Raw genomic sequence first — 56,078 nt, 5'->3', positions numbered from 1 at the left:
GAGTTCGCGAACCTCGAAGAGGCCGCCGACCTGTTCGCGCTGCGCCGCACGGGCATCATCTACAGTCGCAACGCCAACCCCACTCAGCAGGTTCTCGAAGAACGCGTGGCCGCACTCGAGGGTGGGCTGAGCGCGGTGGCCGTGGCATCCGGACAGGCAGCAGTCGCCGTCACCCTGCTGGCCCTGGCCGGGCGAGGGGGGCACATCGTCGCGGCGGATCAGCTCTACGGCGGCACCGTCGATCTTCTGCAGGAGACATTCGCCGACTTCGGCATCGGCGTGACCTTCGTCGATCAGGATGACGCCGACGCGTGGCGCGCCGCGATCACACCGCAGACGCGGGTGCTGTTCGCCGAGACCGTCGCAAACCCCATCGCCCAGGTGCTCGACATCCGCCTGGTCGCCGACATCGCCCATGAGGCCGGAGTGCCTCTCGTCGTCGACAGCACGGTCGGCACGCCCGCCCTGATCCGCCCGGGCGAGCACGGCGCCGACTTCGTGGTGCATTCGGCGACGAAGTTCCTCTCCGGTCATGGAACCTCGCTCGGCGGAGTGGTCGTCGACATGGGCAGCTTCGACTTCGGTGCCGAGCCCGAGAAGTGGCCGCAGTTCACCGCCCCGTACACGCGGTTCGGCGACCTCGTGCTGTGGGAGCGCTTCGGGGCCGGCGGCGCATTCGCAGCGCTGGTCAAGTCGAAGTACGTGCATGACCTCGGCCCCTCGCTGTCGCCGTTCAACGCCTGGCAGATCCTCGTCGGCATCGAGACGCTCGACCTGCGCGTGAGCCGCCAGAGCGCCACCGCGCTCGCCGTCGCGGAGTTCCTGGCCGAGCACCCGGCGGTCGCCCGCGTGCACCACCCGGGCCTGCCGGGGAATCCCTGGCACGAGCGGGCCCTGCACTACCTGCCGCAGGGTGTGCCGTCGGTGTTCTCCTTCGACCTCGCCGGCCCCGAAGACGGTGCCCCCGAGCGCATCGCCCGCCTCATCGACCGCCTGCAGACCTTCCGCCTCGTCGCGAACATCGGTGACGCCCGCAGCCTGGTTGCCCACCCGGCATCCATGACGCACTCGCACCTGAGCCCCGCCCAGCGCGAAGCAGCGGGAATCTCGCTGAACACCGTGCGCCTGTCGGCGGGTCTGGAGGATCCCACAGACCTCATCGCCGACCTGCGCGACGCTCTCGTGGAGCTCTGACACACGCCCGACGCCGGCCTGGTCTACGCCGGTAAAGTTGTGCGCATGACCGGTCTTCGTTGGGGAATTCTCGCGACCGGCGGTATCGCTTCCGCCTTCGCCTCCGATCTTCGTACTGCAGGGCTCGACCTCGTCGCCGTCGGCTCGCGATCGCAGGAGTCAGCCGACGCGTTCGCGGCGCGCTTCGACATCCCGCACGCGCACGCGAGCTACGAAGCCCTCGCCACCGACCCTGACGTCGACATCATCTATGTCTCGACCCCGCACCCGATGCACCTGGAGGGTGCCCGCCTGGCGCTCGAGAACGGCACGCACGCCCTCGTCGAGAAGGCGTTCACGCTCACCGAGGCCGAGGCCGCCGAGCTGCGCGACCTCGCCGCCGAGAAGGGTCTGCTGGTCATGGAGGCCATGTGGACGCGCTACCTGCCCCACATGGTGCGCCTGCGCGAGATCATCGCGGAAGGCACGCTGGGTGAGGTCCGAGCCGTGACGGCCGACCACACCCAGTCGCTGCCGGTCGACCCGGCCCACCGTCTGAACGCCCTCGAGCTCGGCGGCGGGGCGCTGCTCGACCTCGGCATCTATCCGATCTCTTTCGTCTGGGACATCCTCGGAGCACCGCAGACCATCCAGGCTGCGGGCCGCCTGGTTGAGACCGGCGCCGACAGCGAGGTGGCCACGGTGATGACGCATGCGGGCGGAGCCGTGTCGACGACACTGTCTTCCTCACGCGCGGCGGGCCCCAATACCGCGGCGGTCATCGGCACGAAGGCGCGTGCTGTGCTCGATCGGGTCTGGTACACCCCCACCTCGTTCCAGGTGATCGCGACCGACGGCACGGTGCTCGAAGAGTACGTCTCTCAGGTCGAGGGACGCGGCATGCAGTTCCAGGCATATGCCGCCGAACGGTTCGTGGCCGAGCAACGACTCACAGGCGATGTGCTGCCGATCGACGAGACCGTCGCGATCATGGGTACGCTCGATGAAATCCGTCGTCAGATCGGCGTCCGCTACCCGAGCGAGGCATGAGCATGGCTGAGAACACCGATACCCGCGTCGCGGTCTATCTCGACTTCGACAACATCGTCATCTCCTGGTACGACCGCGTGCACGGGCGCAATGCGTACGGCAAAGACCGTCAGCGCATTGCCGAGAATCCGCACGACCCCGAGGTCCTCGAGCGCCTGCGCAACGCCATGATCGAGGTCGGCGCGATCATCGACTACGCGTCGTCATTCGGCACGCTGGTGCTCACACGCGCGTACGCGGACTGGTCATCGGTCGTCAACGCCGAGTACCGCTCGCAGCTCGTCGCGCGCGCCGTCGATCTCGTGCAGCTGTTCCCCGCTGCGGCGTATGCCAAGAACGGTGCCGACATCCGCCTCGCCGTGGATGCCGTCGAAGACATGTTCCGCCTGCCCGACCTCACGCACGTCGTGATCGTCGCCGGCGACAGCGACTATGTGCCTCTCGCGCAGCGATGCAAGCGCCTGGGCCGCTATGTCATCGGTGTGGGGGTGTCAGGTTCAACGGCAAAGTCGCTTGCCGCCGCCTGCGACGAGTTCGAGTCGTATGACTCGCTGCCCGGCGTGAAGCGCGCCGTCCGCCAAGAGGACGAGTCGGGGTCACGGCGCAGCACGCGCGCGGCCGCACGGTCGGCCAAGGCGAAGACCTCGCCCGCCGATGGCACCGGTGAGACGGCGACCGTGACGGAATCTTCGGATGCTCCGGACCTGCCGGCAGACCCGCAGACCGAGGCGACGCTGTTGCTCGATCGGGCGCTGCGCCTGGGTCGCGACCGAGCCGGTGGCGACGAGTGGCTGCACAGTTCTGCGGTCAAGACACAGATCCGCCGGATGGATCCGTCGTTCAGCGAGAAGGCGCTCGGATACCGCTCGTTCTCTGATTTCCTCAAGTCTCGAGACGCCATCGCAGAGCTGGAGGAGACCGGTCACGAGCGCCTCGTGCGCCTACGGGAGCGCTGACGGACCGCTGATATACCACCGCATCCGACGATAGTTAACCCCCCTTTCAAATCGCTTGACCCGTTGTTAGGCTCGGCCACGTTGCCCGAAAAGGGGCGACGTTCGGACGAATCTCGATGAGGCGGTACGTCATGCGTAAATCATCCTTCCGACGGCAGACGGCGGTCGCGACCGCGGTCGCCCTGACCCTGGGCGCAGCCCCCGCAATGGCCTCGGCGGCCACCCCGCAGCCATCGCCGGCATCGGCACAGACCGGCCAGAGCAGCAAAGCTGAACAGTACGCCGACGCGACTCTGCAGGCCATGACCCTCGAAGAGAAGATCGGTCAGCTGTTCATTCTCTTCGCCTACGGTCCCACCGCCGAGGGCGAAGATCCCCGCAACACCGCGCTGTACGGCGAGGCCAGTGCGGCCGACATCATCGACGAGTTCGAACCGGGCGGATTCATCCTCTTCTCCGCCCGCGGAAACGTCACCGACCCCGTGCAGGTCGCCACGCTGTCCAACGGTTTGCAGGATGCGGCAGAGGACGCCGGGGCGGGAATCCCGCTGTTGGTCAGCACCGATCAGGAGCAAGGCATCGTGACCCGCATCGGTTCACCGGCCACACTCTTCCCCGGCAACATGGCCCTCGGCGCGGGTGGCAGCGAGAAGGACGCTCGCAAGGCCGCGGCGATCACCGGCAGCGAGCTGCTGGCGATGGGCATCCAGCAGAACAACGCCCCCGATGCCGACGTGAACATCAACCCGGCAAACCCCGTGATCGGTGTGCGCAGCTTCTCGTCTGACACCGATCTCGTATCGCGTCTGACCGCGGCCAGCGTCAAGGGCTACCAGGACGACGCGGGCATCATCGCGACCGCCAAGCACTTCCCCGGCCACGGCGACACGGCCACCGACTCGCACACAGGCCTGCCGGTGATCACCCACACGCTCGAGGAATGGAAACAGATCGATCTGCCGCCGTTCCAAGCGGCGATCGACGCGGGCGTGGATTCGATCATGACCGCACACATCGTGGTGCCGGCGCTGGACGACAGCGGTGACCCGGCCACCCTCTCGCGCGAGATCATCACCGGCCAGCTGCGCGATGCGCTCGGCTTCGACGGGGTGATCGTGACCGACGGCCTCGAGATGGCAGGTGTACGTCAGCAGTACGGCGATGCCGAGGTCGCGGTGCGCGCGCTGGAGGCTGGTGTTGACCAGCTGCTGCTGCCGGCCGACCCCCGAGTCGCGTACACCGCGGTGGAGGATGCTGTCGCCTCAGGACGGCTCAGTGAAGAGCGCATCGACGAGTCGGTGCACCGCATCCTGTTGATGAAATACGACCAGGGTGTCACCGCCGATGCGCACGTCGATGTCGACAAGGTGCTGCAGACCGTCGGCAAGCGGGCGCACCTGCGCGCGGCCGAGAAGATCACGGATGCGACCACCACTCTCGTGCGCAATGACGCCGAGTCGCTGCCGGTGTCCGTCGAGGGCAAGAGCGTGCTCGTGACGGGCTACGGCGAGACCACGGGCCGAACGCTGGCCGCTGAGCTCACCGAGCGGGGCGCCGACGCGACTGCTCTGGCGACGGGAACGGCGCCCACGCAGGCCCAGATCGAGCAGGCCGTCACCGCCGCCCAGGCCAACGACGTGACCGTGGTGCTCACCAACAACGTCTCGGCAACCAGCAGGCAGAAGCAGTTGGTGGCGGCGTTGGATGCCACCGACACGCACCTGATCGTGGCGGGCGTGCGCAATCCCTATGACGTGAACCAGCTCGGCGATATCGAGAACTTCATCGCGACGTACTCGTACTCGGCGCCCGCACTGGTGTCGCTCGCGAAGGTGATCACCGGCGAGATCAGCCCGCAGGGCACCCTGCCGGTCGACATCCGTTCCGCGGCCGATCCCAGCGTCATCCTCTACCCATTCGGCCACGGGCTGACCTGGTGACCGGGGCACGAGAGCAGAGGAGAACGAGATGACTCTCAGTAGACGCAATGTGTTCCAGGCGGCCGGCGTGGCCGCTGCCACCGCGGCCGGTCTGGCCGCCGCCACCCCCGCGATGGCAGCGCACGGCTCCGTCTTGCCCTCGACGCCCGGCGGGCGTCGCATCCGCACCGGCGCGGACGTCGCCGCGGCCGGCAAATGGCGCGTGTTCTCGGGCAGGAAGGTCGGGATCATCACCAACCCGACGGGCGTGCTCGAAGACTTCACGAGCATCGTCGATGCGATGGTCGCCGCCGATGTCGACGTGCGTGCGGTGTTCGGCCCCGAGCATGGGTTCCGTGGCACGGCCCAGGCCGGGGAAGCCGAGGACACCTTCACCGACCCCCGAACCGGGGTGACGGTCTACGACGCGTACGGAGCGACAGTGGCCAAGCTCACCGGCTTCTACGCCGAGTCGGGCGTAGACACGGTCGTCTTCGACATCCGCGATGTCGGTGTGCGGTTCTACACCTACATCTGGACCATGTGGACGGCGATGCAGGCGGCAGCTCAGGCCGGCGACCTCCGGTTCGTGGTGCTCGACCGCCCGAACCCGCTCGGCGGGCGCGCGCGAGGGCCGGTGTTGCAGCCGGGGTTCACCTCGGGTGTGGGTCTGCTCGAGATCGCGCAGCAGCACGGCATGACCGTCGGCGAGTTGGCACTGTTCTTCAACGCCACCTTCATGGAGCGCGCGGGGCAGCAGCGGCTCAGCGATCTGCACGTTGTCAAGGCCGAAGGCTGGAGTCGCGAGATGGTCGGGCCGCAGCAGGCCGACCGGTGGATTCCGCCGTCGCCGAACATGCCCACCCCGCAGACGGCGACGCTGTACCCCGGCACGGGCATGGTCGAGGCGACCGACTGGTCGGAGGGACGAGGGACGACACGGCCCTTCGAACTCGTCGGCGCTCCGTACATGGATCACCGACTTGCCGCGGCGCTCAATGCCAAGGGCCTGCCCGGGGTGGAGTTCCGTGAGGCGTACTTCACGCCGACGTTCTCGAAGAACGCCGGCACGGTGTGCGCGGGCGTGCAGATTCACATCCTGGACGCGGAGAAGGTCGACGCCCTGCAGGTGGGAACGCATCTGCTCGTCGAGGCACGTCGCATCTATCCGGAGTTCGCCTGGCGCGGCGATGGCGGCAGGTGGATCGGACTGCTCACCGGTTCGGGGCGCTTCCAGGAGCAGCTCGAAGCGGGCGCCTCCGCCGAGGACATCATCGCCGCCTGGCAGCCGGAACTGAAGAAGTTCGTCTCAGACACCCGGCCGTATCTGCTGTACGGCGGACCTCGCCGTTAGGCGAGCTGACGCCGCTCAGGCCTCCTCGCCGCTCGCCTTCTTGCGCTTGGCGATCTCTTCCTTCAGTCGCCACTCCTCGATCTCCCGGTCGAGGTCGGCCAGCTGCTCCTCCGTGGTGCGGCGATCCTGCGGGGGCGCGGGTGGGGCCGGCGGTGCCTGCGTCGCCGGTGTCGTCTCGCGTCGGCCGGGCCGGCCGAGGCGGATGCCCTGCTGCGGGTACTCCCGGCCGATCGCGAACCAGAGGATGCTGCCGATGAGGGGCAGCAAGATCACCAGGATCAGCCACACGAACTTCGGCAGGTAGCGCACCTGGGCGTCGTCGCGCCGGATGATGTCGACCAGCGCGAACACCATCAACGCGATGGTGAGCAGCGTGAACAGGAACGGCATGTCTTCAGGGTAGACGACCCCGCCCGAGCGCGGGGCGGAGCCTCCGCGCTCAGTCCGCGCCGGTCGCGACGGGACGATCCGGGGTGTTCGACCAGGTGCTCCAGGAGCCCGGATACACGGTCACCTCGCGCCCGACGAGGGCTCCGGCGAGCGCGAACTGCGCCGCGGTGATCCCCGAACCGCAGTATGCGGCCACGGGGGCATCGCCATCAGCACCGACCTGCGCGAAGGCGTCGAGGATCTCGGATGCCGACCGGAAACGCCCATCAGGGGTCAACAGGTCGCCGATGGGCAGATTGCGGGCCCCGGGCACGTGCCCGGCGACCGGGTCGATCAGTTCGGTCTCGCCGCGGTAACGCTCGGCGGCCCGCACGTCGACGAGCACGCCATGGTCGGGCCAGGTGGCGGCGCCGGATGTGTCGATGATCCCCTCGTCCCCGGGAGCGCCGAGCACGATGTCACCGGTCACCGGTTCGACATCGCCCGCCTGCACTTCACCACCGGCAGCGAGCCAGGCCTGCCAGCCGCCGTCGAGCACCCGCACATCGGTCACCCCGGCGCGCCGAAGCGCCCACCAGAGGCGCGAAGCGGCCAGCATCCGGTGATCGTCGTAGACGACAACGGGCAGGCCCTGCCGCATCCCCCAGCGCCGCGCGGCCTCTGCGAGCGTGGCATCGGATGGGAGCGGGTGCCGGCCCTCGTGCGGCTCGCCGTGGCGCGAAAGCTCGGCCTCGACATCGACGAACACAGCTCCAGGAATGTGCCCTGCCAGGTACTGTTCCCGGCCGTCGTCGCGTCCGAGCTGCCAACGGGCATCGAGCACGAGCACTTCGCCGAGGCGCTCCTGCAATTCGTCGGCGTCGATGAGCGGATGCACGATGGTCATGGCAGCAGGTGTCCTGCCGCGCGGAACAGCTCGTACCACTCGGCACGGCTCAGGGTGATGTCGGCCCCGGCTGCTGCCTGAGCGACCCGCTGGGGGCTGGTGGTGCCGAGCACGACCTGCATCTCGGCGGGGTGCCGGGTGATCCAGGCGGTGGCGATGCCGAGCGGCGTCACCCCGTGAGTTTCGGCCATCCGGTCAAGGGCGGCGTTGAGTTCCGGGTACGCGGGGTTGTCGAGGAAGACGCCCGTGAAGAAGCCGGCCTGGAACGGCGACCACGCCTGGATGGTGATGCCGTTCAGGCGGCAGTACTCGACGATGCCACCGCCGTCGATCACCGTGGACTGTTCGACACCGGCCATGTTCGCCGCGATCGGCTGCGCGATGATCGGCGCGTGCGTGATCGACAGCTGCAGCTGATTGGCGATCAGCGGTTGCGTGACGGCCGTGCGCAGCAGGTCGATCTGGCGCGGCGTGTGATTCGAGACGCCGAAGGCGCGCACCTTGCCCGACCTCTCGAGTTCATCGAAGGCGCGGGCGACCTCTTCGGGCTCGACGAGGGCGTCGGGGCGGTGCAGCAGCAGCACGTCGATGCGGTCGGTGTCGAGGGCCCGCAGCGAGCCCTCCACCTGCGTGATGATGTGCTCGTACGAGAAGTCGAACATGCCCTCGGCAGGCACGATGCCGCACTTCGTCTGCAGCACGATCTCGTCACGTTGGGCGGGGGTGAGCGCGAGGGCCTCGGCGAAACGCCGTTCACACACGTGCATGGCGCCGCCGTAGATGTCGGCGTGATCGAAGAAGTCGATACCCGCCGCACGGGCGGTGTCGTAGAGCGAGCGGATCTCGGCATCCGTCTTGCCGTCGATTCGCATCATGCCGGCGATCACGGCCGGCGCCGTTCCCGCACCGAACGGAACAGTCTTCATGGGTGTCCTCCCGGGTCGGTCTCCACGCTATCGCGCTGGTTGAATGGCGGCATGGCCTTCTCGTTCACCCCTGCACCCGTCACGCTATCCGGGCGGCTCGTGTCGCTGCATCCGCTCTCACACGACCACCACGACGGTCTGCTCGAGGCGCTCACAGAGGACGACATCTACGAGCGCGCCTGGTACACGTCGATCCCCTCCCCCGACGGGCTGTCTGCCGAGATCGATCGGCGCCTGGCGCTGTCTGAGAAGGGTGAGATGGTGCCGTTCACCGCTGTGGATGCCACCGGGCGGGTGATCGGGATGACGACGTACTACGACATGGATGCCGACGTGCCCCGGCTGCACATCGGGTACACGTGGAACCGCCCGTCGGCGCACGGCACCGGCACGAATGCCGAGTCGAAACTGCTGTTGTTGCAGCACGCGTTCGACACGCTCGGCGTGTTCCGTGTCGGGTTCACGACGCAGTGGGTGAACTTCCAGTCGCGCGCGGCGATCGAGCGCCTCGGCGCCAAGCAGGACGGCGTCATGCGGGCGATGAGCCGCTATCGCAACGGCGCGCTGCGTGACGCGGTCGAGTACTCGATCATCGAGCCGGAGTGGCCGGCCGTGCGCGCGAACCTCGAGGCGCGACTTCTTCGACGCGGGTGACCGCGGCGGCGCTAACGTGGACGCATGACCGCTCCGATCGATCCCACCAGCACCGCCGCCTGGGCCGAGCTCACCGCGCTCAGCGACCCGTTCACCCCTGATCTGCGCGGCTGGTTCGCCGCGGATCCCGAGCGCGCGGAGCGCATGAGTCTGCCGTTGGCCGACCTGCACGTCGATCTGTCGAAGAACCTCGTCACCGACGAGATCCTTGCCGCTCTCGTGCGACTGGCCGAGCAGACGGGCGTCGCCGACCGGTACGCCGCGATGCTCGCCGGCGAGCACATCAACACCACCGAAGACCGCGCGGTGCTGCACACGGCGCTGCGTCGCCCCGCCGGTACCACGCCCGCCCTCGTCGTGGACGGGCAGGAAGTGGATGCGGATGTGCAGTCAGTGCTCGACGCGCTGTCCGCGTTCGCCGACCGTGTGCGCTCGGGCGAATGGCGCGGCGTGACCGGCAAGAAGGTCACGCATGTGGTGAACATCGGCATCGGTGGCTCCGACCTCGGCCCGGTGATGGTCTACGAGGCGCTCAAGCCGTATGCGGATGCGGGTATCGAGGCGCGTTTCGTGTCGAACATCGATCCCACCGACATCGCCCAGAAGACCGCAGATCTCGACCCCGAGACGACGCTGTTCATCGTGGCATCCAAGACCTTCACGACGCTGGAGACCCTGACCAACGCGCGGCTCGCGCGTGACTGGCTGTGGCAGCGGCTGGCCGAAGCGGGTGTCGACACGTCGACCGATGAGGCGCGCAACGATGCCGTGGCGCACCACTTCGTCGCGGTGTCGACCGCACTCGACCGGGTCGCGGAGTTCGGCATCGACCCGGCCAACGCCTTCGGCTTCTGGGACTGGGTGGGCGGCCGGTACTCGGTCGACTCGGCGATCGGGCTGTCGTTGGCGATCGCGCTGGGCCCGGAGGTGTTCCGCCGCCTGCTCGCCGGGTTCCACGCTGTCGATGAGCACGTGCGCACCACCCCGCTGGCGCAGAACGTGCCGGTACTGATGGGGCTGCTCAACGTCTGGTACGTGAACTTCCTCGGGGCGCAGTCGCACGCGGTGCTCCCCTACGCGCAGCAGCTCAGCCGCTTCGCCGCATACCTGCAGCAGCTGACGATGGAGTCCAACGGCAAGTCGGTGCGCTGGGACGGCACCCCGGTGACCACCGACACCGGCGAGGTGTTCTGGGGCGAGCCAGGCACGAACGGCCAGCACGCGTTCTATCAGCTCATCCACCAGGGCACGCGGCTCATCCCCGCCGACTTCATCGCGTTCGTGAACCCCGCGTACCCGCTCGCCGACGACGGCCGCGACGTGCACGGGCTGTTCCTGGCGAACTTCCTCGCGCAGACCAAGGCACTGGCGTTCGGCAAGACCGCTGCCGAGGTCGAGGCCGAGGGCACGACCGGGGCGCTGGTCGCCGCGCGTACGTTCCCGGGCAACCGTCCGACGACGTCGATCTTCGCCGAGGCGCTCACCCCCGAGGTGCTGGGGCAGCTGATCGCGCTGTACGAGCACATCACGTTCACGCAGGGCACGATTTGGGGCATCAACTCGTTCGACCAGTGGGGCGTTGAGCTGGGCAAGCAGCTCGCGCTGCAGATCGCTCCGGCGATCGAGGGTGATGAGGCGGCGATCGAGGCGCAGGATGCCTCGACGCAGGCGCTGCTGCGCTATTACCTGGCCCGTCGCACGTGAGCGTCATCAAGACTTACCGCCGAGACGACGAAGGGGCGCTCCACTATCTGGAGGCGTGGCGTGACGGCGGCGTCTTCACGATTCACGAGGGCAAGGTGGGTACGAAGGGCTCGACCGTGCGGAAGGTGATCCGTAATCGCACCTCGCACTACAAGCCCACGTACACCGAGTATGTCGCCACCTTTCGGGAACGCGCAGCTGCAGAGGGCTATCGCGAGATTCCCGAGGATGAGCAGAGCTGGGTCGTGCTGCAGATCTGGACCCACTCGGACGATCTGTCGCATCCCGACGATGCGAGCGCGTTCGCCGATGCGGCGGGGCTGCTCGACGAGCAGCTGGGCTGGTGGGGTGTCGGCCATTGCGATGGCAGCGACGTGGGCGGCGAGCCGCCTGCCGGCTCGGGCAGCGACGGCACGGTGCTGAACTTCTTCTGTCCGGTGGTCGACGTGCCGATCGGTGTCGCCGCGCTGCGTCGCGTGGCGCGGCAGCTCAAGCTCTCCCAACGCTGGGTGATCGGCGCACGTGACCCCGGCGACGAGTCCGAGTACTACCTCGCTTACTCCTCGCGTAAACGTGACCGGGAGTTCGCTCTGTAGTCACGGCCGAGCGCGCGGGGCGGTTCGCGGGCTACGCCCGGCGCAGTTCGGATGCCGCCGGGCAGTCGAACGGGTCGCGGGCGGCGAGGCCGACGCGGTTGAGGTATCCGATGACGATCGCGTAGGAGCGCCCGAGGGTGGTCTCGGTGTAGGGCACGGCGTTGTTGGCGCAGTACTCGCGGACGACCTCGCGCGCCCTGGCGAGGTGCAGGCGCGGCATGTTCGGGAAGAGGTGGTGCTCGATCTGGTAGTTCAGGCCGCCCATCAGCCAGGTGGCCCACCAGCCTCCGGAGATGTTGCGCGAGGTGCGCACCTGCTTGGAGAAGAAGTCGAGCTTCGCGTCGCGGGCGATGATCGGCATCCCCTTGTGGTTGGGGGCGAACGATGCGCCCATGTACACACCGAAGACGGCCAGCTGCACGCCCAGGAATGCGAAGGCCATGCCGAGCGGCAGGAGGAGGAAGATCGGCGTGAGCAGCAGGGCGAACCGCAGGGCGATGAGGCCGAGTTCGAGCCAGCGCTGCTTGACCGGGCCGCGCGAGAGCAGATGCTCGAGACCGAGGTAGTGCAAGTTCAAGCCCTCAAGGGTGAGCAGCGGGAAGAACAGCCAGCCCTGCTTGCGGGTGATCAGGCGGATCAGGCCGCGCGACTGCGCGGCATCCTCTTCGAGAAACGAGATGGTGTCGACGGCGATGTCGGGATCTTTGTCGACGCGGTTGGGGTTGCCGTGATGGCGGGTGTGCTTGGAATCCCACCAGTCGTAGCTCATGCCGACGATCGCGGCGAGAATGCGGGCGAGGCGGAAGTTCGCGGGGCCCGAGGCCAGGATCTGCCGGTGGGCGGCTTCGTGGGCGAGGAAGGCGACCTGCGTGAAGAGGATGCCGAGGGCGCCGGCCATGAGCAGCTGGAACCAGCTGTCGCCGAGCAGGATGAAGCCGGTGATCACGCCGCCAAAGCCGAGCAGAATGCCTGTCGCCACGAGCGCATAGAAGATCGGCGCCCGCTGCAGCAGACCCATCTCGCGCACCACGCGCGACACGTCGCTGTAGGCCTTGGCCATGGGCGGGAACTGATCGGTGCCGGCGTAGGTCTGGCGCACGGCGCCGAGTCGGGATGCGGATACGGCGGATGCTGAGGACACGTGCGCGCCTGTCGATCGGGAGCCCGGAAGCCCTAGGAGCCAAGGGCGGGTGCCGATCGCTGGTCTCAGGCTACGCGCCCCCATATACTGCGGCGCGTATACGTCGGCGGGCTGGCTTCGGGCGCACGCGCAGAGGCCCGGACCTGCAGGATTCTGCCGGTCCGGGCCTCTCGCGGTTCAGCGACTCAGAAGTCCCAGTTCTCGTCGGGAAGCACGTGATCTCGCGGTCTCTGCGTCTCCGCAGACCGGCCGTGCCACCTGCGTGCCACTCGTACCAAAAGGCTTGTTGCACTCGCCGAAACGGGTCGTGACACAGTACAAATTGTACTCGTCCCAGCTGGCGTCTGCACGTGCCCGTCGCGGATCTATCGCCGTTTCGGGAGGAAGGGCAGGTGCTGCACGTCGGGATCACCGGCGGCGAGGCCATCGACGGTGACCTCGTATCCGACGAGGTCCTGACTCGGCCACGATTCCCCGCTGAACAGCGAACGCACGGCGGCCAGGCGCTGCTCGAACTCGGCTCGGTTGTCGGCGCGGATCTCGAGCGAGTCGGTCTCGTCGGTGGCGCCGATGGGCCTGATCGTGAAGAGCGACTTCGTAATGCTCGATGCGTCCGTCCCGCTACCGATCAGGTCGTATTGGAGGCCGTGTTCTGTCAACGCCGTAGCGACACGGTGACGCACCCGCTGTTCGGCGGCGCCTTCGTCCGTTGCGTCGTCGATGGTCATCGTCTCGACCAGCACGAGAGTGCTGCGGCGCCTGCCGCCGATCGGACGCGCCTCGTATCCGAGGCCGCTCGCAACGCGGAGCGCCTCATCCACGTCATCGAGCGCGACCCGCACGGTGAGGAAGATCGTCGCCATGCTTTCAGGGTAGTTGCGGTCGCCGTCGGCGTGTCAGTCTCTTCCGCTCCAGTACAGCGGCATGCGCCGTTCGTGGGCAATGGCGACGATCTTCAGGGCCTCGTCGGTGAGGTAGTAGACGAGGCGGTAGTGCGAGTGAGGAACCTTGGCATGGCGAAAGACACGGCCAGCCGGCGTGTCGAGGATGGTCTCGGCTGACTCCGGCCATTCGAGGAGACGATCGATGACCCGGTCGACGTCGGTGCGGAACCTCGCGCCGCGGTGCTGTCCACCCTGGTCGTACCACTGGATCGCGTCGTCCAGCTCACGCACGGCATCGGGGTGAAACCCGACGCGGAGCGTCAAACGCTTCTCTCGGCAGCGCGGGCGTCGAGGTAGGCGTTCGCTTCCTCGCGAGAGAGCATCGTGACCGTGCCGTTCTCGAGTTCGTCAGCCCTGCGTGAAGCGACGGATGCCCAGGCTGCGTCGATGACCGCCTGGTCGGGGGCGTCGGCGTCGTAGAGGACGTCGGCGACCCGCGATCGCTCCTCGGGCGTGAGCGCCATCGCGGCTTGGATCACCTCAGCCACCGTCATGCCCCAATTCTACCGTGGCACCGTCCGGTTCAGCGAGGTTGACCCGGCCACGAGCGTGAGAGGAGTCGTCAGCCCTGCGTGGGGTGGTCGTCTCGTACCTCTTTACGCAAGTGAGCGGATAGATAGATGCGAGGACTGGTCATGGCTTCGGAGTTGGATCGTAAGGCATCGACGGTGGTCGGCGGCATGTCGCTGCGGGTCGAGAAGACAGGCCGCGCGCCCGAGGAGGCCGGCGGGAGTCGGATGCAGTTCTTGTACGAGGTGCGTGCCGGCGAGCATGTCTATCGAGGTACGGATCTGTATGCGGGTGTCGGGATGGATGTGTCGGCGTCGCGAATGGTCGGGGTGCTGGCGGGGTTCCTCTCTAAGGCAGGCGAGAGATACCGCTCGGGCATGTGCCCGCCGGATGACGCCTACCCGGAGTGGGTCTATGAGCAGGCGTATCTGAATGAGGACGAGCTGGCGATGGCGTCGTTCGAGCTCGAAGAGCCGGAGGTGTTCACCGGGCGGTTCGGTGAGCAGGAAGGGCCGTGGGCGTCGGTGGTGTTTTTGCAGGGCGAGGACGCGGACGCCGCGCTCTCGGTTCTTGAAGAGCGCGGTCCGGAGGCAGCGATCGCGCATTTGGCGCAGTGGGACTTTGGAGATGAGACGGAGCAGGCTGCAGCCGCGAACGGTCACGTCTACAAGGCGCCACCGGTCGGGACGTGGGATAGGGAGTTCCGCAGCGGCGCATATCACCTGTCGTGGAATCACTCGCTGGGACACGTGGGCTTGACCCGCAGTATCGCTGGCGCGGCCGAGGCGGCGACACCATCGGAGCGTGCCCGGCAGCTGGGCCCAGCGTCGCCGACGGTCACCGCCGGGGTGACTGGTCACAGCATCGACGCCCGCCCGGAGCCACTGGGCAGATGACCGCATATGGATAGGAACCCACTGGGGTGAGGTGCCGGGGCGTCGCAGAGATGCGACGCCCTTGTGGTGTGTCACGATCAACGCATGGCACGCAAAATGGTGTTCAGCTCGTTGATGACCTTGATGGCGCCGAGCTCGACGGGACCGGTGAGAGCATCACCTTCGGGCTGGATGGCCGCACGTATGAGATCGACCTGTCGACGGCACACGCGGATGAACTTCGGCAGGTGCTCACCCCGTACCTGACGGCCGCACGCCTGACGGGGCGTCGCCCAGCCGGGCGCCCGGCATCTTCTGTCGCGCAGGCTCGGAACTTGGGGGCGATCCGGGAATGGGCACGGGATCACGGATACACGGTGAGCGATCGGGGACGTGTCTCGGCGGCCATCGTCGCCGCCTACGACGCCACGTCCTGACGGAACGCTCACCGTCCGATTCCCTCTCGCGTGACCTCGGGCGTGGCCGGAGGCGTGCCACGGCGGCGGAGGCTGGTAAGGAAGCCGTCGATGCGTTCGTGATCGAGGCGCTGCTGCGTGGCATCCGGTTTCGCCCCGAGCGGGGTGTGGTCGGTGATCCCGTAGCGTTCCCGATAGGCGACGACCATGCGCAATACCGTCCCCCACGGCTCTCTCGCAGCTGAATCGGGACGAGGTTCGGGGCCGAGCGCCTTCAGCCAGGGAGGCTTCTCCGTGAGGGCGTCGTCCGCGAGGGCTTGGGCGCGCTGTTCGATGAGCGATCGTAGTTCGGTCAGCGCGCGGGTCATGTCCTCGGGCATGCTGCCGGATGCTTCGGGGATGAACCCGGCGATGAACCGTCGCCGGGTGCCGCGCCCGCGTCCGGGGCTGGTGCGCGTGGCGAGTTGCTGCACGCGGTGGCGCAGCAGGCTCGCCGGGTCATCGGCGTCAGTGAGCGGCCCGGCCTTCAGTGCGCGGTCGATCAGCCGTTCCGGTCGGTGCCCGGCGGCCTCTGCCCGGCGCAGCGTGGCGACGATGGACCCGAACGTTTCCGACTCTGTCAGCTCGTCGACGAGGCCGTGGTCAAGGCCCGCTCGCGCAAACAGTTCCGTGATGTGCTCCGCCTGGGCTTCCTGCGCGACGGTCTCGTACTGATCGGCGAGGTGCGCGATCGAGGACCAGGCTTGCTGCTCGGCCTCGATCGTCTCGTGCGCGGACCTCTCCGCCCCTTCATGCTGCAAGACCCCGTAGAGGATCGAGTGGGCGGTGGGCTCGGTGTCGGGGAGCTGGTGTTCTTCAAGGTGGGCCTGGTCGATGGCGACGTAGGCGGTGTTGGACGCCCGGCCGCGGGTCATCGCGACGTAGAAGTTCTCCCGCGTCATTGAAGACGAGTGCACGATCGCGTGCGCAGTGTCCACGGTTGCGCCCTGTGCGCGGTGGGCAGTGACCGCATATCCGAGGTCGACGTTGTCTGCCACGTAGCCAGCGGGGAGCACGACGGTGGTGGCGTGGCGGGCGTCGGCACGTGCGATGGTGAGGGAACCGTCGTCGTGGTGTTCGGCGACGCGCCACCGGTCGCCGTTCTTCACCCACGCCCCTCCGCCGGTGGTCAGGCGCCGGTCGTTCTTCCTGGTGATGATGATGTCTCCTGTCCCGGCGCGGGTGCCGTCTCGCAGACGGATGCCGTCGGGTGAGACGTGGCCGTCGAGGATGCGGTCGTCGCGGGCGCGGCTGTTCAGCTCGGTGACGGTCTCGTTGGTCTCCGCGATCAGGAGGCTGCTCTTGCCGTCGGCGATGTCCATGTACCAGGACCGGTAGGCGGCGTCGAGGATGTCTTCAAAGTCACCGCCGACGATCCGACCCTGATCGTCGTAGGTGTCGATCACGTCGGTCCGGCCCAGGCGGAGGTGCAGGGACGCCGTCTTCTCCCACTCGGCGTGGAATCGGCGCACGTCGGCCAGCTCGGGGGCATCACCGCGGTCCCGGACGAGCAACCCGAATGCCCCACCGGCATCGACCGCGGTCAGCTGCGCCCAGTCCCCGACGAGGACGACCTTCGCGCCGGCCTCGGCGGCGTGGGTGGCGATGCGTTCCAGGGCGAGGGTGCCAGCGAGGGAGGACTCGTCAATGATGACCAGCTGGCCGGGCTGCAGGTCCCATCGGCCGTGGTCATGTTCATGAAGCCACTTCGCAGTGTTGTCGGTTTCGATGCCCAGGTCCTCTGCAAGCACTTCCGCCGCAGCGGCCGAGGGGGCAAGTCCGATGACGGTGCCGGCGCCGTGCTTCTTCTCCCATGCGCGGCGCAGCGCTCCGAGGGTCGTGGTCTTCCCGGTTCCGGCAGGGCCGACGAGCACGTCGATGCTCCGCCCGGAGACGGCGATCTTCTCCACCGCGGCCTGCTGCTCCACCGACAGCCGGATGCCTCGGGCGTCTCGCCGGGAGACGACTGCGCTTACGGTGCGCAGCGGCACGGCGGGGGCGTTCGTGGCCTGTGAGAGTGCGAGGAGGGTGTCTTCGGCTTCCAGGATGCGGGTCGAGGAGAAGACCGTGTGATGCTTCGGACGGAACATGCTCGACCCGTCCGGACGAGTGAACTCCGCTGGCGGGACGACGAGCTCAGGCGGGGTCAGCCGCAGCGACGCAGTCTCGGCGGCGTCGACGATCATGCCGATGATCGTTTCCCGGTCGGTGGTGGACGCGAAGCGCAGTCCCATCGTCTGCCGGGATGCCTCGGCATGCAGATTCCAGCGCCGCCACGTCGACCGCTTCACCCCGACTTGCGCGACGACGACTTCACCGATCGCGGTGGCCTGGTCCAGCGGAAGATCATCTGCGCGCAGGGTTCCCCGGGCGGTGCCGGATTCGAGAAGATGCGTCGCCCACGTGGTGCATTCCTCGTCCAGCACGTGGGTCGCCCGTCCACGCCATTCCTCGGTCAGGTCAGCGAGGGAGCGGACTTCTTTCGCGGGACGGGTGGCGAGGGTCGCCTGCTGGCGCAACCGGATGATCGTCGTCTCTGACGGGTACTTCCCGTGACGCGTGACGTACTCGTCGATGAGCCGGTTCTTCTCCGTGTCGATCGCGGCCGACCGGGACGAGAACTCATCGATCAACGCGTCGCCCACCCCGGTGATCTCCCACGAGGGGTTGCGGTCCCGGCCGCGATCGCGAGCTTCCCACCCCAGCCCGAGGACACGGGTGAGGTGGTCGGCGAGCACCGCGTTGTAGTGCTCAGACAACGCGACCACGGCCGCGTGCATGGGCCGGCCATCCAGCGTCCGCCACTTCCCGTCCGCTGCCTGCACCCGGTTCGCGATCACGACATGCGTGTGCAGCTGAGGGTCGCCCGCGCGGGAATCGAAGTGATCGAACGCGGTCGCCACCGCGCCCCGCACGTCGACCTGCGCGACACCGTTCGTGCCTGTCCTGCTCGCCGCGACGTCACGCTCGATCAGATCGATGACTTCCCGGATTGCCGCGTGATGGGCCTGTCCGATCAGTGCCTGTGTGCCGCCGTCTGCAACGGCCCAGAGTACGGAGACCGATTTCGGGACGGAGAAGGTGTAGTCATACCCGGCGACGGTGCGCGGGCGCTTGCGTTCCTTCTCCTCACGGACGATGTTCTCCACCGCGGCTTCCCGCTTCTCAGCGTTCAGATCCTCGGACAACCTGCCAGTGCGGATCTTCACCCGCTCCCGCAACGGCTTGAACGCGAAGTACGCCCGCCCGAGCTGCTCACCCGTCGTCGGATGCTCACCCCGTCCCAGCAGATGACGAAGCTGGGCCTCCGTCACCACCTCACCGTCCGCGACGGCCGCATCCTCGAGACCGGTCAAACCAGTACCAAGCCAGAATCCCGGCGGGGTTCCCGCCTCCGCGTAATAGCGGGTCAGTGACGTCGCAAGGTCCCGCCCGGTGTCACCGGCCGCGATGCTCTTGAGGAGATACCGATACCCCTCCCCCGCACTGAGCACACGCATCGACACCGTCACACAAGACAGGTACGTGACCCGATCCCTTCGAGGGCCCCTTGAGGCGGCGGCCGGGGAGAGGGCCCGACGAGGTCTTCATGCGGAAGGTGAATCGGGGAACTGATCGGAGGTGCTCCTCGGAGTGTCCGACTGGTCGAGTAGGGAAGCGCGCAGGAATCGAAATTCACCACAGCTTTCCTGCCGCTAGCGCCCTGGCTTCCACCGGACAGTCCGAACAGCCCCGTTCCGTCTGTTCGCGTTAAGCTGCCCCATCCGGACCATTCCGGCGCGCTCTGGTAGGGGGCGAGGAAGCAATAGCCGACACAAGCAGAAGGAGCCTCACGACACGCCGACAGCGGTCTGATCTGAGTCGGCGATGCCGGTACGCTAGGCCGGAAAGGCCCAGTCGGGTGCCTGCGTAGCCGAAGGAGCGCCCGATGGTCTTGCCCCGCATCGTGAGCCTCTTCTCGGGTGCAGGAGGACTTGATCTTGGCTTCCATCTGGAGGGCTACGAAATCGCCTTTGCTGTCGATCGGATGGTGGCCGCGGTGCAGACGCATAAGCGCAACTTCCCAGCGACCATGTCAGTTGCGGCGGACATCACGATCCGGAACGAGGCGTCCGGCAGCCTCGCCGTCTTGGATGAGATCGCGAAGGCGCTGACGGATGGCGAGGCCATCGGAATCATCGGCGGGCCCCCGTGTCAGGGATTCTCACGCGCGAACTCGAACTCTCGCGCTGATGACCCCCGAAATCAAATGCCAACCTTCTACCTTGAGATCGTTCAGGCGCTGCAAACACGCTACGACGTGCAGTTCGTGCTCTTCGAGAACGTCATGGGCATCCGCGATGCGAAGCACTCGGTGACATTCCGTGGGATCCTGGCTCGCCTCAAAGAGTTGGAACTCACGGCGGGTGTCGCCGACCACTCGGCCCTCGACTACGGCGTGCCCCAGACACGGAACCGTGTGATCATTTCAGGATTCAAGAACGAGGCAGCCGCTAGCGCCTTCAAGCCGAAGACAATCTCCCGCGAGGGAGTCGACTTGACCGTGCGCGGCGCAATTGGTCACCTGCCTCAGCCAGTTTTCTTCTCGCGAAGCCTCTCAGCGGACGACATCCCGACACATCCGAACCATTGGACGATGACTCCGCGGTCCAAGAGATTCAAGGGCGAGACCGCTGCGCCCGCGCCCACTAGGAGCTTCCGACGCCTGTCGTGGGACAAGCCAAGTCCCACGGTCGCCTACGGACATCGCGAGATTCATGTTCATCCGGACGGAGCGCGTCGGCTCAGCATCTACGAGGCGATGCTCCTGCAGGGCTTCCCGAGGTCATTCGTCCTCGAAGGCACTCTCTCACAGCAGGTGGAGCAGGTCTCGAACGCTGTGCCACCGCCCGTGGCTCGTTCGCTCGCGGCGGCCACCTCGACTGCGCTAACCACGTCGGCGAGCGCTACCCAGACGGTCACAGCGTAGTCAGCTCAGCCGCTGCCTGCGTCCAATGTCGGCCGTCATCCCTACAGTGGAGGGGGGAGGAAACGATGAGTAAGGCGGAGAGTCGGCCTGGGCCGAACGTGCTCCTCAGTCTTGCTGAAAACCCTGACTCCGCCTCGGTTTGCTCGTCTTGGATTGGTCCCATCCTCGCGTTGGGAACGCGGCTTGCGCGGAAGGTTGATGATTTCAGAGGTCGACAGCTGATCATTGCAATCTCGGTTCCGAGTCGCGAGTATGCAGCGGCGCTCATTGGTTCCGGTTGGACTCTCGGAAGGCCGCCCACTCAGGTGGCGACTGATCCGTTGACGGTTCTGCGCGCGGCACTGCCGCAGGGCAACTATCGTGCCGTCAACGCGAACCACGTGATTTCAGGTAGGTTCCAGGGGTTGTCCGAGAAGGTCGTGCGAGACAAGCTGCGCGTTGATGTCACACTCGCAGGGCAGTGGGTCGTCGACATGCTGGAAGCAGTCGCGGCCACTGCCGAGGGCGACCCGGCCGAGCGGATGCCGCGACCGCGCATCGGGAGCATCGGTCGGATGACAGGTGTTGACCGAAACTGGGCGCGGCGTCTTGTCGCTCCTGCGGCGGACCTCGCAATCGTGGGCACGAAAAGCTGGATCAGCGACGACCTCGAAGCTGTTCTTGCCCGGGGTGATGATCCCGATGGCGACTCGCTGGCTACCCTGCTTCTGCCGAGGACCGAGAAATCGGCAACTTGGTTCTCGCGCATCTACTCGTCTTCGGGCCTTGCTGACCAGCTTCCGCTTTCGGATGACGTATCCCTCACGATTCTGGACGGCCAAGGTGCGATCAGATATCTCAATGACGTCCTAAGCCCGATCGTCGTGTGCGTCTTCGATCGATCCGTTGCTGACGAGAGTGCAGCGGAACAGGTCGTGCAGCTCAGAAACTCGCGCGGAGAGCCGATTGCGCTGTCGACACAGCTCGGTTGGGCTCCTCCTGCCGGTGTCGAGGCACTCGGATTCACGGTGGCACTATGACGTCGCGGATCATCGGACTCGATCAGCGATATACAGCCTCGGCTTCGCTGGTGCGGCATGGCGTCGAGATCATTGCTGTTCGGGACGAACTCGGTGCAAGGTTCGATTCGGCCACCCGCGGCCTTTTCCGACTGATCCAGCGGGATGGGCCCGGCGTCTGGGATCATCTTGCCGGTGCCGCGAAAGCACTGCGCTGGCGCCTCATCACCGACCCGATGCCGATAGAGCGCAATGCTCAGCTCACGGCTGCTGCGGGCGAGGTGGGTCGTCAGGCTCGGCAGCTGATCGGAGCCGTCGACGAAGATGCGCTCCTGCGAGAGATCGCTGACGCCGCGGCGGCACTCTGCACCCGCGACCCACTCGTAGGCGCCGTACTGCTTGAGTCGCTGACTGAGGTCGGAGTGGACTCGGCAATTGTCGTGACTGCGAGCAGTCGATCGCGAGAAGCCCTGGGCGAATGGCTCGGCTCGCTTGGGGCACGAGTTCTCACGCTCGGCGATCTTGAGCGCGCCGATGTTTCCGAGGACATCGCCTACTTCGTGGGTCCCCCGCGATTCTTCAAACCGACGGCGGTCACTGCGCCCCGCACGCTGGAAGTGACGTTTATCCTTCCGGCGTGGTTCGGCGATCGAAACGTCCCAAGGTCGGCGATCGCACAGTACGCCGAAGGCGGTATCCAGGTCGCCGCGCGCATCGTCGAGGTCGGCGATGCGCTGCCTGCGCCGCCGGAGCCTGCGATGTCGGAGACCGAGCCGATCCAGGAGGAGGACCTCCTTCCGCAGCCGGTCTGGGGGAGCCGGGTGAGTGAGGACCGTGCGCCGCACGCGGACGAGGTGGAAGCGCGCAAGATTCTTCTTTCGGGGAATCGCGCAATCTGGCTTGATGACGATGGTGAGCGCATCCGTGCGCTTGATCCGACACAGCCGCCTGGCGAGCGCGTCGGCTATTCGGAGGTGTCCGCGGTCGCTCCGGGCACGTACCTGCTTCTGCGTGAAGGTGAGGCTGAGCGGGAGTCCCTCCATGCGCGAGCATATACGCGAATCGGCCCTCGCGCGTCAGCAACCCAGGAGTCGCAGGCGTCCTGGAAGTCTGCACTGATTGAGCAACTTAGGGCGAGAGGCATCCGCGACTCCGAACGCGCCTTGCGTGCACTCGGTGTTCGCGCGGCCGGCCAGGTTCGCGCCTGGGCATCGCCGCACGTTATCCGTCCGCAGAGTGATGGCGATTTCGAGCGGCTCCTCGGATGGCTGGGGCTACCGATCCAGCCGCACTTCGGGCACGCCTCATTGCTAAGACATGAGGTGCATCGAGCCACCCGGGAGCTGCGTGACCGGCTGGAAGCAGCGGCGGATGCCGCGGACCTTCACGAGCTCGAGCGCGTCGGTCATATGACTCTCGACATTGCTGAGCCAGGCTTTCGGGGCATGTTCGTCACCCGCGTCCTTGCGATCGCGCCATTTACGGAACTGGTCGCCCGCTACGACGCTCGCGTGCCCTTTGCCGACGAGGGTGCTCAATGGCTCGAATGATCCCGGCCTAATGCACCGAGTCCGCGCCTCCAGGCGAGAAGGCCGTCTTTGTGGCACTGCGGGACGCAGCTGGGACTGAACACTGGACTGTGCTGCACTCACTTGGGATCGTGCAGCATGAGCGACAGGTCGAAGGAGAGGCGGACTTCGTCGTCGTCGCGCCCGACGCTGGCCTGCCGGTGGTAGAGGTGAAGTCGCACCTGTCGGTCGCGCGTAGCTCCGATGGCACCTGGCGCCTCGGTCAGGACCCTCCGACCGTGCGAGGACCTTTTCAGCAGGCGCAGGAGGCGATGCACAGCATCCGGGGCTACCTCCGGAGCAAACGGGTCGAGCTGCGGGACGTCCCGGTCCTGCACGCGGTGTGGTTCACGGGAGTGCGTGCGCGAGCGACGCTGCCCGACTCACCTGAGTGGCACTCGTGGCAGGTGCTTGATTCGAGCGACCTCCCGACCACAGCTCAAGCGGTTGAACGAGTCATGAGAGAGGGAGCGCAGCACCTCGCCTCGATGATCAAGTACTTCGGGTTTGGTGGATATGGCCCGGACCGGGCCACCACTGAACGGATCGTGGCTACGCTTCGTCCGCGGTTCGAGGTTGTGATGACTGCTGGGGACCGCCGACAAGCGCGAGAGGGTCAGCTCGCACAGTTCGTCGAGGAGCAGTACCGCGCACTGGACTCAGCCGCCGACAACAGAGGCGTCTTGTTCACAGGCCCCGCCGGCACAGGCAAGACCTTCCTCGCCGCTGAGTCGGCTCAGCGGGAGGTCGCTCAGGGGCGAGCAGGTCGACTTCTGTGTTTCAACCGCCTACTTGGGCGTAGTCTCCGCGAGAAGCTCATGGATGTCGTGGGGCTCCGCGTGGGCACATTGCACCAGGAGATGTTGCGACTCGCCGGCATGAGCGGCCCGCCGGCAGACGCCGATAGCGACTTCTGGGAGCGAGTGCTGCCCGAGAAGGCCCTTGAGGGCCTTGCTGAGCGGAGTGCGGAGGAGGTCGGGGACTTCCTCATCGTCGATGAGATTCAGGACATCGCGACTGGCACCTACCTCGACTTGCTCGATCTGCTCGTCAAGGGCGGGCTGCGCGACGGTCGCGTTCTCATGTTCGGTGACTTTGAACGCCAGGCGATCTATGGCAGCGAGGGGGCACGCGAGGTACTTCGCGCCCGATCGCCGCATCTGGCGTCGTTCCGGCTGTCCGAGAACTGTCGGAACCTGCCCCGCATCGGATATCAGGTGAATCTCCTCGGTCACTTGACGCCGGGGTTCAGAGAGTTCCGCCGAACCGACGACGGTATCGATCCGACGATCATCAAGTACGTCCGCGGCGAGGACCAGGCCGCCATATTGCGGAAGGTCGTAGGCGATCTGCGTGACGAAGGCTTCGATCTGACAGAGATCGTCGTGCTCAGCCCGCTTGGCGATAGTTCTGTCGCTGCGAGCACATCTGAGCCCTGGCTTCGTCAAGTGCTGAGTCCCGCAGACGGTTCGAAGCCGATCAAGGGGCGGCTCCGCTACGGCACCATCCACTCGTTCAAGGGACTGGACGCGCCGGCCGTCATCGTCACTGACCTTGATGACTCCGGTGGGCCGCACTTCGATGCCCTCGTCTACGTCGGGCTGACACGCGCGACGGATCGCCTGACCGCCCTGGTAGAAACGAAGACGCTACGGCGACTGGTTGGAGGAGAGGCATGAGCGGAATCGAAGCCCGTGAGACCGTTGAGGCGGCCCTACGGCGCGAGCTCTTCGGGCCTCTCGACGGTGATCCCGTGCGGGGGCAGCCGCTGACGATTAACGCTGGAGTCGTGCATTTCGAGACGACGGAGGCATCCCGGGGCCAGTTCCACGATGCGGACAGCGGCCAGGAGATTCTCACGAGCGGCACCCCGCTCAAGCGCTACGGCGTCGGAGTCTTATTCGCGGGCGCCACCGTCGGCGGCTCGCCGGTGGAAAGCGCCGTCGAGGAGGTTTCCGACGCCCTCGACGGAATCACCGGTATCGCGCTCTCCGAAGACGACCAGATTGGGCCGCCTGTCGAGATTCAGGGCCACGTCCGTCACGATGTCGCTGACTCGGATGACTTCGATCTCACGGATGCCAACACGTTCAAGCCGTCGGCGATGGCCGTCTCGTTTGAGACTCGCATGGCTGACTCGGGAACCCTCACAGTTGAGGTAGTCGGCGCGAGATACGAGAAGCTGACCGTGCACATCCCAGGTGTCGCCAAACCAGTCGATTGGTGGGTCAGACGCCCCTTCGAGGCGGTCGGCACGATCTCGGGTCGTACGGTTCTGCGGGAGACGAATCGGCTCAAAGTTATCGACGTCGTGCTCCTGAGCGGCGAAGGCGTTGTCCCTCTTGCGGTGCGAGTGTTCAGTCGTCCGGTCCCCGGGGCTGACGACCCGGCTCTCAGGATCGTGACCCTCGCAGTCGTCAACGATGCCCCTGGTTCCGGCCCGTCTGCGGCGGTCTTTCAGGTTGGCTTCAAGGTGTCGACTGTCGGCGACGCTGACATCGTCCCCTATCCGGAGGTCGAGCTGCCCGACCGGGACGAGGAGGAGCGATCACTTGACCTCCTCTACCGGAACCAGCGCACCTATGCGATCGGGCATGGCTGTGCAGCCGAATGGGGGGCAGTCAACGCCGATGGAGTTGTGCCGTTCGTGCAGGCCGCGGCTCTGCCTGCATATGAGGTCGTCAGCCTCTCACCGAACGTGTACCTGTCTGACGACAACGGGAATCCTGCCTTCGATGCCGATGGCAAGCGGCAGCCGGTGGCTGTCAGTATGGCGGCCCTGGCAAGCGGTAGCGAGGACGGCGCCGCCCAAGTGGAGCTTGTCCTCAGTCAGTACGAGAAGTGGATCGACCGGCGGGAGGCCGAGATCCCCGAGTTGCTTCCGCGCTATCAGGACGCCGCGAGTGAGCACATGCGTCGAGCACGAGCGGCGCTGACGCGGATGCGAACAGGCTGGAGCCTCGTGGCAGCGAACGATCGAGCTGCGCGAGCGTTTCGCTGGGCAAACGAGGCGATGCTGCTCCAGCAGGTCCGATCCGGATTCGAGCTGCGCGAGGCCAAGCAGAGCGGCGATGGTCGCTGGAGAGTCGAGGGAGCGCACCCCGCACTCACCGTGCCGACTGGCCGGGGATACTGGCGTCCATTCCAGATCGCGTTCCTACTTGCAGTGCTGCCCGAACTCGTAGAGCCAGAACGCCAGACTCGCAGCGACGTCGATCTGATCTTCTTCCCCACTGGTGGTGGCAAGACAGAGGCGTACCTTGGCGCGGCCGCCGTCAGTTTGCTCTCCCGGCGGCTCCGTAACCCCGAGGACGCCGGAACAGACACGCTCATGCGATACACCCTGCGTCTCCTCACGGCGCAGCAGTTCCTCCGTGCTGCATCGCTGGTCTGCGTGCTCGAAGACATTCGGGAGCAGAACTCTGACACCCTCGGTGCTGCTCCCTTTGGAATTGGGATTTGGCTGGGTGGCAGCTCAACGCCGAATACGTGGAAGCAAGCACTTGACAACTTGCGGGCTCTGCGTAGACGACCTCACGAGCAGAACCTTTTCCTTCTGCTGAGGTGTCCCTGGTGCGGTGCACAGATGGGCCCGCAGCCTAAGAAGGGCGGTGGACAGGAACCGATCGGGTACGAGGAAGCAGCGGGCAGGGTCGTGCTCCGCTGCATTGACGGCGAGTGCAAGTATTCACGCCGCGCTGGTCTGCCGGTCCATGTTGTCGATGACGATATCTATGAAGCTCGGCCCTCGATTGTCATCGGGACTGTCGACAAGTTCGCGATGATGGCGTGGCGCCCCAGGGCGAGGAATCTCTTCGGGCTTGACGGGAGTGGCGCGCGAAAGGTGTCTCCGCCCAGCTTGATCATTCAGGACGAGCTGCACTTGATCTCCGGCCCGCTCGGCTCAATGGTCGGAATCTACGAGCCCGTGATCGACGAACTCTGTACCGATCGCCGCGGCGCGAGTCCTGTGCTCCCCAAGATCATTGCCTCCACGGCGACGGTCAGACGATATGAGGACCAGATCAAGGGGCTTTTCGGCAGGGAGACCGTCGCGCTCTTTCCGCCGCACGGTCTTGAGGAGGGGCGATCCTTCTTCGCTGAACCCGCGACTTCGGCCGACGGAACCCCGGAACCAGGGCGGCGCTACATCGGTGTGATGAGCGCATCGCTCGGCTCGACACAGACGGTCCAGGTCCGCGTCGCCGCCGCAACCCTCCAGGCCGCGGTGGACATCCCGGAAGAGGACCGGGACGGCTACTGGACCAACCTCAACTTCCTCAACTCGCTCCGGGAACTCGGGAATACCGTCTCGCTCCTCCAGGCTGACATTCCCGACTATCTCACCGGGCTCCGCCGACGGGACGGGATCGTGCCACGGTGGCCTCACCGACAGATGGAACTCACATCGAGGCGGCGGTCAGACGAGATTCCAAAAGCGATCGAACAGCTCCAGGTGAGGTACGCCCCTGGGAAGGAGCGACAAGAGGCTATCGATATCTGTCTCGCCTCGAACATCATCGAGGTAGGTGTGGACATCGATCGGCTCGCGCTGATGACGATCGTCGGGCAACCGAAGACCACGGCGCAGTACATCCAGGTGAGCGGTCGGGTCGGCCGGAAGCAGGAAGTCAGCCCTGGACTGGTCATCACCATCTACGGGGCCGCGAAGCCGCGTGACCGCAGCCACTACGAGCGTTTCCGCACCTACCATCAACAGCTTTACGCGCAGGTGGAGCCTACTTCCGTCACTCCATTTGCCATGCCGGTCCTTCGCAGAGCGCTTCACGCTGCCGCGGTCGCCTATGTTCGGCAGACCGCTCCCGAGACACTCGGACCCGACCCGTTCCCTTCGACTGCCTACGACGAGGCCATTCGCCTGCTGCGTGAGCGAGCAGAAATCGCGGAACCCGACGAGCTCCCGGTCCTCGATCGTTTTGCGCGTGATCGCGCCCGTCAGTGGGGTGGTTGGGAGCGTACCGAGTGGGACGCCAACCCCCGTACTGGTGATCCGCTGCAGGGGCTCATGCGGTTCGCGGGAACCCTCCCTGATCTCGATAGGCGCGCGACGATCTGGGATGTGCCGACAAGCATGCGGAACGTCGATGCCGAATGCCGCCTGGAGATCAGTCAGGCGTACCTGTTCGAGGACACGGCCGCGGAGGAGCCAGCATGAGCACTGGAGCAATGCGCCGAGCGCAGCTAGTGACTCCATTCGGCGTGGGGGCCATGAGCGTGCTTGTGAATGGGACCTCAGTGATCACTGCTGGTCTTGATCACTGGTACGAGGTCGTCGACCAAAGCGCTCTCGCGATGGAGGAGTACCAGGAACACGACTGGCGGCTTGAGTCTCGCCTCAAAGTCTCCGAGTTCCGACTGCCACCGGACTACAGGCCGTCAGGCCAGGGCAGCGACTTGCGAAACGTCCGACTTACCGTGCCCGTGTTGCGCTTCCCCCGATGGTCGTTCTGCATCTATTGCAAGCGTCTGGAACTCAGCAAGCTCACGATGAAGACGCTCGTTGAGTGCCAGGACAAGGAGCATGCCGACAAGAAGTACAAGCCGAAGATGTCGCAGGTTCCGTTCGTGGCGATCTGCGCCCGAGGACACCTGGATGACTTTCCCTTTGACAAGTGGGTGCATCGATCGGCCAACCCATCATGTACGGGCACCTTGCGCCTCGTATCACGCGGAGGCGGCGGGCTCGAAGGGCAGGTCGTAACCTGCGATACCTGCAAGCAGGAGCGCTCGCTTCGAGGGGTCACCGAGGCCCGATTCGACAAGAACGGCGAGGAGCACACCAATCTCAGCGATCAGCTCGTTTCGCCCGAACAGCCCTATCTCTGCGGTGGGGCTCGGCCCTGGTTAGCGCAGCTTGACGGTGTTTGCGATCAACCGATTCGAGGCGCCCTGCGCGCTGCTGGAAACGTCTACTTCCCCAAGGTGGAGTCCTCGATCTATCTCCCTCGACGTGAGGGAGCCGTCAGCGAGGAGGTCCATCAGCTGCTCCGACACCCTGCTGTCAGCACGACCTTCAACAACGTGTTTCAGTTGAGTCTTGATGAGGTGTCGGGCGGGCAGCTACGGAAGCTGCTGGAGCGAAACGTCCCGCCCGAACTCTTCGCTCCCATTTCGGACGACGAGTTACTGGCGGCATACCAAGATCAGTTCGGCATCGGCGAGAGCAGCGGGGAGGAGCCAGTCGAGACTCCGGTCGACGCGGAGAGCCTGACGAGCGACGACATCTGGCGGCATCCGGAATACGTGAAGATTCGCGAGACACCGAAAGATGACTTCCTCGCGGCATCCGACCCCGGTCTTCACGCTGATCTAGCAAGCCACCTCTCTCGCGTGAGGTCGATCGATGTGCTTCGGGAGACGCGCGCGTTGCGGGGGTTTACGCGAGTTCGCGACGGCGAGCTGAAGCTGACGGAGGGGAAGGCGATGCTCAGGCGTGCCAGCTTGACCCCTGCACAGGATTGGCTGCCGGCCTATGTGGTCAAGGGTGAAGGAATCTACTTCGAACTCGATGGGACACGCCTTGCAGCCTGGGAGGGGCGTGCGGAGGTTCAGGCACGCGCCCAGCGGATCACCGATCACTACGGATCAGTGGCAAGCCAGCGCGGGTTGCAGGGGCGGACGATTAGCCCAAGGTTCGTGCTGCTGCATACGCTGTCGCATCTCTTGATCAACGAGTTCATCTTCGCCTGCGGCTACAGCTCGGCTTCGCTCCGGGAGCGTCTCTACGTCTCTGACTCGGCCGATCGGAACATGGCCGGCGTACTGATCTACACAGCGGCGGGCGACTCAGAAGGGACGATGGGCGGACTTGTTCGCATGGCACGCCCGGACAACCTGCGGCAAGTTTTTGCCTCTGCACTGGCGGACGCTCACTGGTGCTCGACTGATCCGGTGTGTATGGATGCAGGCGAGAAGGGGCAGGGACCGGACTCCTGCAACCTTGCGGCGTGTCACGCCTGTGGGCTCCTCCCCGAGACCAGCTGTGAGGAGTTCAATCGATTCCTCGATCGAGGTCTCGTAATCGGCACTCTGGACGACCCGAAGCTGGGCTACTTCTCCGACGCGTTCTCAGACTGAAGCGTTTCCGAAGGAAGATACCATCTGACGACCAGTCCCATCGCCACTCGGGGGCGGTGCTCATGCGCAAACTATGGGGCATCGAGTACGAGTCTGGTCGTATCGGCCCGCCCAGAAGTTGCATACTCGGAGTTATGGCTCTGGGCGGCCGTCAGAGTTAAGGAGGGCTGTCGGCCGGTGTCTCTCACTGCGCGAGCAAGGTGTGCCTTACGTCACCGGTAATGCGGCGGCGTTCGGCGACGGTGTGGGTCGGCGCCGTTCGACCTTCTGCGACGGCGATGCGGCGTTCGTTGCGGATGGCGGCGCGGACGGCGAGGTTCTCGTGGCCGCGGGCGATGAGGAGACGGATGGTCGCCGTCACGCCGTGGACGGCGAGTTTGAGGGCGGTCCACCAGAAGACGAGCATGCCGAGGTAGAGCCATTCGGTATGTCCGAGGCGGACAGCACCGTAGCAGCCGATCCCGACGACGAAGTACAGGGCGCCGAGGAGCACGGCGGGCACGCCCCAACGGTGGCCTCGCCGCGTGCGTAGGAGCGTGACGAGTCGATTGCTGGGGAGCCACCGCTGGCACCAGTTGTAGACGGCGGCGGCGGGGCGCATGGCGAGTGAGATGAGGAACATCAGGGGCCTCCTTCAACGGTCGAGCACATTCGTGCTCGGTTGTGTTGTTGGTGGCTGGGCCCCTTCGCACCGATGGTGCGTCCTGAATCCTGAAGCATGTAATTGCCCGCCGGGTGCTGTCGATGGTACCGGGTGTTGCATGGTGCCGCTAGGGCTTCCTTCTTGCGGTGCATCGGGTCCGTGCAGGGATGTTACAGGTCGCGGATGTGCGGGCGCGAGGCGTGCAGCACGCTTGGAGCTGCCGGGGCCTTTGCTGTGTGCAACATGCTGCGGGGGCTTCGTGTTGCGGGTGTGATGTGCGGGCTGTTGTGCGCGTGCGTGTTGCGGAGCACGTTCGCCTCGCCATCGCGTATGGCGGGCGCGGTGCCGGGGTGTTTCGGCTCCGGTCGCCGTTGTCGGCGGTGTGAGCGCCGGTGGTGGTGAGGCTCGATCCCTGTTCGGCCGTAGCGCGAGCTGTGGAGTTGCGCGCGTGGTGATTTCTCGGGCCCGGGTCGATGTCTCGGCAAGTTTCAGGCGCGGGCGCGCGTGCGGTGTCGGCTGTTTTATCGAGCGAGAGCGGGATCGCTGCGTAGCGGCGGCGAGGTCGCATCGACGCGGGCGCGGAAGAGGCTTCTGCCGCAATAATGCTCGATCGGCGTGTAAATGCAAGACGTGTATCCGACTGTGAGAAGAGCGGGTGCGGAGCGTGGTGGAGGAGGTCCGCGGGGCCGGTTTCGGGTCGAGCGGAGGCGGAGCTGGCGCCGGGTGCTGGGTGCGTGGGCTGGTCATGGTGCTGGCGGCGAGGGTCGGGCGCAGGGTGCGGTGTGAGAGGGGTTCGGGCGGTGCCGACCGTGGCTTGGTAACGCGGTCGGCGCCGTCCGGGGGTGCTGGCGGTTACTCGTCCACGGTGGGGGCGAGGTCGTCGGCGCTGGTGATGAGGCGGGCGATGCCCGCTTGGATGAGGAGGTGGCATCCCGTGCTGGTGGTGCTCGTGATCGGGCCGGGCACTGCTCCCACGGTGCGCGCGAGGCGGTGCGCGGTGTGCGCGACCTGGGGTGCGCCCGAGCGCGCTCCGGCTTCCACGATCACGGTTGCAGCGGCGAGCGCTGCAAGGATGCGGGTGCGTGCAACGAACCGGGAGCGGGTCGGTGCAACACTCGGCGGGGTCTCGGTGAGCACGAGGCCCTGCTCGGTGACCTGATGTAGCAGGCCGGTGTTGCCTGCCGGGTAGGGGCGGTCGATGCCGGATGCGAGGACGACGATGGGGTGTCCGGATGCGGCGAGGGTTGCGCGGGTGGCGACGGCGTCGATCCCGTACGCGCCTCCGGTGATGATGCTGCGCCCGGTACTGGTGAGGTCGTGGGCGAGTTCGGCGGCGGCGTGGTCGCCGTAGCTCGTGGCGGCTCTGGCTCCGGTGATCGTCACGGCTCGGGCGGGGGTGCCGGTGAGGAGGTCGAGGTCTCCGGATGCCCAGAGAGCGACGGGGCGTTCCGTGCCGAGGTCGTCGAGCCCGGTGGGCCATTCCGGGTCCGTGGGGATGAGTACCCGGTGGGTGCCGTCTGCGGCGCTGTCGAGGGCGTCGATCACGGTCTGTTCTGCGATGGCGGGCGGGAGCGTATCGAGGGTGTGCTGGACGACGGCGGGGCCGTTGGTGCCGGTGAGACGGACGGCGGGCGGGTTCGGTTCGCCGGGGATGGTCAGACAGGCCAGCGCGATGCGTGCGTAGCGTTCCTGCTGGTCGGGGTCGGCGGTGATGCGGTCGAGAATCTGGGTGCTCATGATGTCTGCTCCTGTGAGGTCGCGAAACGGAAAGAGGGAGCGGGGCCGGTCACCGACGGCGATGCGATGGCCGGCCCCTGTGGTTATTGACGGCGGGTCAGGCGGCGTCTGCGACCTCGGCCCCAGCGTCGGTCGCGTTGTCCTCGTCTGTGCCGCGTGCCTCGGTGGCGTCGGCGGCGTCCGTCTCGGTGGACGGCTCCTCGTCGTCGGCGGGGTTCTCGAGCGCGGTCACGTCCTCCGGCCCGTTCTCCTCGTCGTCGGCGTCACTGGTTGCCTCGTCCTCGTCCGTGCCGCTCTCCTCGTCGGCGGCATCCGTTTCCTCGGTGGGGGTCGGAGCGTCCTCGCCGGGGGTGGCGCTGTCGGGGTCGGTGATGAGGGTTTCGACGTCGGAGAGGGTGTATCCCCATGCGGCGAGCTGGTCGAGGTACTGGCGGATGGACTCGTTGGGGTTGCGCCAACTGTTCTTGTCGGTTGCCGCTTCCATAGCGCCGAGTGCGACGGCGAGCAGTGCGTGTCCGGCCTTGGTCGGGGTGGCCTGGGTCATCGCGGCGATGGGGTGCGGCTGCCCGTAGTGGCGCTGACCGTCGAGGCCCAGGAGGGTCGCGGCCATGTCGTGCCCGTCGTTTGCGGCGCGGGCGACCTCGTAACGGCTGTCCGCGATCACGGTTGCCGCGAACGCGAGCGCCTGAGAGGGCAGACGCTTCCGGCCGAGCAACTTGGTCACCCATGCGCGGCGCACCTTCTCCGCGCTGACCCATGCCTTGTTGTTCGCGACGACGCGGCGACGTTCGGCCTTCTCCTCCTCGGTCATCGCCCCGGATCGGGTGGTGGGCTGGCTGTGCCGGATGGAGGTCAGGCCGTGCTCACGCCAGTTCACAACGACGTGCGCGACGTCGATGCTCCCCCACCGCTCCCCGATAGCGACGGCGTGCCCGACCTTCCCGGCGTAGTTCTCCTCGGTGACGCGCTCGCCGTCGGCGGTGAGGAGGTCATGGAAGAACGCCACGTCCTCGTCGCCCCATGCCGGGTAGTCCACGACGATGTATCCGTCTGCTTCGTACTGGGCGCGCAGGGCCGCGATTTCCTCCTTGGTGGCCTTGTCGTCCAGGTGCCGCTGGGCGTAGTGGTCGAACGATTCCGGGTCGCGTGCGGCGATGCTGGTGAGTTCGGCCAGCGCGTCGGGGTCGTCCTCGAACTCGGTGAGTATGAGTGCCTGATCGAGGGTGAGGGCGTGCTGGGCTACGGCGGTCTTGGCGATGTCGCTTTCGGCGACGGCAAGACCGGTCTTGACGGTAGTGCGCTTGGTGCCGGTCTGCTTGGCGATCGCGGTGACGCTCATCCCGTCCAGCGCCAACTGCCGCCATGCCTCGGCCCGGTCGGTGTCGGTGAGGCCTGCGCGGTGTTCATTGGTGATGTACTGCTGGATGATGCGGATGCGCTTCTCGTCGGAGGCGTCCACGACATAGACGGGCACGTCCTCGGCGTCTGCCTCGCGGGCGGCGAGGGTGCGGCGCTGACCGTCGCGGACGATGATGTTTCCGTCCTGGTCGGGGTGAGCGAGGATGGGCACGATCACGCCGTGGAGCTTGATCGAGTTGACGAATGCCCGGTCGAGGTCGACCTGTGAGCGGATGTTGTCCTCCACGACGAGGGCGTGGGGGCTGATCCGGCGAACCTCCGGTCCTTGCACCGTCTCCTCAACGGGGGTGAGGTCTGCGGCCTGGGTCGGGGTGGTGTCGATGATGGTCATGGCTCTCGGTTCCTTTCCTGAATCCCGGAGGGCCGTCACACCTGGTGGTGTGGCTGTTCCCTCCCTGCCATTGCCTTTCGGCACATGCCGAGAAAAGGGGCCAGGAATGAATGCGCAAGGCCGAAGAGTCAAAAAATCTCCTCCCCCACGCCAGGGGAAGGAGATCTACTATCGGGGAGATTTTTTGCGTGCCTTGCGCAGAAGGGAATGGTCCCGCACAATCAAGCAGCCGAAAGGCAATCCGCAGGATTGCCCAACCAGTGCTGCCACCGCGTCAGCGGTGACCGCCTGACTTTCCGTGCAGAAGCGGCGACAGCGCCAGCCCGCAACTCGGGAGGAATCTGGACACGCGACGGCGAACAGGATGAGCGGCGGAGAGTAGCGAGAGGGCGATGGCGGCTCGGGAGTGCCGGGCACCCGGGATGGTTACTCGCGGGACAGCAGCAGGTTCCCGAGGTCACCTCCAGCACGGACTTGTGGGGTGTGACGCGCGCACCTGTCCTCACGAATAGCCGATCCGAGCGTGGTCGGTGCGGACGTGAAGGCGGTGGTCTGAGTGGCCCGAATGAGACGTTCACCGGCCGAGGTGCAGGCGGCGCGTGAAGCCAAGCTCGACGAGATGGCGGAGAAGCTCGAGACTGCCGTCGCGGGGCTGACGACGGGTGAGGATTGGAAGAGGGCAATCGAGTTCGCGGCCCGGTTCAGATCTCGGAGTTTTCGGAACACACTGCTGATCTACGCCCAGCACACCGACGCATACGAACAGGGACGAGTATCGACGCCGGTGCCGACGTACGTAGCGGGGTTCAACCAGTGGAAACAACTCGACCGGTCGGTCGACAAGGGCCAATCCGGGTACATGATCTACGCCCCGGTGATGGGGCGATTCGCGTCGAAAGATCCCTCCGATCCGATGTCGTGGCGCAGACTGCAAGCCCGGGAGAAACCTGCAGCAGGCGAGGTGGTGCGTTCGAGGATCGTCAACGTGAAGCCCGCCTACGTGTGGGATGTGACGCAGACCAGCGGGTCGGAGATCCCGGAGCGGCCAATGCCGCGGCTGCTCGAAGGAGAGGCGCCGGCCGGGCTGTGGGCGGGGCTCGCCGCCCAGGTCGCGACGGAGGGATTCGAGTTGCAGGACGCGGTGGATGCGACTTCCATCTGGGGAGCGAATGGCGTGACGATCTACGACACGAAGGTTGTCGCAGTTCGCGCGGACATGGACGATGCAGCGCGGGTGAAGACGCTGGCGCACGAACTCGGGCACGTCCGCATGCACGACCCGGCTGAGGCCGTCACCCATCATCGAGGCATCCGAGAGGTAGAAGCGGAGTCGGTGGCGATGATGATCGGCGCGGCGCACGGCATGGACACCAGCGACTACACGATTCCCTACGTCGCGACGTGGGCGCAGTCGGTGGCGGACAAGGAACCGGTGGACGTGGTGCGCGAGACCGGCGAGCGGGTGCGTCGCGTGGCACTGGAAATCCTCGACAAGCTGCCGGATGCGGGCATCGGCGATGGGTACCCGCCCGGGCTTGACCGCACCGGCCCCGACGCTGAACGGGAGACGTCGCGGGCCCGGACGGTGGAGTTGGGTACGGCGACTCCGGTGCGCACGACGGCGACGGTCGACGTCTCCGTGCCGGCGCTGTGACGGGTATGCCGCAGCGTCGGATGGGTGCCTGGGTCGTCGGTGCCTCGATCATCGGCACGGTGCTGCTGGGAGTCGGCGCGTTCTGGCTATCGTTCACCGCGCTCGCGGACCTCGCGTCCCGCGCGGGCACCGCGGTGGGGCTCGCGTGGGTATGGCCGTTGATCGTGGACGGGGTAATCGTCATCGCGACGATGTCGGTGGTCGCCTTGTCACCGTATGGGCGGGCGGCGACCCGGTATCCATGGCTGCTGTTGGCCGGGGCGGCGCTGGTGTCGATCACGGCGAACATCACGCACGCACTGGTCGCCGCTGACGACACCGTGCCCGGCATAGTGGCGGCACTCGTGGCATCGGTGCCACCGATCGTACTGCTTGCGGCCACGCACTTGACCGTGGAGCTGGGCCGCTACCGCCGCGCCGTGCCGACCGTCGGTGAGGATGCCGATGTCGTCCCGGCCACGACCCTGATGCAGGAAGGGAGGTTGGAGCGTACGCCGGTTCGAGCGTTGGCGTCCGGAACAGTGAGCACAGCAGTCACAGCGGAAGACACGCACGCGGCATCATCTACGCCGAGCCGGGCGCCCGCGGATATGGGCGGGCCTGAAGAGGCGATCCGATTGAGCAAGCGGGGTCTGTCGAACCGACAGATCGCGTTCGAGCTCGGTGTCCATCCGACGACCGTCGGACGGTGGCTGAAATCAGTCGAGAAGCGGTCCGAGACCGCAGTGGAGAAAGAGGAGGAATCATGAACACGGCTGACGACGAGCGGTACATCCCGCTGAAGCAGGATGGCAGGGATTCAGTAGTGACTGTGGCGTCTGAACGAACGGCCGGGCCGGAGCATGTGGAGACGGCGCAAAGGGATTCGGACGCGCTGGCTCGCTTGTCGGACCCGGCGTTGGCGGCGCGTCGGGAGCGCATCGCCGCTCAGGTGAAGGATCGTTCGCGGCTGACGTGGATGCCCGCATCGGAACTGATGCGACACAGCAGCCAACGTGCCGCGGACGCGATCAGTCACGGGCAGGAGAGACTGCACCGGGCTGTGCGGGACGCCACGGTAGCCGGTACAAGGAAGGTGGCGCAGGCCGTCGGCGAGCGGGTACGAGAGTTGGGCACGCCCCGCCCCGTCATCGGGCGACCGCAGCAGAGCGAACCTGTGGTGACTCGTCAGAGCATCTGAGCGGCACCGCGTCGGAGACCGACGCCTTGTGCACTGCGCAGCGGAGGGCCAGTCGATCCGGCGGGCGCGTCGAGTTCGCTGATGTGCGGGAGGTCAGACGCGACATACGCAACTTTTGGTCTTTGGGGTCCAGTCTGCGTCTAGGGTGGTCTACAGGGCGGCCCTACGCTGTCCGGCGAGGCCGTGAGGACGGTGGACACATTGAACGTGACTAGCCCGGGCCACGTAACCGGGAATCTGAATTCGCAAAGCAGGCGAAGCCCCAGCGAGCGAAGCAACACGGATGCTCTCACTCGACCACAGCGCGGCGAGCGTTGCAGTGAGCCCCTTTCCACGCTGCTCGACCGGGTGCCAATAGGCTGGACCCGTGTTGTCTACAACGGACGTCCCTACGGACTAGCTCGAACGGAGCACGCAGGCGGACGAAGCGTCAGCATCTACGCCGAGGAACTAGGGGGAAATGATCTAGTCAGCGCCAATGTGTACCGGACTCAGGACGCTGACTGCCTCCGGGCCTGTGAGATGCCTGACGCAAAGGTTCTCGCATTCCTACGCGGGTGGTCCCCGGGGTGACAAAGGGTCTCGCCGCCGCTCTCCTCGCCGTCGTCGCGCCGATCGCCGCGCGGCGATGCCCGGAGAAAGCGCTCGTTCTCAGCGCCACCGACATTGTGCTGGAACGTCCACGGAACCGCGATCATGGTGACTGGGCCAGCAGCATCGCCATGAAGATCGCCAAGCGTCTCGGTGCGGACCCGTACGAGCTGGCGCGGGAGATCGCCGAGGAGCTCGCCTCGGCCGACGGCATCGCGTCGGTCCAGGTGGCGGGACCTGGCTTCATCAACATCCGCGTCGAGGCGGGAGCCGCGGGCGCTCTCGCGAAGACGATCGTCGAGGCGGGCGTCGACTACGGCCGCAACGACACGCAGATCGGCAACACGATCAACCTCGAGTTCGTGAGCGCGAACCCCACGGGCCCGCTGCACATCGGCCACACCCGCTGGGCCGCGCTGGGCGACAGCATCGGCCGGGTGCTGCAGTTCTCGGGCGCGACGCTGGCGCGCGAGTTCTACATCAACGATGCCGGCGTGCAGATGGACCGCTTCGGCGCCTCCGTGCTGGCCGCGATAAAGGGCGAGTCCACGCCCGAGGGCGGTTACCCGGGCGAGTACGTGACGGAGCTCGGTCGTCGCGTGCTCGAGGCGCGTCCGGACATCCTGAGCCTGCCGGCCGACGAGCAGCTCGTCGCCGCGCGCGATGACGCGTACGCGCTGCAGCTGACGGAGATCGAAGGCTCGCTCGCGAAATTCAACGTGCACTTCGACGTGTGGTTCTCGGAGCGCGTGCTGCATGCCGCGGGCGAGGCGGGAGGGCCGGGCCTCGTCGACCGCGCCGTGGACCGGCTGCGCGCGCAGGGCTACGTCTTCGACCGGGACGGCGCGGTGTGGGTGCGCACGACGGACTTCGGCGACGACAAGGATCGCGTCATCCGCCGCTCCAGCGGCGAGTACACCTACTTCGCCGCCGACGCCGCGTACTACCTGAACAAGGGCGACCGGGGGTTCGCGCACAAGATCTACCTGCTCGGCGCCGATCACCACGGCTATGTGCACCGCCTCAAGGCGCTCGCGGGTGCGGTGGGCGAGGACCCCGAGAAGGACGTCGAGATCCTGATCGGCCAGCTCGTCTCGATCGGCGGTGCCAAGCTCTCGAAGCGCGCGGGCAACATCATCGAGCTCGATGACCTGCGCGAGTGGCTCGGCACCGACGCGCTGCGCTACTCGCTCGCGCGCTACCCGGCCGACTCGCCGCTGTCGCTCGACCCCGACCTGCTGCGCAAGCGCACGAACGACAACCCCGTGTTCTACGTGCAGTACGCGCACGCCCGCACGCACAACGTGGCCCGCAACGCCGCCGACGCGGGCGTCGACCGCTCCAAGTTCGCCCCCGAGCTGCTCACGCACGAGACCGAGTCGGCGCTGCTCGGCGCTCTGCAGGAGTTCCCGCGCGTCGTGGCGTTCGCCGCCGAGGTGCGCGAGCCGCACCGCGTTGCCCGCTACCTGGAGGAGCTCGCCGGCCTGTACCACCGCTGGTACGACAACTGCCGCATCACTCCGCTCGGCGATGACCCGATCGAGAGCGTGCACCGCACGCGTCTGTGGCTGAACGACGCCACCGGACAGGTGCTGCGCAACGGCCTCGGCCTGCTGGGTGTTTCGGCGCCCGAGCGGATGTGGCCGACTACCTGAGTGCTTGCGCGGAAGATGCCCGCCCAGAGGGGCCGCCGGGTGATCGATCAGCTCCCTCTGACGTGAGGCCGCGCTCTCCTGCACCCCTCCTCTATCGGGAGTGAAGGAGGCGCTCGCTCGCCGCCCAGAGGTCGCGCGCGAGTGTCTCGTCGTAGGCCTGGCGGTTGGCTCGGCGGACGCGACGCCGTACGAAGTACTCGCCGGATGGGTAGTCGGTTCCGGCTTCAGCGTCTGCGAGCCAGACGAGCGTGTCGGCGCCTTTGTCCGGGGTCTGGAGGATGCGCCGTCCGATCCAGGTCTGGTAGACGAGACGGAGGCCGGCGCCGGCCTCGGTGGAGAAACTGGTCGCGATGTTGCCTGGGTGGAACGCGGCACTGGCCAGGCCGCGGTCTGCGTAGCGGTGGTGCAGTTCCCTGGTGAACAGGATCTGCGCGAGCTTTGCGTTGCCGTACGCGGTAACGGGGCTGTACCGCTTCTGACCGTTCAGGTTCGCGAGGTCGATGCGCCCATAAGCGCGGTTCGCGACGCTCGAGGTGTTGATGACCGAAGCGCGGGATTCGATCAGCCTCTCCATGAGCAGGCTCGTCAAAAGGAATGGTGCGAGATAGTTCACCTGGAAGGTAACTTCATGCCCGTCGATGGTCAGTTGCCGGTTCCTGCCGAACACGCCACCGGCGTTGTTGGCCAGGACATCGATGCGCGGGTGACGTTCGAGGAGCAGGTGCGCAAGCGCGCGCACCTGCTCGAGTTCTGCGAAGTCTGCCACGTGGAACTCCTGCTCGAGCTCTTGCGCAATCCGCTGCGTCTTCTCGCGGCTGCGTCCCACGAGAACGATCCGATGGCCCCGTGCGGAGAGGGCGCGGGCCGCTGCCGCGCCGATGCCGTCACTGGCTCCCGTGATGACGATGACTTTTCGTGTGGGCATCCTGCAGCCCGCCTTCCCGGGACTGTAGTCCCCTACATGACACTGTAGTTTCAGTTTCGGGATGACAGTAGCATGAGTGGCATGCTTGAGGATCCTCGCCCACCTGTTCGACCGACCGCTCGGGCTCTTGCGCGAAGCGCGGTGGCGAACCATGTCGCGGAGACAGCCTTCGAGCTCTTCGCGGACCGCGGATACGAGAGCACGACAGTTGACGACATCTGCATTGCTGCAGGAGTCTCCCGCAGCTCGTTCTTCCGCTACTTCCCGACGAAGGAACAGGCACTGCTCAGGCGAGTAATCGGCTTCGGCGAGGAGATGCGCGAGGCACTGGAGAAGCGCCCCGAGGTTGAGACGCCGTGGACCGCACTGCGCCGTTCGCTCGATCCACTGCTCGCGATCTACAGCACGGACCCCGACCGCGCGATGCGCGTCGCACAGATGCTCACCGGCACGCAGGCTCTCGCCGTGCACCACGCGACAAAGGTCGCGAGTTGGCGCGACACGCTCGGCCCCGAGGTCTCACGCCGACTGGGCAACCAGTCGGACGACCCCCGCGACCCCCGCCCGGGGGCTTTGATCGCCGCGACGTTCGGATATCTCGACGCCGCGATCGCCGCGTGGGCTCAAGGAGACGGAGCCCTGCCACTCGCAGCCGTCCTCGATCACGCCATGGCGGCCATCGGCAGCGATCCCACCTGACGCGCCCCGCCAGCCAGTGGCCGATCCCTGCCCCGATTAGCCGATCTCTGCATGCTCTGCGCTCACTCGTAGATATTTAGAGACGGTCGGTCTAAATTCGCTGTCATGACCGACATCGCAGCTCGACCCCGCCGGGGACGCCCCCCGAAGATCCCTCGCGAGCACGGGGACACGCGCGAGGCGCTGCTGCGTTGCGGCATGGCGGTGCTGACGATGCAGGGCATCAGCGCGACCGGCATCGACACGGTCCTGAAGCGCGTCGGCGTGCCGAAGGGCTCCTTCTACCACTACTTCGACAGCAAGGACGCGTTCGGGTTCGAGGTGCTGCACCGGTATGCGGGCTACTTCGCCCGCAAGCTCGACCGATGGCTGCTCGAAGAGGGCCCATCTCCGCTGGAACGCCTGGCGCGGTTTGTGAACGACGCCAAGGCCGGCATGGTGCGACATGACTTCGAACGAGGTTGCCTGGTCGGCAATCTCGGCCAAGAGGTCTCCACCCTTCCCGAGGGCTACCGTGAAGCGCTCGAAGACGTGCTGCGCGACTGGGAGCGTCGCGTCGCGGCGTGCCTGCGACTGGCCGCAGACGCAGACGAGATCCCGCCCGGCTCCGACTGCGACGAGCTGGCGTCCTTCTTCTGGGTGGGCTGGGAAGGCGCGATCCTTCGCGCCCGCCTGACCCGCGACGTCCGACCGATGGGCGTCTTCTTCGCCGGCTTCCTCGCATCCATCCGTTTCCGTCCCGAGGGAGCATGATGTTCAGCGCAATCTCCATCGCCAAGGCCGACGCCGGATACCAGGCAACGCTGCGCGAACTCGACGACAGCGAGCTACCCGACGGGGACGTCACGGTTCGCGTGTCGTACAGCGGTCTGAACTACAAGGATGCCCTCGCGATCACGGGGAAGGCGCCGGTCGTGCGTCGCTTCCCGATGGTGCCCGGGATCGACCTCGCCGGGGTCGTGGAACACAGCGACAGTCCCTCCTATGCGCCTGGTGACCGGGTGCTGGTGAATGGGTGGGGCATCGGCGAGACGCACTGGGGCGGCCTCGCCCAGCGAGCTCGCGTGAGTGCGGACTGGCTCGTGCCGGTTCCTGATGCGATCTCGGAGCGGCAGGCGATGTCGATCGGCACGGCCGGATACACGGCGATGCTCTCCCTCATGACCCTCGAATCGCATGGCCTCACCACTGATTCGGGTGACGTCCTCGTCACGGGCGCGAACGGTGGGGTCGGCGGGTTCGCGATCGCGCTGCTGGCATGCGGCGGCTACTCGGTCGTCGCGTCGACCGGCCGTCCCGCTGAAGCCGACTACCTGCGCCGCCTCGGCGCTACGACGATCATCGACCGGACAGAGCTATCCGAGCCCGGCCGGCCGCTCGGCAAAGAGCGCTGGGCGGCTGCGATCGACTCCGTCGGCAGCCATACCCTCGCCAATGCCTGTGCCGGGACGAAGGCGGGCGGCGCCGTCGCCGCATGCGGGAACGCACAGGGCATGGATCTACCCGCCACCGTCGCGCCGTTCATTCTACGCGGGGTGCGTCTGCTCGGCATCAACAGCGTCACCCAACCTCACGACAAGCGCGTCGCAGCGTGGAACCGCCTGGCCGCAGAGCTTGACCTGGACCTGCTGCCCGCTATGAGCCGCGAGGTTGGCCTGAGCGAGGCCCTCTCCGTTGCCGATGACCTTCTGGACGGGCGCGTCCGCGGCCGGATCGTCGTCGACGTGAACCGCTGACCATCCCCAAGACCACACAAACGAAAGAAGAAGATCATGACGAAGATCACCGTGCTCGGAGCCGGCGGACGTATCGCAAGACACGCCATCGCCGCACTGCTGGAAGAGCCTGCCAACGAGCTGACCCTGTACCTGCGTCGCCCGGGGAGCCTGGCTGACGTGCCCGCCGACCGCGTCCAGGTGATCGAGGGCGACGTCCTCGATGAAGACCTCCTCACGCGTACCGTCACGGGGCAAGACATCGTGTACGCGAACCTCGGCGGGGGCGACATCGAAGCTCAGGCCCGCGCCGTCGTCGCAGCGCTGACCGCCGCGGGAACGCGACGGTTGATCTGGATATCCACCCTCGGCATCTACGACGAGGTGCCCGGCGAGTACGGCAAGTGGAACCACCGGATGCTCGACGGCGGATACCTGCAGACCTACAGCGCCGCCGCGAAAGTGATCGAGGAGTCCGACCTCGACTACACGATCATCCGTCCCGCCTGGCTGTCAGATGACGACGAGGTCGACTACGAGCTGACCCAGAAGGATGAGCCCTTCCAGGGCACCGAGGTGTCCCGCAAGAGCGTCGGCGCGCTCGTCGCCGAACTCGCCAAGAACCCGGCCGACAGCGTCGGCGCCTCGCTCGGCGTGAACAAGCCCGGCACCGACGGCGACAAGCCCTCCTGGTACTGAACGGACCATGCCATGACCGCTCTAGACTCACTCACCAAGGACGGCTTGTCCCTCGGGATCGAGCTGCCCCTGGACAACGACCTCGCTCGACGAGATGTCTCGGGTCAGGGTCTCTTCCCTGATCTGACCCGGCATCAGGAGAGGGCACAGCTCGCCGACCGGCTCGGATTCCAGGCCCTTTGGCTCCGGGACGTGCCGATGTGGCGACCGCGTGACTTCGGCGATGCCGGACAGATCTTCGACCCCATCCCCTACCTCGGCTACCTCGCCGCATCGACCGAGCGCATATTGCTCGGCACGGCAGGGATTGTGCTCCCGCTGCGGCACCCTGTGACGCTGGCAAAGGAGGCCGCCACCGTCGACGCTCTCTCCGGTGGGCGGCTGCTGCTCGGCCTCGCCTCGGGCGACAGGCCGGGCGAGTACCCGTTCTTCGGAGCCGATTTCGATCGCCGTGGAGAGACCTACCGCGAAGGCGTGCGTGTCATGCGTGAGATCTGGGAGCAGGCGGCGCAGGGCCGGATCGATCAGGACTCGTTCCTGCCCGCCCCTGTGGACGGGACGATTCCACTGATCGGGATCGGTGGCGCGCAGCAGTCCCCGGCGTGGGCGGCCGAGAATCTCGACGCGCACATGACCTACCACCGTGCAGGCCCGCAGATGCGCGCCGTCGCCGCGCAGTGGCGGGCGATATCGCTCAAGCCGTTCATGACGAACCTCTACCTCGACCTCGCTGAGAACCCGGATGCACCCTTCGAGCCCATCCGCCTCGGCGCACGGGTCGGCACCACCGGTCTCACCGATTACCTCACGGGACTGGCCTCGGCAGGGATCGCGCACATCAACCTGGTGCTGCGGCCGGGACGCAGAGATGTCGAGGACGTCATGGAAGAGATCGGACAAGACGTCATCCCCGCCCTCCGAGCCCGAACCGCATCAGAGCCAGCCGGCGCAGACATCCGATCGTGACCGAGTCCACCGAATCAAGAAACCAACGAGCAGGGAGAACGATTGATATGAGCAGCACAGACACCATCGCCACGACCGCGAGCGACCCGACGGCGGTTGTCGCGACCGCGCAGTTCCTCACGCCCGTCGTGCTCGGCCTTCAGGCACTGACGATCAACGCCAAGCAGGCGCACTGGCACGTGCGCGGCGCGAACTTCGTCGGCGTCCACGAGTTGCTGGACACCATCGCGAGCAACGCGGGCGATTTCGCCGACGCGGCGGCGGAACGCATCGTCGCGCTCGGGCTCCCGCTCGACGCCCGTGTGAGCGCTGTCGCCGAGAAGGGCGCCGTCACAAGCGTCCCGGCGGGATTCGCGAGCTCAGACGACCTCGTGCATGCCGTGATCGCGGACATCGACAGTCTCCTCGCCGATGTCCGCGCAGCGGTCGATGGCCTCGACGGCATCGACCTGACCAGCCAGGACGTCGCGATCGAGATCCAGCGCGGACTCGACAAGGACCGCTGGTTCCTCGTGTCACACGTCGCCGCCTGACCGATGTCCCGAGGGGCGCCTCTCACCGATCCGGTGAGAGGCGCCCCGAGTGTTACGCCGTGCCAGCGAACGAGACGAGCTAGTCGAGAATCGCGGTGACTTCGAGCTCGACGAGAACGTCGGGCTCGAAGAGGTAGTCGACCCCGATGAGGGACGCAGGCGGCAGGGGCTGCGGCAGTTCCAGCTCCTCAGCGACGCGCGCGATCCCGTCCATGAAGGGCGCGATCCTCTCAGGTGCCCAGTCGGTGACGTAGAACGTCATCCGAAGCACATCCTCGAAGGACGCGCCCGCGCCGGTGAGCGCGCGAGCGGTGTTGCGCAGCACCTCCGCGACCTGGCCTGCGAGGTCCCCGGCCGCGAGGGGCTCTCCCTCTGCGCTGCGGGCGACCTGCCCGCTGATGTGCAGATGGCGCGTACCGGTGCCGACGGCGACATGATCGTAGGGCGTGCCGGGCTGAAGGCCGGCAGGGCTGAAGCGTGCAACTGACATGGAAGGTCCTGTTCGTCCGTAGTGGTTTACCATTGATACCTGGTAGGCGAAAGACACTTCAAGGAGACCTGGTTACATGGGCGATACCGCCGTGCGCGAGGACGAGCTGCGTATCGCAGCGCCGCACCGCGAGTTGCTCGACCAGGTGCTCGATAAGTGGTCGCTCAGCGTCCTCAACGAATTGTGCGAACGGCCGTCTCGATTCAACGCTTTACGACGTGCCATACCCGGCGTGACGCAGAAATCCCTCACGGCGACGTTGCGAAGGCTGGAGCGGAACGGTGTCGTGCAACGTCGGGTCATCAGCACACGTCCGGTGTCCGTCGAGTACCGGATCACGACGCTGGGCAAGACGTTACGGGCGCCAGTTGACGCGCTCATCGCCTGGGCGGATGAGCAACTGCCGGCCATCGAACGAGCACGCATAGCCTTCGACGAAGACGAGCAGTAGACGTCAGAACACCTCTCCCATCGAGGCTCGGCAGTAATCCGACTCAGCGATCTGCCGGATCGTCCGGTTCTGCGCCGTCCCTGTCTCTCATCCCGGCGTCAACCATGCCCATCGTCGCATCGAACTGCGTCATGACCAGCGCCGCGGTGCTCGCGAAACCGCATGCGAGAAGGATGAGCAGTGAGGGCACGAAGTCATCCGGTGCGGGCACCCAGCCGCCCAGTGTCCACGGCAGGACCATGGCGATGACGATGCCGAAGCTCGAGGCCCATTCGTTCACTACGAGAGAGCGAGAGGAGCCGGCCCCGCCTCTCGCGAGGATGCGCCGCCCCGTTTCGACGGTCATCGCGACCAAGAGGATGCCGAGGGCGATGAAGCTCAGCGCGCCCCAGAGAGCATCAAGTGACGCGAGCGCGAGCGGGACGAGCAGAGGGATGGAGTACGCCGTGAACACCCAGCGAATCGATGAGCGAAAGTACCGGTCCGCGGCCTCCGATGCCGCCAGCCGACGATGCATCTCCGAGTCGATGTAGAAGAACACGCCCACGATGAACGTGCCGAGCATCGTGCCCGATACTCCGGCCAGCCCCAAGAGGAAGTCGTTATCCGCGTTCGGCATCATCTGCGTCCCTCTTTCCCACGAATCGAGCAGCCCATGCTGTGGCAGGTTTTCGAGTCACGTCGGCGAGAGCTCCTTGCTGCACGATGCGCCCTGCATCGAGGACGACGATCTCGTCGGCAAGCGCATCGACGTCTTCGCGGTCATGAGTGACGAGGATCGTCGGTCCGCCGAACTCACGCAGATGCACGCCGAGGTCGGCACGCACCTCGTCGCGGAACTCCACGTCCAGAGCCGCGAGCGGTTCGTCGAGGAGCAGTGCTTTCGGTTCGGATGCGAGGGCACGAGCCAGCGCTACGCGCTGTGCCTGCCCGCCGGAGAGTGCGCCCGGGTATCTCTCCGCCAGGTCGATCAAGCCGAAGCGGGACAGCCAACGATCTGCGCTGCGCCGGGCCGCGGGCCACCTGCTGCCGCGGGCTCTGGCGGAGAAGGCGACGTTCTCGCGCACCGTCAGGTGCGGGAAGAGGAGCAGGTCTTGGAACATGACGCCGATTCCACGCTGCGCGGCGGGAAGGGATGCCAGGTCCCTGTCTCCGAGCCGCACTGCCCCGTCCACCTCCGTGAAACCCGCGATCGCTGCGAGGATGCTGGTTTTTCCGGCCCCGTTCGGACCGACAACCGCGAGTACACGGCCGGGCTCTGCTCTGAGTTCGATGATCACGTCGAAAGCGGGGCGTCGAATACGTGCGGAGATCGTCAGCTGTGCAGTCATACGGTTCCTGGCAGCCATCGGTCGCGGAGCGCGAGGAGAACGCTCAGCGATACGGCAAGCAGCACGAGGGCGAGTGCGATCGCGGTGTCGGGGTCGGAGTTCATCGCGAGATAGGAAGCAATCGGGAGTGTGCGCGTCACACCCGGGAAGGAGCCCGCGAACGTGATGGTCGCACCGAACTCGCCAAGCGCGCGGGCGAAGCAGAGCACGGCACCGGCCGCGATCCCGGGTGCCGTCAGCGGTACGGTCACGAGACGAAAGATCTGCCACGGGCTGGCACCCAGCGAAGCAGCCGCAGTCTCGCTGCGACGGTCTGCCGATCGCAGCGCGCCTTCGACGGCGAAAACGAGGAAGGGCATAGCCACGAACGTCTGCGCGAGCACGACGGCGCCGGTGGTGAAAGGGATGGTGACGCCAACCTGCGTGAGCCATTGCCCGAGGAGTCCGCGCCGACCCAGCAGGAGAAGCAAAGCGATGCCGCCGACGACGGGAGGCAGCACCAGCGGGACGGTGATCGCCGCACGCAAGAGGCGCCGCGGCAACACCCGCCAGCGAACGGAACGGCTCAGCAGCACCGCCAGCGGGATACCGAGGACGAGGCTGAGGCCGGTCGACAACGTCGCCGTGAGCAACGACAGCCCCAGAGCCTGCAGAACCTCCTGTCGGACGAACAGCCCGGCGAGATCACCCCAGGGTGCGCGCAGGATCAGTCCGAGCAGCGGCAGAACGAGCAGCGCGAGACCGACTACGCCGAGAGCGAGGACGACCGGCTGCAGCCGTTCACGGGGCCGCGAAGCCGGCATCCTCGAAGACCTGACGTGCCTCATCCGAGCGGAGGAAGTCGATGAATGCCTGCGCGGCGTCCGGGTTCGTCGCCTCGGCGAGAAGGGTGAGCGGGTACTTGTTGATCACCTGCTGCGCCTCGGGCACGTCGATGCCCTCTACGGCACTTCCTGCTGCGACGACGTCGGTCACGTAGACCAGCGCGGCGTCGACCTCACCGAGAGAGACTTTCGTCAGAGCGGCGCGGACATCCTCCTCGAGAGTGTCCGGTTGGGCCTGGACTCCGGATAGGTCGAGCAGCGACTGCGCTGCAGACCCGCACGGCACTGCGGTATCGCACAATGCGATCGTCAGTTCGGGCCGGGCGAAGTCGGCGAGACCGGTGATCCCGGCGGGATTTCCCACGGGAACCGCGATCTGCAGTGTGTTGGTGACCAGCACTCCCGGGTCGACCGCCAAGCCAGCATCAACGACGGACTGCATCGTCGCCTCATTCGCCGAGAAGAACACGTCAGTCGGAGCACCAGAGATGATCTGCTCGGCAAGCGCCGACGACCCGCCGTAGCTAGCGGCGATGTCGACATCCGCGTTCGCATCCTCGAATCTCTCCGCGAGGACGTCCATCACGTCGGTCAAGGACGCGGCGGCCAACACCGTCACCGTTCCGGAGATCATGTCATCATCGCCCGCTCCGGCATCGGACTCATCGTCTATTGCGCCGGGCGATGAGCAGCCGGCGAGCAGAAGGATGGCGGCGAACGCGGCAAGAAGAGAAGGGGCGCGCAAGACAGGAACTCCTCTGGGAATCGGCTGGTCAGGCGAACGAAGTCCGCGACCTGTCTCAACCCTCCCGCAGCCGAGCTCGTGGGAATGGTCTGCGACTGCGGGAGTTTGTCTGCTCCCTGCTGTCTCGACGCTCCCGGCCTCGTCTGCTGGGGCCGGCTCCCTAGCCTGAGGACATGCCAGTCGATCCGCTCTCGCCGATCTTTCAGAGGCAGCGCGTCCTCGCGGAGTTCGGTGTGCCCGCTCAGGAGCGCCTGGCGAGAGCGCATGTGCTCGTGATAGGCGCGGGCGGCTTGGCGAGCACCCTATTGCCGGTCCTTGCTGCTGCCGGCGTCGGCACGCTCACGATCGTCGATGACGACACTGTTGCCGAATCCAATCTGCACCGGCAGACGATGCACACGCCGGGTGACGTCGGCCGCGGCAAAGCTGCCTCGGCCGCCACGAGGCTCGCGGCGCTTGCTCCTGATGCTGAGGTGCGCGCCGTTGATAGGCGTTTCGACGCTGTGACAGCTGAGGATCTGCTGCACGGTGTGGATGTCCTCGTCGATGCCAGCGACAATCCCGCGACGGTGCTGCTGGCAGACCGTGTTGCCGCTGAATGCGGCATCCCGCTGGTGTGGGGATCGGCGCTGGGATACGCCGGTCAGGCCGGAGTGGCGTGGGATGCCAGGGGCACCGATTACCGCGACTTGTTCCCGCACGGCTCCGATTCCGATGCGGACACCTGCGACGTGATCGGCGTGCTGCCGAGCGTCTGCGCCGTCATCGGGGCCTTCATGGCGACCGAGGCGCTCAAGCTGCTCACCGGCATCGGAGACCCGTTGATCGGTCGGGTCGCTGCGTACGACGCCCGCACCGGTCGCACCCGCGAGATCGTCTACCGGCGTGACGAATCCACGCGCGCCGCAGTGCAGACCGCGACGCCCGCTCCGCAGCCCTCGGATCAGAATGATGTCTCCCCCGAAGAACTGCGCGACCTGCTCATGACGTCCGAACCGCCGCTGCTCGTCGATGTGCGAGAACCGTGGGAAGCCGAGATCACGTCGATCCCGGGGAGCGTGCTGATCCCCCTGGGCGAGCTTGCCAGTCGGACTCGAGAACTCGGCACCGGTAATCCGGTGGTGCTGTACTGTCACCGCGGCGGACGCTCGCGTCAGGCGCTCGATCTGCTTCTCCAACTCGGATTCTCTGATGTGCGGCATCTCACCGGAGGAGTCGACGCCTGGGCAGTCCGCGTCGATCCCACGGCGAGCAGGTATTGACATGCTCCGCACACCGGTCGCCGCACACACAGCCCGAGTCCGCGCGCTCCTGAGCGCCGTGAGTCAGCGCACCGTCGAGCAGGTCGCCCTGACTCGTGCACTGGATCGGGTGCTCGCCCACCCCGTACGGACTCCGATAGCTCTGCCCCCGTTCCGGAACTCACAGATGGACGGCTTCGCCGTCCGTGTGACCGACCTTGCGCGGACACCACGCAGTCTGCCGCTGCGGGGTGAGATCCCCGCCGCCCCCGGAACACCTGCGCCGCTTGACCCCGGCCATGCCGTCCGGGTCATGACCGGTGCGCCGATCCCGGACGATGCCGACGCGGTCGTCCCTGTCGAACATGCCACCGTCCACGACGCGACAGTGACGTTCACGCGGAAACCGGACGCCGGAGAGTTCGTACGAGAAGCCGGCTCTGACCTCGCCGCCGGTGATCCTCTACTGCCTTCCGGCCTCCGGCTCGCTCCCCGCCACCTCGCGGCACTCGCAGCCGCCGGACTGGACTCCATCCCCGTTCGCTCGCAAGTTCGTGTCGCGGTGATCTCGACAGGAAGCGAACTGGCCACCCCCGGTGAACCTCTGGCTCCCGGCCAGATCTACGACGCCAACGGCCCCGCGCTCGCCGCAGCGGTGCGGTCCGCCGGTGCCTTCCTGGCCGATGAGCATCGTGTCGTCGACGACACGGCCGCCTTCGCGCGCGCCCTGGACGCCTCGTACGCGGCGGGAGCCGAGATCGTGCTCACCAGCGGAGGCATCTCGGCAGGCAGCTACGAAGTTGTGAGGGAGTTCCTGGAGCCCCTCGGGGCACACATCGATACCCTCGCAATGCAGCCCGGAGGCCCGCAGGCCACCGCCCTCTACAAAGACGTTCCCGTGGTGTGCTTCCCCGGCAACCCCGTGTCCGCGCAGCTGTCATTCATGCTCTTCATCGAGCCGATCCTCCGCGAGACAGCAGGCTTGCCTGCACGCCGACCCGAGCCACGGACCCTGGCCGAACCTCTCACCTCTGTCACCGGCAAACGGCAGTTCCGCCGCGGCGTGGCGTTGCCTGAAGGCCGGGTCGCACCGCTGGGCGGAGCCTCCTCGCACCTTGTCGCCGCCATGGCGGCATCCGACGTGCTCATCGATGTCCCGATCGATGCCGTCACCCTCGACATCGGGACACGCGTGGAGACCTGGAATCTATGAACGAACTGCCGCACCTCGACGATCAAGGCCGGTCGCGGATGATCGACATCGGCGGGAAGGCGATCACTCGTCGCACGGCGATCGCGACCGGCCGTCTCGACACGACACCGGCAGTGCTGGAGCTGCTCGCCACCAACCAACTAAGCAAAGCAGACGCGCTCCCGACAGCGCGGATCGCGGGCATCCAGGGCGCCAAACGCACCAGCGAGCTCGTGCCCCTCGCGCACACGCTGCCCCTGGAGTCCGTCACCGTCGATTTCGAGCTCAGCACCTCATCGGTGCAGATTCGGGCCGCGGTCGCAGCTACGGCGAAGACCGGCGCCGAGATGGAAGCCCTCACCGCTGTCGCCGTCGCCGGTCTCGCCCTGCACGACATGATCAAATCCGTCGATCCGGCCGCAGTACTCGGAGACATCCGCCTCATCGAGAAGACCGGGGGCAAGCGCGGGCATTGGGTTGCAGACGCACCTGAGCCCACAGAGCGCGGACACGCGGTCGTGATCGTCTCGTCCACGAGCACCGCGGCCGGATCGCGCGATGACCTCACCGGGCCGGCGATCTCAGGTTGGCTTCGCGACCGCGGGTATGAGGCAGACGAACCCGTGGTCGTCGCTGACGCGGATATCCATCGGGCGCTCGCGGATGCTCTCACCCGCGAGCCGGCATTGATCATCACGACCGGCGGCACCGGTGTGCATCCCGAGGACCGCACGCCCGAGGCAACGAGCGCGGTGATCCAGAGAGCACTTCCCGGCGTCGCCGAGGCCATTCGGGCAGCGGGCCGTACGACGACTCCGACAGCCTCGCTCAGCAGAGCGCTTGCGGGGATCGCCGGACGCACAATCGTCATCAATCTGCCCGGATCGCCACGCGGCGTACAAGACGGCCTCCTCGCGCTGGAACCGCTCCTGCCGCACCTGCACGACCAGCTGGCCGGTGGCGGACATGCCTGAGCCGATCGGTTCCGTCACCACCGCACCACTGGACAAGACGTGGCTGGAGACACGGATACGCAGCAGGAAGAACGGGGCGGTGGTCACCTTCGAAGGCATCGCGCGCGACCATGACCACGGAGAGGATGTCGGGTCTCTCGACTACGAGGCGCACCCCGACGCAGAACGAGTCCTCATCGACGTGTGCGCGAGGATCGCGCAAGCCACGAACTGCGATGTCGTCGCCGCTCACCGCATCGGGCACCTCGAGATCGGCGACGTCGCACTGGTCGCGGTCGTCGCCGCTCCACACCGGGCGGAGGCCTTCGCCGCGTGCGGGAAGCTCGTCGACGCGATCAAGGCAGAGGTTCCGATCTGGAAGCACCAGCACTTCACCGACGGCAGATCGGAGTGGGTGGGGTTGTAGATACGCAAGAAGCACTCAAGCGCGAAACGCTGAAGACGCAATCACCGACGAAAAGAGGCCGCCAGATGACCGGCATTGAGATTGAACCAGACAGCTTCCATGGCAACGGACTGGCCCCGTCAGGAGTCGTCCGCTGATGTCATTGCTGCGTGGCGGTGATGCGTTCCCCCCTCTTGAACTGGTCGAGGTGGGAGGACCACGCCGAACGATCCCTGCCGAATTCGCCGGGCAGTACAGCGTGGTCCTCTTCTCACGCGGGGCAAGCTGCAGGTCCTGCGTAGAGCAGCTGCGTGCGTTCCAGCGCGGCCTACGGCGCCTGTCCGCCGTGGATATCGCCGTCGTCGCGCTGACTGCGGACGAGGAGCCAATGATCACGGAGCTCGTGTCGCGCTATGGCCTGACCTTTCCGATCGGACACAGCACCGATGTGGGGCAGATCGCCGCCACGACCGGAGCGTTCGTCACCATGGACCCGCCCCAGCTGCAGACAACCGGATTCGTGCTGGATCCCGACGGGAAGGTCGTGATCAGCGTGTACTCCTGTGGAACGTTAGGACAGCTCCTTCCCGACGACGTCCTCGAACTCGTCCGGGAGTTGCCCCAGCATGCGGATGCGACTCGGCAAGAGGCGGAGAGATGAAACCGATCGATGGCGTCTCGAGAGCGCGAACGCAACCCACAGCGAGCGCCGACGGCAAGGATGAGCGTGGCCAGAACGGCATTCCAGAGCGCCCCCTCTTGACCATTCCACGGCAGGAGTGACGATGGCCACGTCTCCCAACGCCTCAGGTGCCGCTGGTACCGCCGTCTGGGAGGAGCTCGCTCAGGAGGTGCTTCACAGAAACCCACGCGGCCGAATACTCGTCGCCATCGACGGCGTGGACGCTGCAGCCCGCACGCACTTCGCCAACACGCTAGCGGCAGCGCTGCGCGCAGTGGGACGTAACGCGACTCGTCTCACCGCAGCACCGTTCACGGACGACGATACGGTCCGAACCATGCTGCGCATGTTCCGCCTCAACGGACCTGAGAGCGGGTTCACTGACGCGTCTGAGCACACGGTGCTGATTGTCGACGGCTGGTCGCTGCTGCGCTCCAGTCTGCGTTCGGCGTGGCACTTCACCGTCTTCCTCGACGGCGGCGGGCCGGCCCATCCAGACACCCGTGAACGGCATCTGCGCTACATGCGCGAGGACACTCCACGCGAAGCGTCCGATGCCGTGTACGACGTGAGCGACGGTATGCATCCCCAGCGCTTGTACTTCGACTCCTGCTGACGCGAGGATCGGGGCAATACGGCACGATCGTCTCACGCAGAAAGATGACGGCGCACGAGACGAACGCGGTCCTCGATACGCGGAAGCCTCGCTATGGATCGAGTCTCAACCGTCCACCGTATCGCTCAGCCGCCGGAGAACGGGGGCAGCACGTCCACCTGCGCGGAGACCGGTCGCGCGGGATCGCGTGAGGCGATGCCGTCGACGAGGAATGTCCCCTTTGCGACGACCGCTTCGAGTGCCGGGTGAGCTGTGAGGAGCGCGTCCTTCGCCTCTCCGAGGGACCTCGCCTCGACGTGTTCTTCTTCGCAGCCGGCCGCTTCAGCGGCGGCTGCGAAGTATCGGACGAGTATGCACGGCATCGTCAGCCTCCGATCGCTCCCATAGAACGGGCCGGTCGACGGAAGCTCTTCTCATCCATCCCGTGCCCAGCCTGTTTATCCCACATCGTCGCCCGCCACGCGTCGGCGATGGCGGCATCGTCTGCTCCACTGCGCAGCATCGTGCGCAGGTCCGTCTCGTCGTCACCGAATAGACATGAACGTACCGAGCCTTCGGCTGTCAGCCGTGTACGGTCGCACGCTTCGCAGAAGCTGCGCGTCACGGATCCGATGATGCCGACGGTCGCCGGGCCACCCTCGACGAGCCACTCCTCTGCAGGAGCGGACGGGTCTTCACGGCCGGCCGGGGTCAGTCGATAACGGCGTCCGAGCACGGAGAGAAGCTCTTCGGCGGAGACGAGGTGGTCTCTGCGCCAGGTCTGATCAGCATCCAGCGGCATCTGTTCGATGAACCGCAACCGCACACCGTTGGCAAGCGCCCACGCCAGCAGGTCGGGAGCATCCTCGAGGGTCTCGCGCAGCGCCACCGCGTTGATCTTGATCGGGCTGAGCCCTGCGTGCTGTGCCGACTCGATCCCCCTGAGCACGGCTGGCAGGCGATCGCGTCGGGTGACGGCGGCGAAATGCTCGCGGTCGATCGTGTCCAGCGACACGTTGATCCGCGTCAGTCCGGCCTCCACAAGCTGCGGCGCCTTGCGATCGAGGCCGATCCCATTGGTCGTCATCGACACGGGCACGCCCGGCACGACTGTGGTCGTCCGGCGCACGATCTCGACCAGATCCGGTCGCGTAAGCGGCTCGCCGCCGGTGAAACGCACCTCGCGTACTCCGAGATCGTGGACGGCTATTGTGACCAGGCGCGCGATCTCTTCCGGAGTCAGCAACTCCCCGCGAGGGACTACGGGCAGGCCTTCCGCCGGCATGCAGTATGTGCAACGCAGTGAGCAGGCGCTGGTGATCGATACACGCAGGTCTCGCGCGATGCGCCCGAACCTGTCTACGAGAAGAGGTGTCTCGGGTCGGCCGATCGTTGAGCGCGCGCGATTGCGAACGGTCGGCATGCCGAGCGCAACAGGGCACATGGTCACAGACTTCTTCTCGATGTTTGCGGGAACCGAGGCCGCCTAGTGGGGCGTCCTGTTCCACAGTGTGGTCGGCGCAATCGCCTGTTTTCACCCCTGGGCTCATCACCTGCAGTCATGGGCAAGTTCCGCGCAGGACTAGGCGATCAGCGAGAGAGCTCCCGCAATATCGTCGGTTGTGTACAGCCAGACGACACGGAAGGGGCGATGTATGTCGTTCACTACTCGCGGATTCGCGGGACGTCGGCGTGGTCCCGATGATCAGCTCCCTCCGGGACAGACGCTGTTCGAGAACTGGCCGGTGCTCACTGCCGGTCCCACGCCCTATGTCGATACCGAGACGTGGGATTTCGCGATCCTCGATGAAACCGGTACCGAGCATCACTGGAACTGGGAGCAGTTTCTGGCGCTCGGTGCCGAGGACATCACGGTCGACATCCACTGCGTCACGCACTGGTCCAAGCTCGACATGGCCTGGCGCGGGGTGAGCCTGGACAAGCTGTTCGAGAACGTCGAGACGTCCCATGATTACGTCATGGCGCACTCCTACGGCGGGTACACCACGAATGTGCCGCTCGAGGATCTCCTGGACGGCAAAGCCTGGATCGCGACCGAGGCCGAAGGCGCTCCCCTCGACGCGGAGCACGGCGGGCCGGCACGTCTTCTCATCCCGCATCTGTACTTCTGGAAGAGCGCGAAATGGGTCCGTGCGCTGACGATGATGCCGACGAACGACCCTGGGTTCTGGGAGCAGAGCGGCTATCACATCTACGGTGATCCGTGGAAGGAAGAACGCTACTGGTGATGGAGC

54 protein-coding genes and 1 pseudogene (2 of these 55 cut by a window edge) are annotated in these 56,078 nt (G+C 66.4%); 36 read left to right on the top strand and 19 right to left on the bottom strand.

What is annotated here, in order from left to right; translation table 11 throughout:
• The 5 genes from WDU93_RS06225 to WDU93_RS06205 all read left to right on the top strand — a co-directional run.
• Positions 1 to 1,194: the 3' portion of an O-acetylhomoserine aminocarboxypropyltransferase/cysteine synthase family protein gene (locus WDU93_RS06225; RefSeq protein ID WP_337318658.1), read on the top strand. The gene continues 111 nt to the left of window position 1, outside the view; 1,194 of the gene's 1,305 nt are visible here — the last part of the coding sequence; its start codon lies off the left edge, out of view; the stop codon is at positions 1,192 to 1,194.
• A 45-nt stretch (positions 1,195 to 1,239) separates the two neighbouring features.
• Positions 1,240 to 2,223, top strand: a complete 984-nt coding sequence (locus WDU93_RS06220) for a Gfo/Idh/MocA family protein (protein WP_337318656.1) — start codon at positions 1,240 to 1,242, stop codon at positions 2,221 to 2,223.
• A gap of 2 nt (positions 2,224 to 2,225) precedes the next feature.
• Positions 2,226 to 3,179: an NYN domain-containing protein gene (locus tag WDU93_RS06215; protein ID WP_337318654.1), complete on the top strand. Its 954-nt coding sequence runs from the start codon at positions 2,226 to 2,228 to the stop codon at positions 3,177 to 3,179.
• Positions 3,180 to 3,310: 131 nt separating this feature from the next.
• Complete coding sequence (locus tag WDU93_RS06210) at positions 3,311 to 5,119, top strand: glycoside hydrolase family 3 protein (RefSeq protein WP_337318652.1); 1,809 nt, start codon at positions 3,311 to 3,313, stop codon at positions 5,117 to 5,119.
• Positions 5,120 to 5,147: 28 nt separating this feature from the next.
• Positions 5,148 to 6,452, top strand: a complete 1,305-nt coding sequence (locus WDU93_RS06205; RefSeq protein ID WP_337318650.1) for an exo-beta-N-acetylmuramidase NamZ family protein — start codon at positions 5,148 to 5,150, stop codon at positions 6,450 to 6,452.
• A gap of 15 nt (positions 6,453 to 6,467) precedes the next feature.
• Here WDU93_RS06205 and WDU93_RS06200 read toward each other — a convergent pair whose 3' ends face one another.
• Genes WDU93_RS06200 through WDU93_RS06190 form a run of 3 tightly spaced genes read right to left on the bottom strand, consistent with a single transcriptional unit; the run spans position 6,468 to position 8,654 of the window.
• Positions 6,468 to 6,842 carry a PLDc N-terminal domain-containing protein gene (locus tag WDU93_RS06200; protein ID WP_337318648.1) on the bottom strand — a complete coding sequence of 125 codons (375 nt, stop codon included), beginning with the start codon at positions 6,840 to 6,842 and terminating at the stop codon, positions 6,468 to 6,470.
• Between the two features lie 49 nt (positions 6,843 to 6,891).
• A complete protein-coding gene (locus WDU93_RS06195; protein ID WP_337318645.1) occupies positions 6,892 to 7,728 on the bottom strand; it encodes a sulfurtransferase in 837 nt (278 codons plus the stop codon).
• Positions 7,725 to 8,654, bottom strand: a complete 930-nt coding sequence (locus WDU93_RS06190) for an aldo/keto reductase (RefSeq protein WP_337318643.1) — start codon at positions 8,652 to 8,654, stop codon at positions 7,725 to 7,727. The genes WDU93_RS06195 and WDU93_RS06190 overlap by 4 nt, the downstream gene beginning before the upstream one ends.
• A 51-nt stretch (positions 8,655 to 8,705) precedes the next feature.
• Between WDU93_RS06190 and WDU93_RS06185 the strand changes: the two genes are divergently transcribed.
• From WDU93_RS06185 to WDU93_RS06175, 3 genes are read left to right on the top strand one after another with little or no spacing between them, the layout of a single operon-like run.
• Positions 8,706 to 9,308 (top strand): GNAT family N-acetyltransferase, encoded by a 603-nt coding sequence (locus tag WDU93_RS06185; RefSeq protein ID WP_337318641.1) that lies wholly within the window; start codon positions 8,706 to 8,708, stop codon positions 9,306 to 9,308.
• Positions 9,309 to 9,332: 24 nt separating this feature from the next.
• On the top strand, positions 9,333 to 11,012 hold the full coding sequence (pgi, locus tag WDU93_RS06180; RefSeq protein ID WP_337318639.1) for a glucose-6-phosphate isomerase: 1,680 nt from the start codon (positions 9,333 to 9,335) through the stop codon (positions 11,010 to 11,012).
• The gene (locus WDU93_RS06175; protein WP_337318637.1) at positions 11,009 to 11,608 is read left to right on the top strand and encodes a hypothetical protein; all 600 of its coding nucleotides are present in this window, start codon (positions 11,009 to 11,011) and stop codon (positions 11,606 to 11,608) included. Before pgi ends, WDU93_RS06175 begins: the two co-directional genes overlap by 4 nt.
• A 31-nt stretch (positions 11,609 to 11,639) precedes the next feature.
• Here WDU93_RS06175 and WDU93_RS06170 read toward each other — a convergent pair whose 3' ends face one another.
• From WDU93_RS06170 to WDU93_RS06155, 4 genes are all read right to left on the bottom strand, one after another.
• Positions 11,640 to 12,749 carry a fatty acid desaturase family protein gene (locus WDU93_RS06170; RefSeq protein ID WP_337318635.1) on the bottom strand — a complete coding sequence of 370 codons (1,110 nt, stop codon included), beginning with the start codon at positions 12,747 to 12,749 and terminating at the stop codon, positions 11,640 to 11,642.
• 365 nt (positions 12,750 to 13,114) lie between these two features.
• Positions 13,115 to 13,612, bottom strand: coding sequence for a hypothetical protein (locus WDU93_RS06165; protein ID WP_074040847.1), 498 nt, complete (start codon positions 13,610 to 13,612; stop codon positions 13,115 to 13,117).
• Between the two features lie 33 nt (positions 13,613 to 13,645).
• Positions 13,646 to 13,957: a type II toxin-antitoxin system RelE/ParE family toxin gene (locus WDU93_RS06160; RefSeq protein ID WP_074040848.1), complete on the bottom strand. Its 312-nt coding sequence runs from the start codon at positions 13,955 to 13,957 to the stop codon at positions 13,646 to 13,648.
• Positions 13,954 to 14,187, bottom strand: coding sequence for an addiction module protein (locus tag WDU93_RS06155; RefSeq protein WP_083603968.1), 234 nt, complete (start codon positions 14,185 to 14,187; stop codon positions 13,954 to 13,956). The genes WDU93_RS06160 and WDU93_RS06155 overlap by 4 nt, the downstream gene beginning before the upstream one ends.
• A 174-nt stretch (positions 14,188 to 14,361) precedes the next feature.
• Here WDU93_RS06155 and WDU93_RS06150 point away from each other — a divergent pair, with 174 nt between their 5' ends.
• Positions 14,362 to 15,099, top strand: a complete 738-nt coding sequence (locus tag WDU93_RS06150; RefSeq protein ID WP_337318629.1) for a hypothetical protein — start codon at positions 14,362 to 14,364, stop codon at positions 15,097 to 15,099.
• 68 nt (positions 15,100 to 15,167) lie between these two features.
• Positions 15,168 to 15,515, top strand: a complete 348-nt coding sequence (locus tag WDU93_RS06145; protein WP_235006243.1) for a histone-like nucleoid-structuring protein Lsr2 — start codon at positions 15,168 to 15,170, stop codon at positions 15,513 to 15,515.
• An 8-nt stretch (positions 15,516 to 15,523) separates the two neighbouring features.
• On the opposite strand, the gene mobF is transcribed toward WDU93_RS06145, so the two are convergent.
• Positions 15,524 to 19,033: a MobF family relaxase gene (gene mobF, locus WDU93_RS06140; protein WP_131941894.1), complete on the bottom strand. Its 3,510-nt coding sequence runs from the start codon at positions 19,031 to 19,033 to the stop codon at positions 15,524 to 15,526.
• Between the two features lie 428 nt (positions 19,034 to 19,461).
• Between mobF and WDU93_RS06135 the strand changes: the two genes are divergently transcribed.
• The 7 genes and pseudogenes from WDU93_RS06135 to drmB all read left to right on the top strand — a co-directional run bounded on the left by WDU93_RS06135 (position 19,462) and on the right by drmB (position 30,166).
• Entirely contained in the window at positions 19,462 to 20,502 is a 1,041-nt protein-coding gene (locus WDU93_RS06135; RefSeq protein WP_074040852.1) for a DNA cytosine methyltransferase, read from the top strand.
• Between the two features lie 320 nt (positions 20,503 to 20,822).
• Positions 20,823 to 21,521 carry a hypothetical protein gene (locus WDU93_RS06130; protein ID WP_235006245.1) on the top strand — a complete coding sequence of 233 codons (699 nt, stop codon included), beginning with the start codon at positions 20,823 to 20,825 and terminating at the stop codon, positions 21,519 to 21,521.
• A complete protein-coding gene (locus WDU93_RS06125; RefSeq protein ID WP_074040853.1) occupies positions 21,518 to 23,050 on the top strand; it encodes a hypothetical protein in 1,533 nt (510 codons plus the stop codon). Before WDU93_RS06130 ends, WDU93_RS06125 begins: the two co-directional genes overlap by 4 nt.
• Before the next feature lie 50 nt (positions 23,051 to 23,100).
• Positions 23,101 to 23,358 (top strand): annotated as a pseudogene (locus WDU93_RS06120) (NERD domain-containing protein); the annotation flags it as partial.
• A gap of 291 nt (positions 23,359 to 23,649) precedes the next feature.
• Complete coding sequence (locus WDU93_RS06115; protein ID WP_337318824.1) at positions 23,650 to 24,747, top strand: AAA family ATPase; 1,098 nt, start codon at positions 23,650 to 23,652, stop codon at positions 24,745 to 24,747.
• Positions 24,744 to 28,244 carry a helicase-related protein gene (locus WDU93_RS06110; protein WP_074040855.1) on the top strand — a complete coding sequence of 1,167 codons (3,501 nt, stop codon included), beginning with the start codon at positions 24,744 to 24,746 and terminating at the stop codon, positions 28,242 to 28,244. The genes WDU93_RS06115 and WDU93_RS06110 overlap by 4 nt, the downstream gene beginning before the upstream one ends.
• On the top strand, positions 28,241 to 30,166 hold the full coding sequence (gene drmB / locus WDU93_RS06105) for a DUF1998 domain-containing protein (RefSeq protein ID WP_074040856.1): 1,926 nt from the start codon (positions 28,241 to 28,243) through the stop codon (positions 30,164 to 30,166). The genes WDU93_RS06110 and drmB overlap by 4 nt, the downstream gene beginning before the upstream one ends.
• A gap of 184 nt (positions 30,167 to 30,350) precedes the next feature.
• Here drmB and WDU93_RS06100 read toward each other — a convergent pair whose 3' ends face one another.
• The 3 genes from WDU93_RS06100 to WDU93_RS06090 all read right to left on the bottom strand — a co-directional run bounded on the left by WDU93_RS06100 (position 30,351) and on the right by WDU93_RS06090 (position 34,296).
• Positions 30,351 to 30,788, bottom strand: a complete 438-nt coding sequence (locus tag WDU93_RS06100) for a hypothetical protein (protein WP_337318622.1) — start codon at positions 30,786 to 30,788, stop codon at positions 30,351 to 30,353.
• A gap of 873 nt (positions 30,789 to 31,661) precedes the next feature.
• Entirely contained in the window at positions 31,662 to 32,546 is an 885-nt protein-coding gene (locus WDU93_RS06095; RefSeq protein WP_074040858.1) for a DNA-processing protein DprA, read from the bottom strand.
• 97 nt (positions 32,547 to 32,643) lie between these two features.
• A complete protein-coding gene (locus tag WDU93_RS06090) occupies positions 32,644 to 34,296 on the bottom strand; it encodes a ParB N-terminal domain-containing protein (RefSeq protein WP_337318619.1) in 1,653 nt (550 codons plus the stop codon).
• A 565-nt stretch (positions 34,297 to 34,861) separates the two neighbouring features.
• On the opposite strand from WDU93_RS06090, the gene WDU93_RS06085 reads away from it, so the two are divergent.
• The 4 genes from WDU93_RS06085 to argS all read left to right on the top strand — a co-directional run bounded on the left by WDU93_RS06085 (position 34,862) and on the right by argS (position 39,376).
• Complete coding sequence (locus WDU93_RS06085; RefSeq protein ID WP_074040860.1) at positions 34,862 to 35,950, top strand: ArdC-like ssDNA-binding domain-containing protein; 1,089 nt, start codon at positions 34,862 to 34,864, stop codon at positions 35,948 to 35,950.
• Between the two features lie 5 nt (positions 35,951 to 35,955).
• A complete protein-coding gene (locus WDU93_RS06080) occupies positions 35,956 to 36,699 on the top strand; it encodes a DUF2637 domain-containing protein (RefSeq protein ID WP_074040889.1) in 744 nt (247 codons plus the stop codon).
• Entirely contained in the window at positions 36,696 to 37,130 is a 435-nt protein-coding gene (locus tag WDU93_RS06075) for a hypothetical protein (RefSeq protein ID WP_074040861.1), read from the top strand. The genes WDU93_RS06080 and WDU93_RS06075 overlap by 4 nt, the downstream gene beginning before the upstream one ends.
• A gap of 557 nt (positions 37,131 to 37,687) precedes the next feature.
• Positions 37,688 to 39,376, top strand: a complete 1,689-nt coding sequence (gene argS, locus WDU93_RS06070) for an arginine--tRNA ligase (RefSeq protein ID WP_420064044.1) — start codon at positions 37,688 to 37,690, stop codon at positions 39,374 to 39,376.
• Positions 39,377 to 39,467: 91 nt separating this feature from the next.
• Here the strand turns inward: argS and WDU93_RS06065 are convergent, their stop codons facing one another.
• Complete coding sequence (locus tag WDU93_RS06065; protein ID WP_074040862.1) at positions 39,468 to 40,301, bottom strand: SDR family NAD(P)-dependent oxidoreductase; 834 nt, start codon at positions 40,299 to 40,301, stop codon at positions 39,468 to 39,470.
• A gap of 81 nt (positions 40,302 to 40,382) precedes the next feature.
• Here WDU93_RS06065 and WDU93_RS06060 point away from each other — a divergent pair, with 81 nt between their 5' ends.
• The 6 genes from WDU93_RS06060 (at position 40,383) to WDU93_RS06035 (ending at position 44,913) form a co-directional block, all read left to right on the top strand.
• Positions 40,383 to 41,000: a TetR family transcriptional regulator gene (locus tag WDU93_RS06060; protein WP_243755000.1), complete on the top strand. Its 618-nt coding sequence runs from the start codon at positions 40,383 to 40,385 to the stop codon at positions 40,998 to 41,000.
• A 105-nt stretch (positions 41,001 to 41,105) separates the two neighbouring features.
• The gene (gene acuR, locus WDU93_RS06055; protein WP_074040864.1) at positions 41,106 to 41,753 is read left to right on the top strand and encodes an acrylate utilization transcriptional regulator AcuR; all 648 of its coding nucleotides are present in this window, start codon (positions 41,106 to 41,108) and stop codon (positions 41,751 to 41,753) included.
• The gene (acuI, locus tag WDU93_RS06050) at positions 41,750 to 42,736 is read left to right on the top strand and encodes an acrylyl-CoA reductase (NADPH) (protein WP_200829309.1); all 987 of its coding nucleotides are present in this window, start codon (positions 41,750 to 41,752) and stop codon (positions 42,734 to 42,736) included. The genes acuR and acuI overlap by 4 nt, the downstream gene beginning before the upstream one ends.
• 36 nt (positions 42,737 to 42,772) lie before the next feature.
• Positions 42,773 to 43,414, top strand: a complete 642-nt coding sequence (locus WDU93_RS06045) for an SDR family oxidoreductase (protein ID WP_074040865.1) — start codon at positions 42,773 to 42,775, stop codon at positions 43,412 to 43,414.
• 12 nt (positions 43,415 to 43,426) lie between these two features.
• Complete coding sequence (locus WDU93_RS06040; RefSeq protein ID WP_074040866.1) at positions 43,427 to 44,380, top strand: TIGR03571 family LLM class oxidoreductase; 954 nt, start codon at positions 43,427 to 43,429, stop codon at positions 44,378 to 44,380.
• A 47-nt stretch (positions 44,381 to 44,427) separates the two neighbouring features.
• On the top strand, positions 44,428 to 44,913 hold the full coding sequence (locus WDU93_RS06035) for a Dps family protein (protein WP_074040867.1): 486 nt from the start codon (positions 44,428 to 44,430) through the stop codon (positions 44,911 to 44,913).
• Positions 44,914 to 44,992: 79 nt separating this feature from the next.
• On the opposite strand, the gene WDU93_RS06030 is transcribed toward WDU93_RS06035, so the two are convergent.
• A complete protein-coding gene (locus WDU93_RS06030) occupies positions 44,993 to 45,403 on the bottom strand; it encodes a RidA family protein (protein WP_074040868.1) in 411 nt (136 codons plus the stop codon).
• 76 nt (positions 45,404 to 45,479) lie between these two features.
• Here WDU93_RS06030 and WDU93_RS06025 point away from each other — a divergent pair, with 76 nt between their 5' ends.
• Positions 45,480 to 45,854: a winged helix-turn-helix transcriptional regulator gene (locus WDU93_RS06025; RefSeq protein WP_074040869.1), complete on the top strand. Its 375-nt coding sequence runs from the start codon at positions 45,480 to 45,482 to the stop codon at positions 45,852 to 45,854.
• Positions 45,855 to 45,897: 43 nt separating this feature from the next.
• On the opposite strand, the gene WDU93_RS06020 is transcribed toward WDU93_RS06025, so the two are convergent.
• The 4 genes from WDU93_RS06020 to modA are packed head-to-tail and all read right to left on the bottom strand — an operon-like array spanning position 45,898 to position 48,754.
• Positions 45,898 to 46,476, bottom strand: coding sequence for a hypothetical protein (locus WDU93_RS06020; RefSeq protein ID WP_143181275.1), 579 nt, complete (start codon positions 46,474 to 46,476; stop codon positions 45,898 to 45,900).
• Positions 46,457 to 47,185 (bottom strand): ABC transporter ATP-binding protein, encoded by a 729-nt coding sequence (locus WDU93_RS06015; RefSeq protein WP_160126272.1) that lies wholly within the window; start codon positions 47,183 to 47,185, stop codon positions 46,457 to 46,459. The genes WDU93_RS06020 and WDU93_RS06015 overlap by 20 nt, the downstream gene beginning before the upstream one ends.
• Positions 47,182 to 47,988 carry an ABC transporter permease gene (locus tag WDU93_RS06010; protein WP_200829310.1) on the bottom strand — a complete coding sequence of 269 codons (807 nt, stop codon included), beginning with the start codon at positions 47,986 to 47,988 and terminating at the stop codon, positions 47,182 to 47,184. The genes WDU93_RS06015 and WDU93_RS06010 overlap by 4 nt, the downstream gene beginning before the upstream one ends.
• The gene (modA, locus tag WDU93_RS06005; protein WP_074040873.1) at positions 47,966 to 48,754 is read right to left on the bottom strand and encodes a molybdate ABC transporter substrate-binding protein; all 789 of its coding nucleotides are present in this window, start codon (positions 48,752 to 48,754) and stop codon (positions 47,966 to 47,968) included. Before modA ends, WDU93_RS06010 begins: the two co-directional genes overlap by 23 nt.
• Before the next feature lie 173 nt (positions 48,755 to 48,927).
• Between modA and WDU93_RS06000 the strand changes: the two genes are divergently transcribed.
• The 6 genes from WDU93_RS06000 to WDU93_RS05975 all read left to right on the top strand — a co-directional run bounded on the left by WDU93_RS06000 (position 48,928) and on the right by WDU93_RS05975 (position 53,844).
• On the top strand, positions 48,928 to 50,016 hold the full coding sequence (locus WDU93_RS06000) for a ThiF family adenylyltransferase (RefSeq protein WP_074040874.1): 1,089 nt from the start codon (positions 48,928 to 48,930) through the stop codon (positions 50,014 to 50,016).
• Between the two features lies 1 nt (position 50,017).
• Positions 50,018 to 51,208, top strand: a complete 1,191-nt coding sequence (locus WDU93_RS05995) for a molybdopterin molybdotransferase MoeA (protein WP_074040875.1) — start codon at positions 50,018 to 50,020, stop codon at positions 51,206 to 51,208.
• Entirely contained in the window at positions 51,205 to 52,161 is a 957-nt protein-coding gene (gene moaCB / locus WDU93_RS05990; protein WP_074040876.1) for a bifunctional molybdenum cofactor biosynthesis protein MoaC/MoaB, read from the top strand. The genes WDU93_RS05995 and moaCB overlap by 4 nt, the downstream gene beginning before the upstream one ends.
• Entirely contained in the window at positions 52,154 to 52,567 is a 414-nt protein-coding gene (locus WDU93_RS05985) for a molybdenum cofactor biosynthesis protein MoaE (protein WP_337318594.1), read from the top strand. The genes moaCB and WDU93_RS05985 overlap by 8 nt, the downstream gene beginning before the upstream one ends.
• A 136-nt stretch (positions 52,568 to 52,703) precedes the next feature.
• Positions 52,704 to 53,207 carry a peroxiredoxin family protein gene (locus tag WDU93_RS05980; protein ID WP_074040877.1) on the top strand — a complete coding sequence of 168 codons (504 nt, stop codon included), beginning with the start codon at positions 52,704 to 52,706 and terminating at the stop codon, positions 53,205 to 53,207.
• A gap of 124 nt (positions 53,208 to 53,331) precedes the next feature.
• A complete protein-coding gene (locus WDU93_RS05975; RefSeq protein ID WP_131941899.1) occupies positions 53,332 to 53,844 on the top strand; it encodes a nucleoside/nucleotide kinase family protein in 513 nt (170 codons plus the stop codon).
• A 125-nt stretch (positions 53,845 to 53,969) separates the two neighbouring features.
• On the opposite strand, the gene WDU93_RS05970 is transcribed toward WDU93_RS05975, so the two are convergent.
• Both WDU93_RS05970 and moaA read right to left on the bottom strand, forming a co-directional pair.
• Positions 53,970 to 54,206, bottom strand: coding sequence for a ubiquitin family protein (locus WDU93_RS05970; protein WP_074040879.1), 237 nt, complete (start codon positions 54,204 to 54,206; stop codon positions 53,970 to 53,972).
• 2 nt (positions 54,207 to 54,208) lie between these two features.
• Positions 54,209 to 55,267 (bottom strand): GTP 3',8-cyclase MoaA, encoded by a 1,059-nt coding sequence (gene moaA / locus WDU93_RS05965; protein ID WP_337318820.1) that lies wholly within the window; start codon positions 55,265 to 55,267, stop codon positions 54,209 to 54,211.
• A gap of 211 nt (positions 55,268 to 55,478) precedes the next feature.
• On the opposite strand from moaA, the gene WDU93_RS05960 reads away from it, so the two are divergent.
• Both WDU93_RS05960 and WDU93_RS05955 read left to right on the top strand, forming a co-directional pair.
• Positions 55,479 to 56,072, top strand: a complete 594-nt coding sequence (locus tag WDU93_RS05960; protein ID WP_046454460.1) for a molybdopterin-dependent oxidoreductase — start codon at positions 55,479 to 55,481, stop codon at positions 56,070 to 56,072.
• Positions 56,072 to 56,078, top strand: partial view of an FAD-binding oxidoreductase gene (locus tag WDU93_RS05955; protein WP_337318587.1) — the 5' portion only. It continues 752 nt past the right edge of the window; only the first 7 of its 759 coding nucleotides appear in the window; it begins with the start codon at positions 56,072 to 56,074; its stop codon lies off the right edge, out of view. Before WDU93_RS05960 ends, WDU93_RS05955 begins: the two co-directional genes overlap by 1 nt.

This window comes from Microbacterium istanbulense, from assembly GCF_037204145.1.
Classification (GTDB): Bacteria; Actinomycetota; Actinomycetes; order Actinomycetales; family Microbacteriaceae; genus Microbacterium; species Microbacterium istanbulense.
Note: the sequence above shows the minus strand (reverse complement) of the source record. Positions and strands in the feature narration are given on the sequence as shown.

Coding starts and splice junctions, on each gene's coding strand:
- WDU93_RS06220 (WP_337318656.1), top strand. CDS start 1,240: ATGACCGGTCTTCGTTGGGGAATTCTCGCGACCGGCGGTATCGCTTCC.
- WDU93_RS06215 (WP_337318654.1), top strand. CDS start 2,226: ATGGCTGAGAACACCGATACCCGCGTCGCGGTCTATCTCGACTTCGAC.
- WDU93_RS06210 (WP_337318652.1), top strand. CDS start 3,311: ATGCGTAAATCATCCTTCCGACGGCAGACGGCGGTCGCGACCGCGGTC.
- WDU93_RS06205 (WP_337318650.1), top strand. CDS start 5,148: ATGACTCTCAGTAGACGCAATGTGTTCCAGGCGGCCGGCGTGGCCGCT.
- WDU93_RS06200 (WP_337318648.1), bottom strand. CDS start 6,842: ATGCCGTTCCTGTTCACGCTGCTCACCATCGCGTTGATGGTGTTCGCG.
- WDU93_RS06195 (WP_337318645.1), bottom strand. CDS start 7,728: ATGACCATCGTGCATCCGCTCATCGACGCCGACGAATTGCAGGAGCGC.
- WDU93_RS06190 (WP_337318643.1), bottom strand. CDS start 8,654: ATGAAGACTGTTCCGTTCGGTGCGGGAACGGCGCCGGCCGTGATCGCC.
- WDU93_RS06185 (WP_337318641.1), top strand. CDS start 8,706: ATGGCCTTCTCGTTCACCCCTGCACCCGTCACGCTATCCGGGCGGCTC.
- pgi (WP_337318639.1), top strand. CDS start 9,333: ATGACCGCTCCGATCGATCCCACCAGCACCGCCGCCTGGGCCGAGCTC.
- WDU93_RS06165 (WP_074040847.1), bottom strand. CDS start 13,612: ATGGCGACGATCTTCCTCACCGTGCGGGTCGCGCTCGATGACGTGGAT.
- WDU93_RS06155 (WP_083603968.1), bottom strand. CDS start 14,187: ATGACGGTGGCTGAGGTGATCCAAGCCGCGATGGCGCTCACGCCCGAG.
- mobF (WP_131941894.1), bottom strand. CDS start 19,033: ATGCGTGTGCTCAGTGCGGGGGAGGGGTATCGGTATCTCCTCAAGAGC.
- WDU93_RS06135 (WP_074040852.1), top strand. CDS start 19,462: ATGGTCTTGCCCCGCATCGTGAGCCTCTTCTCGGGTGCAGGAGGACTT.
- WDU93_RS06125 (WP_074040853.1), top strand. CDS start 21,518: ATGACGTCGCGGATCATCGGACTCGATCAGCGATATACAGCCTCGGCT.
- WDU93_RS06115 (WP_337318824.1), top strand. CDS start 23,650: ATGACTGCTGGGGACCGCCGACAAGCGCGAGAGGGTCAGCTCGCACAG.
- WDU93_RS06110 (WP_074040855.1), top strand. CDS start 24,744: ATGAGCGGAATCGAAGCCCGTGAGACCGTTGAGGCGGCCCTACGGCGC.
- drmB (WP_074040856.1), top strand. CDS start 28,241: ATGAGCACTGGAGCAATGCGCCGAGCGCAGCTAGTGACTCCATTCGGC.
- WDU93_RS06100 (WP_337318622.1), bottom strand. CDS start 30,788: ATGTTCCTCATCTCACTCGCCATGCGCCCCGCCGCCGCCGTCTACAAC.
- WDU93_RS06095 (WP_074040858.1), bottom strand. CDS start 32,546: ATGAGCACCCAGATTCTCGACCGCATCACCGCCGACCCCGACCAGCAG.
- WDU93_RS06090 (WP_337318619.1), bottom strand. CDS start 34,296: ATGACCATCATCGACACCACCCCGACCCAGGCCGCAGACCTCACCCCC.
- WDU93_RS06085 (WP_074040860.1), top strand. CDS start 34,862: ATGAGACGTTCACCGGCCGAGGTGCAGGCGGCGCGTGAAGCCAAGCTC.
- WDU93_RS06080 (WP_074040889.1), top strand. CDS start 35,956: ATGCCGCAGCGTCGGATGGGTGCCTGGGTCGTCGGTGCCTCGATCATC.
- WDU93_RS06075 (WP_074040861.1), top strand. CDS start 36,696: ATGAACACGGCTGACGACGAGCGGTACATCCCGCTGAAGCAGGATGGC.
- WDU93_RS06065 (WP_074040862.1), bottom strand. CDS start 40,301: ATGCCCACACGAAAAGTCATCGTCATCACGGGAGCCAGTGACGGCATC.
- WDU93_RS06060 (WP_243755000.1), top strand. CDS start 40,383: ATGCTTGAGGATCCTCGCCCACCTGTTCGACCGACCGCTCGGGCTCTT.
- acuR (WP_074040864.1), top strand. CDS start 41,106: ATGACCGACATCGCAGCTCGACCCCGCCGGGGACGCCCCCCGAAGATC.
- acuI (WP_200829309.1), top strand. CDS start 41,750: ATGATGTTCAGCGCAATCTCCATCGCCAAGGCCGACGCCGGATACCAG.
- WDU93_RS06045 (WP_074040865.1), top strand. CDS start 42,773: ATGACGAAGATCACCGTGCTCGGAGCCGGCGGACGTATCGCAAGACAC.
- WDU93_RS06040 (WP_074040866.1), top strand. CDS start 43,427: ATGACCGCTCTAGACTCACTCACCAAGGACGGCTTGTCCCTCGGGATC.
- WDU93_RS06035 (WP_074040867.1), top strand. CDS start 44,428: ATGAGCAGCACAGACACCATCGCCACGACCGCGAGCGACCCGACGGCG.
- WDU93_RS06030 (WP_074040868.1), bottom strand. CDS start 45,403: ATGTCAGTTGCACGCTTCAGCCCTGCCGGCCTTCAGCCCGGCACGCCC.
- WDU93_RS06025 (WP_074040869.1), top strand. CDS start 45,480: ATGGGCGATACCGCCGTGCGCGAGGACGAGCTGCGTATCGCAGCGCCG.
- WDU93_RS06020 (WP_143181275.1), bottom strand. CDS start 46,476: ATGATGCCGAACGCGGATAACGACTTCCTCTTGGGGCTGGCCGGAGTA.
- WDU93_RS06015 (WP_160126272.1), bottom strand. CDS start 47,185: ATGACTGCACAGCTGACGATCTCCGCACGTATTCGACGCCCCGCTTTC.
- WDU93_RS06010 (WP_200829310.1), bottom strand. CDS start 47,988: ATGCCGGCTTCGCGGCCCCGTGAACGGCTGCAGCCGGTCGTCCTCGCT.
- WDU93_RS06000 (WP_074040874.1), top strand. CDS start 48,928: ATGCCAGTCGATCCGCTCTCGCCGATCTTTCAGAGGCAGCGCGTCCTC.
- WDU93_RS05995 (WP_074040875.1), top strand. CDS start 50,018: ATGCTCCGCACACCGGTCGCCGCACACACAGCCCGAGTCCGCGCGCTC.
- moaCB (WP_074040876.1), top strand. CDS start 51,205: ATGAACGAACTGCCGCACCTCGACGATCAAGGCCGGTCGCGGATGATC.
- WDU93_RS05985 (WP_337318594.1), top strand. CDS start 52,154: ATGCCTGAGCCGATCGGTTCCGTCACCACCGCACCACTGGACAAGACG.
- WDU93_RS05980 (WP_074040877.1), top strand. CDS start 52,704: ATGTCATTGCTGCGTGGCGGTGATGCGTTCCCCCCTCTTGAACTGGTC.
- WDU93_RS05975 (WP_131941899.1), top strand. CDS start 53,332: ATGGCCACGTCTCCCAACGCCTCAGGTGCCGCTGGTACCGCCGTCTGG.
- WDU93_RS05970 (WP_074040879.1), bottom strand. CDS start 54,206: ATGCCGTGCATACTCGTCCGATACTTCGCAGCCGCCGCTGAAGCGGCC.
- moaA (WP_337318820.1), bottom strand. CDS start 55,267: ATGTGCCCTGTTGCGCTCGGCATGCCGACCGTTCGCAATCGCGCGCGC.
- WDU93_RS05960 (WP_046454460.1), top strand. CDS start 55,479: ATGTCGTTCACTACTCGCGGATTCGCGGGACGTCGGCGTGGTCCCGAT.